This is a genomic window from Actinomyces sp. 594 (genome assembly GCF_019325145.1).
Lineage (GTDB): Bacteria > Actinomycetota > Actinomycetes > Actinomycetales > Actinomycetaceae > Actinomyces.
Window position 1 is genome coordinate 1 of the sequence record NZ_PIZC01000024.1, and the last position, 55,970, is coordinate 55,970.

Genomic DNA, 55,970 nt, shown 5'->3' on the forward strand with positions numbered 1-55,970 from the left:
CGCTCCACCCGCTCGGGTGGAGCGGCGCTTCTTCTTTTCCCGGCGTAGCCTCTGGTTCGCCTCAGCAAACCGCTGAGGCGAACCAGAACCTCCATGTCCCGTCAGGGCCCCGCCGTGACCTGTCCGGGTCCGGGGTGGTCGGCAGCCGGTGCGCCTGGCGCAGTTTCGCCCAGGCCGCGTCACCGTCGGGGGCGTCGCACTGGTAGGTGATCTCCTCCACTGTCATGCCCAGGTCGTCGAAGCGCCCGTTGACGCCAACCGCCTGGTCGTCTGCGGCCGCGGCCAGCGCCTCGCCGGGCGCCGGCGTGCCGGCCCAGGCCTTCTCCCCCAGTGCCGCGGTCAGGGTCGTGGCGTCCTGGCCGGAGACGCCGCGGAACCGGCGAGTGTGGTTCTGCCCCTCCCCGAGGGTCAGGCCGGGGATGAGCAGGCTCGACGGGTCAACCATCCGGTCGGCGACGGCCTCGCGGGCGGCCTCCCATCCCTCGGTGCGCCTGTGGCCGGTGACGACGCGTCCTGCCCAAAGAGTGTCGTCACCGGCGCCGGGCTCTGCCCGCCCCATCTGGGCGGGGCAGGTGTGGTCGATGCTGGCGCCGGTGACGGAGTAGAAGCGCCCGCAATCCGGGCACTGCTGGGCGTCAACGCGGTCGAGCTTGTGGGCGACCTCGCGGGAGAAGATCGAGCCGGCTGAGCCGTCGAGCATCCGCTCATAGACGTCCCTGGGGGCCCGCCACCCATAGGTGGACCCGTCGTGGGTCGTGGCGTACAGGGTTGATTCGCGGTCGCAGTAGCCGATCTCCTGAAGTGCCCGCGAGTGGATTGCCGCGGGTTCGGTGCCGGCCCTGCGCTCTGTTTCGGCAGCGAGCTCAGCCATGGAGCCGAACTCGTTGAGCGCGAAGTTGGGGTGCTCATTGCCCAAGACCCATGAGACCTGGCGGCGGGCCGCGGCTCCCGCCTTGTCGTCCATGCCCAGGGGCTCGACAGCCCAGGCCCCGCGGTCGTTGCGGGATACCCGGCACCAGCCGGCGACGTGCCCGCCATCCAGGGAGGCCTGGACTGGGATGTCGAATGTTGTGACCCCGGTGTCGGCCATGCGCTCCAGGGCCGCCACGGATGGCATGCGGAGCGTCCCGGCCCCGCCCTTGTATGGGTGCTGGATAGTCTTGACGCCGCCGATGACCATGTCGATTTTCGGTGCTGGCCGGTCGAGGTCGATTGGTGCAGTGCGTAGGGCGTCGGCCCAGAAGTGGCGCATGTGCCCGCGGTGCTCGCGGGTGATCGTGGTTGCGGGTGTGGCGCCGGTGCGGGCTATGCGTGCGGCGCGCTCGCTCAGTGTGGCGGCGGGCGGTGAGGCCACGCGGCCGGCGTAACGCCCATGGTCATCCCTGCGCCAATCAGATTCGCGGTATGTGCGTTTGGTGCTCATGCCCCTCTTCTGTGCGGGAAAGAAGAGGGAGCGTCGTTCACCCCTGCCAGACGGAGCCGGGGGCGACGTCGACGGCGTCGATCAGGCCCCCGGCAGCGATGGAGGCCACCAGGTCGGCCTCCGTCGACGGGTCGATGACGATCACGTTCCCCTCGGGGAGGGGCACGTCGGTGTAGGGGCGGTGGAAGGTCCCCACAACGTACAGGGGTGTCTTGTGCTCCCAGGTCTGGACTTCGGTGATGGCCCGGGCGCCTCGGGCGGATAGGGCGTAGCGCGCCGCATCTGGCATGGCCTGCACCGGCTGGTCGGCCCAGGCGTGGTCGGTTGCGGACGCCACGAGCCGGCGGGCCAGGTCGTGGCGCGCTATGTAGGCCGCCACCTGCCCCTTGGCCGCCTCATCCGGGTAGCCGGGCGCCAGAGAAGCGATGACGTCGGCCGGGGAGTCGAAGACCGCGAGGTCTCCGCCGGCTTGGCGGGCCGCCAGGTAGATGGGTGCCGGGGTCGTCTGCCCGCGATTGATGATCTGCATGAGTTTGTTCTCCTTCGCCCGTTACCGGGCCTATGTTGTGGCTGTTGTTCCTGGTGGTGGTCGGATGTGCCTCAATCTCAAGCGGGGTCACCGAGGCCGAGCAGGTCGGACGCCACACTCTCCAGATCGGTCTCCTCGACGAGGATCCGGTAGGCCACCTGCCCGGCCGGGCTCCAGCGGCCGAGCAGCATGCGCGCACTGGGCTGGCCCGCAAGGCCATCGCGCAGCATCTGCACCACAACCCCCGCCGGCGCCAGGTCCTGATCGACAGCCACGTGAATGCCGTCGCGGCCACAGCGGCTCACGGCCACCGCCGCGTAGTCCGTGACGGCCACGACCGCCCTGTCGGCCCGGACCAGCACGTCGGGCCCCAGCAGGGTCCCGAGTGTCATGGTCACGAGCCGCGCGTCCCCCCGGATGAGGGCGTTCTCCCCCTCCCCCAGACCGTCGGGTGCGGGCAGGTCCAGGGCCTCGGACAGGTAGCGGCCCGCCGGGGCGGAGGGGCTGAGCATCATGACCTTCGCCAGGGTCGGCGGGGTCATGTGCAGGATCATGACCGTCATCGGTGTCCTCCTCTACTTGGAGTCGCAGTTGCTGGTTGCTCCAGTAGTGGACGGACGCGGACGGTAGATATGCGGCTACTTCTCAATCGCCCTGCTTGCGCTGCTTCCTGAGGCTGGCGCGGGCGGCACTGACTGCCAGGTCGTGGGCGGCCTTGGCCGCACCCTTCAGCTCTCCCGGGTCACCGCCCGGGTCACCGAACCCGCCCTCCCGCTCAAGGCGAGAGCTCCGGGGATCGTAGATCTCATCGTCGTCCAGGGTCGGGACAAGCCGATCAATGTCCGAGTTTGCCGGTTCAGGGTGCGGGTTCTGTGGCACTCCCCTGGCTAGTAGCCACGACCGTAGAGCCTCCGTGTCGGTGTAGAAGCCCTTGATGACTCGCGGGCGCTCACCCTCGATCTCAGCAACGCCTACGCCCCGTGCGGCATCCTCATCGGTACGGATCCATTCGGGTACGCGCGGCACCGACCTGGGATCCAGGAGGGCGTGCCCGCGAGCCGTGTCATTGGGGTTAGCCCCCAGAAGGACCCGGTTCGCCAGGTTTGTCTTCAGGGGTACGGATACGCCGGTGTTGGCCTGCGCCATCTGTGTTGACAGGGCGACGCGGATGCCCGTGAATCGCATCTCCGCTGGCAGACGCGTCACCGTGTTGATCAGGGTCTGAGTCACGAGATTCGCGGATACTGCCGCGGTCACCAGAGGGTGGTCCTTGGGAATGCCCTTGGGGACGGGTTCCAGGGCGAAAAGCGCTGCAACCTCATCGACGACGACCAGTAGCGGTCTGGGGCGCACTGGCTCGGGTAGCTCCTGGATCTTCTGCACTCCGTGCTCTTTGAGCAGGTCTGCGCGCCGCAGGCCTTCCTCGTAGACGAGGCGCAGGACGGTTACGGCCTCTTCCTGGGAGTCGCATCCCCAGCCTCCGGGCCGGCACAGGTCCCGGCACCAGGTGAAGTCCACGGCCTTGTGAGGCACGTCCGCGACGGCGAGTTCCCAGCCGCGGGCGAGGCAGGAGGCGATGAGGCAGTTGATGAACACGGACTTGCCGGATCCGGCGGTGCCCGTGGTCAGGAGCCCCGGTGTGGCGTCGAAGTCAAGCTCGACCAGCTGGTTGGGTTCGCCCGGGTCCCCCAGGCGTACAGCGAGTGGCAGCCGCCAGATATCTTCTGTCTCGGCGTCGTATGGGTAGGGGATCGCTGGTGGGAAGGTCGGGAGCTCCCCGGGGCGTATTTGGGCGGTCAGGGCCGCGGCGTCGGTCCGGATCCACCAGCCGGGGTGGCCGATGATCGTGGTGACGACCTCTTTGAGTCGTCGGTCGTGCTTCGAGGGCACATAGGTGGTCGGCAGCTCTACGTCGAATCCTCCGCCGTCGACGCGCGTGACCTTGACTTTCCAGGGCCTGAGCGACACGGACAGGGCGGACGCCAGGGCGTCACGGGCCCGCAGTTCCTCGGCGTCCAGGCGCCCCATGGTCGCCCGGTGCCCGTAGGGGTCGAAGTCGATCATCGTCCACCCCTCCCCCGGATACCGGGACTCATACATCCGCTCAAGCAGGGAGGCCTGGGCCGCCCCATCGGAGGGCTTAACGGTGTCGGGCAGCACCACAACCCGAGAGTCCGAGACCATTGCGACCTGGACAGCCGGAGCGAAGTAGGCGCGAGCGGCCTCGACGTCGATCCCGGTCAGCCGCCAAGTCCCACCCATACGCTCGGACAGCCTCGCGGACACGGCCCGCTCAAACGCCTGGGTGTGGATATCGGGGTCGAACCCCTCGGGGAGTGCAATGGGCTGTATCGTTCGCCCGCTGGCGACCTCAGTTTCGTCTCGCGTGTCGGTCATACCCAGTTACTGACGCTCGGGCCCAGGCACGGGGTACATGCAGCACGCTTCGGGTGGTTGCCGACCACTACGGACAGTATGAGACCCAACGGAGAAGACTCTGTCGTCGAGGTCGTGGAGGTCGAGGGGCATGTCCTCGCCCTCGACCCCGATCTGCCCATCGATGTCCTACAGGATGTTCTGGCGGTTCCACCGAGCCCGATCCCGGTGATGCCAACTGGCACAAGAATTCTGCCGGAGAACGCGACCACTCATGCTGGGGTCCAGGCCACAATCACGTGGTACCCCGCCACCAGAAAAGTCACTTTCGAGCTTCCTGCACGGCCGGAGCAAACGGTTCCCCTGGCGGGGTTTGCCCGCGCCTATGCCCGGGCAAGGCGAGACCAGGCACACGAGCTGTTCCATGCGGTGATTCGGATGGAGCGGACACTCCGAGTCGCGGCACAGGCCGGACTCGCGCACGCCGACCTGAAGGGTCCCTTCTGGGACACCCGGACGGGCACAGCCACGCTCGGCATCTATCTCGCCGCCCGGGATGTCTGGGCGACCATTGTCGCGACCACGCGGCACCACCACGGACAGGTGGCCGTCGCCATCGGTGAGGCAGTACCGGTGACCATGTCCCTTCGTCAGGCCGCCAAGTCCCTACAGGCCGGTGCCCGCGTCGAGGCCAGGCCATGACGACCCCAGCAATGACCACCGGCGCCCTCATGCAGGCTCTGCGCAACCACTACATCCCGCCGTCCAGGGCAGGTCAACCCGGCGGTGTGCTCGCAACCGAGGTCGCCGTCAACGGCTCCTACGGTGGCGGGCGCCGCTGCGACGCCCTGTGGGCCGGATTCACTTCCTCGTCCGGACGCATTCTTATAGGCCACGAGCTCAAAGTCTCCCGTTCCGACTGGCGGGCTGAACTCGACAAGGCCAACAAGGCCGACACCTGGGCTGACGCATGCCATGCCTGGTACATCGTTGCACCCTCGACCGCGGTAGTGCCGCCTGAGGAGATTCCTGCCGGCTGGGGACTCATGATCCCACCCGCCAGCAGCCGGGCCAGGCGTATGCGCGTCATCGTCAAGGCCCAGGTGAAGGCAAACCATGAGCCGCCCTGGTGGGCTGTGCGGTCCCTGATGGCCCGGCTCGACACCCTGGCCCAGCAGGAGCGTCAACGGGCGGTTCAGGCGCTCGCTGACCAGGAGGTCGCGCGGGCGCGCAAGAAGTGGGAGCAGCAAGCTCGCATGTCACCCAGGTTGACTCCCGAGCAGCGGTGGCGTCTTGAGACTTTGGAGGACCTGGAGCGTGCTCTGGGGTTGACGATCGACAGATACGCGAGCTGGCACGACACCAACAATGTCTCTCCCGACCAGCTGAAGTCCGCCCTGGAGCTGGTCACCACGCTCCAGAGCCTGGCCTGTACGTCCGATCTTGGGGAGATCCTCACCCACCTGATCCGGGAGATCACACGGACGAAGAACGCGCTTGAAGCAATCGCCGGAGAGTTCCCGTCTCTGGTTAAAGAGGTTGGTCCGTCCACTACTGGACAGTGACAGCCAACCGCTAAGGAGGACGAACAATGACCGCTCACCCATACGTCACGGCCAAGGCCCGAGCCTGGATGCTCCGAGCCGGCGGGCGCCCGCAGGACGCCGCTCAGCTGGCCCGGTGGGCTCAGATCGCGTGGCACGCCAACCGCCTGGGTATGTCCGGGGTGCAGAACCGTGGCGTGATTGTCGCCGCCGACGGCACTCTGCTCGCTGAGACGCGTCTGTGCGGGCGCAGGCGAGGGGTCCGCGCCCAGCACGTCTCCCCGGACGACATGGAGCGCATCACCGGCAGCTCATACCCCACGGTGGCCGACATGGCCATGGGACGGATCCGCCACGCTGTCGGCCAGCCGGTCGCCCACGCCAGGTTCAGCGAGCTATGCGAGGGCCCTAGCGAGGCGGATGTGGCCGACAAGTGACCTGACCAGACGTGGATTCTCGGCTGGGATGCACGACGCCATTGAGGAAGGAGAGATTCCCTGTGGACGCGGAAAGTGACGAACTGCTTGACCGCTTCGCCGCGCGGCTAGCTGGGCAGACCCGCGAGAACTACCGCACCGACCTCGCACCATGGTCACGCTGGCTCCAGGAACGCAACATTGCCCTGCTGTCGGCATCCCGCGACGACGTCGAAAACTACCTGGCCGAAAGGCGGGACGCCGGGCTGAAACCCCGCACGATTTCAACGATCATTGGGCACCTGCGGGGATTCTACCGGTGGGGATTGGAGGAGCGGTTGATCCCCGCTGATCCGACGGCTCTGGTCCGCGGTCCTGCCCGCGGACGTTCCGAAGCTCGTGTCTGGCTCGGCTGGGGCGACCTGGCTCGTCTCCTCGAGGTATCAAGGGAGTGGTTCGGCGGAGAGCTTGCGGCGCACGTGCATTTATGGGCGCTGTCGGGCCTGCGCCCCGGTGAGCCCCGAAGACTGCGAGTTGAGGACCTCGCAACTCATGACGGGGCCACGACCCTGGCGGTGGAGGCGACCAAAACCCAAGGCAGGGCCAGGATCGTTCTGCCCACGGTCACATCCCGCATTCTTCAGGACGTTGTTGCTGGGCGTCGACGGGGCGTGCTTCTGCTCAACCCCCGCACCGGACGGCCCTGGACGAAGGGGGCCGAACGGGGCAGGTTGATCCGACTCCTGAATGAGGCGGGACTCCCACCGGTGACACCCTACGGGCTTCGCACGACATTCATCACTTTGGCCTTGGATGCGGGGATTCCTGAGCGTGAGGTCATGATCGGGGCCCGTCACGCATCATCTGCGCAGACTGCTCATTACGACCGGCTCCGCACCCGCATGACAACGCCCGTCGGTCCGCGTCTGGTGCAAGCGCTCCAAGACCGCAGGAGCCATTGACCTCTTTTCCCTATGACGGTCATTCCGTCCACTACTGGGGTACCAACCGACAGAAAGGCATAGACGTGCAGGACGGAATTGATCTTCTCAGGCTTGCGCGAGCGCTCGGCTGCGCCCGCCGCTATCCAGGTGACGATGTCGCTCGTGTCAGCGCCATCAACGACGTGATCGCCGGAGCCCGAGCTCGGCTCGGTATCCCGGCCGATGTCGACATGACCCGCCCGGACCTCAGCATCCCGAACGACCTGAATGGCGTGGAGTTGGAGGTATACGACCTCGTTGTGCGCGTCGCCGTCGAGGACCATCAAGCCCCGACCGAGCAGTCCAATATTGACCAGCACAGGCTGCGGGTCGCTGGTCTACTGTGTGACCTGGTTGCTCTCGGGGCCTCGCCGGCCCTGCGTTCCGGGGAGGTCCAGTGAGAACCGCCGGGCAAATTCTGCTGTACCTCGCTGCGATCGGCCTGGCATGGACCTTTGGAACGCCCGTATTCAGCGCCTTTGCCGACGCACCCCCGACCGCGCAGGGACAGATCGTCACGGTCCTGACGATCGCTCTGCTGGTCCGCGGTGCCATCCGGGTACTCCGCCGGCGGCACCGCGAGACCATGGTCGTGTCCGAGAGACAGTCTACGTCGGCTGTTGCGGTCACGGGCCCCGGGCCGTTCGACCGGTGGGTGGACGCCCAGCTGGCACCGGGCCAAGATCGTGAGGAGCTGACCAAGCGGCTGGCGCCCTTGTGGAAGTAGCACCAGGGGACAGCCGTCATCAATGACGAGGCGAGGGCGCGTCACGAGGCCGCACACGCAGTCGTCGCCGTGGCCGTCGGCTTCACGGTCATCGGCGCCAACATACACATAAGCGGACACGACGGCGGCTGCGTCGAGAGCATCCCGCCCCTACCGAGCCGCGGGCTCGGACCCGACGTTTGGGACACGCTGACCATGACTGTGGCCGCGAACGTCCTGGACCAGGCTGAGGGCCGGCACCACTACGGGGCATCCCAGGACATCCAGGCGGCCGAAACCCGTGCTGCGGCACTGCTCTCCACCGGCTACGTCCCCGTCGGCTGCGAGGCCTTCCTGACGGTCGGGCAGGCCGTCGCGTGTGCGCGGTCCAGGGCCGACCGGATCCTCTCCCGTCGGCTGATCCAGGTGGATGCGCTCGCACAGGCTCTGCTCGCCAGGGGGCACCTGGACGGACGGGAGGTCCACGCCCTGCTCGCTGGACAGCAGTCAGGTGGTGGGTCTGACGGTGACTCGCAGTAGCGGCGCGTGCCAGTCCGTCAGTGCCTCGCTTGTCGCTTGTAGACCCGACACCGTGTTTGGGCCTTGGGGGTCGGTCTGTCGCCAGTCCCCGTCACCCTGGCGCTCCCAGTAGTCCCCCTGGGAATCCAGGACGATCACTCGGCCGGTCTCATCGGGCTGAAGGGCATCGAGCATCCGGGGGTCGTCTTCCGGCAGAGGCTCGTCGTCGATGTCGAGGACCCGCCAGTCCTCCAGGTCGCCCGTGGCGGGATCAAATCCCGCCCGGGCAGCACCGTTGAGGTCAAACTCGCGTGCCCTGGGCTCGTGGGCGATCCCGTAGCCCCATAGTGCCTCCGCCATCCTCATAGGCACGCCGCCACATCCTGGTGGTGTGGGGAGACTCGCGGCTGGCGGCGCCGCAAGCTTGGACACCCACCTGCCGTCCAGGCCACGCGGGTGCTGTGACTCATCATGGGTCACTCTTTGGCCCTCCTGTCTCGCCGGGACCGCCAGGTCGCCATGTCGATACGTCCGTTGTCGTCCTGGGGCAGTGCCTGTAGAGCCCGCGGGTCGAGGTCGTCAGCGATTGGGTGGGCGAAAGCGTCCCATTCGTCGCTGGCAGTGCCGTACCGCTCTTCACCGCCGTCCGCTCGGTGGACGATCAGGCCCCCGACAGCGACGGTCCCCACGGTCCGGCCGTCCTGGGTTTGAAGTTCGACTTTGCGGGCATTCCGATGCTGGTCGATGGCGGTCAGCGCGTCATCTATGAGCCGCATGCTGGCCTGAGCATGTGCCTGGCGGGTCTGCTCAACAGCCTGGGTCGCCTGCTCCCGGTTGGGGCCGTCGAATTCCACCTTGTGGAGTACACCGATCATGCTTTGACGCGAGGCGATGGAATCCAGGGCTTTCGCCGTCACCGGGATCCGCCGGGGCGTGTCGGTGATGACATCGCCGGTCCGGATGTCCCAGATCTCATTGATCGTCAGATTCTCTCCCCGGACTTTGAGACTGGCTCGTTGGCCGGGCTTCATGGTCTCGCGGACCAGGCTGTCCGTCTGGGCGACCTCAGCGTCTATCACGTCGTCGACAGCGTCGTACACGGCCTGCCGATCGGTGTTTAGCGTGCTGGCGTCGACTACACGCGGATTCATCTTCTGCGCAGGTGGCTCTGGTAGCGATGCGGCAGGGGCCCCAGCCGTCTTCGTTACCCAGCGGCCGTCGGCGCCCCGGGGATGCTGGGCATCCTCGTAGTTACTCATGTTGGATGACATGCGGACCGGCCCCTACTCACCAATACTGTCCATTGAGGTCATACAGGGGCTCACGGTCGTACACGCCTTCCTCAGCGTTGCGCCGGTGACGCGCGAACACGTCGCCCTCGATCGGACGCGCCTCCTTGGCGACCGGCGAGTCCTCGCCATCACCGACCATGGCGCCCGGAGCCGCCTGGACGGTGACTCCCGGGCGCATGATCCACACCTGGGCGCCGTCGTCTGCGCGAACGATCCCGGCCCACGCGTACACGGTTGTGCCGGGCCCGGCATGTACCGTGGCTCTCCTGCCCAACACGCTGGCTTCCGCGGCGTCAACCAGGTCTGCGTGAGCATCGTCGTAGAGGTCCACCGACGCCGCGTCACCAGCAAGTACGTGGGCGTGCCCGTGAGCGATGAGGCGCACCTTGTCGCGGGCCTCGAATCGGCCATCAGCGTCATCTTGCGTTCGGCATATCCCCCTGCCTGTGGCGACTACCGTTGCGAGCGTAGACGGCAAGGTGGCCTCGCTTGCAGGGTCATGGACTTCCACCGTGTCGCCGGGCCCGAGTTCGCTCCCATGACGTGCCATGAACCAGTTGATTTCCGGCTGAGACAAGGTCAGGGCTCTGGGGCGGCGCTCTATCCGCAGCGTCCTGCCTGCCGGGCCGGGCAGACTGGCCGCCGGTGGTGCCGCTTGCTTAGCCGTCCACTTGCCGTCGGTGCCGCGGGGATGCTCGTGCTCCTGATAGCTACTCATGCCCCCCTTCTGTGCGGGGCAGGTGCGGGTCAGACACGGAGGTAGGTTTGCCCCGGGACCTGCACGTTCTGAGAAGCCAAGTGCTCGGCGACGTCGACGGACCATGAGGAGTCGTCCTCGGAGGGGTACACGCCTGGCAGGTCCTGCACGTAGTGGCGAGGAAGTCCTAGTTCGCCGTCGGTTGCCACAAGTTCCGCCAGATGCCCGCCTTCAACGGCCAGCGGCTGACCGGTCTCGTGGATTAGCACACCGTCGTCCTGGACGTCGAGGTGACCGGCTCCCTGGCGCTCAGCTTCCAGGCACAGGGCCGTTGTGGCAGCGGATGCGCTGGCATGGAGGCGCTGGACTGCGCGGTCGTAGGCGGTTCGTGCCTCGTCCACGCGGTCTCCGGCCGCAACCGTCACCCGGTCGTGTCCACGCCAGGGATCCGTTATGCCCAGGTACGGCGGTGTGTCCACCTGCCCGTCGATGCCGTCCACGACGTGGTTGAGCGTGTGCTGTAGGGCCTCCTTGTCCACGGTCACGCCCGCGCGTACCTGAAGGTCTTCGATAACCAACTGGTCATCGTCGTTGTTGGCGACAAGGCGGGCTTTCAACGCGCCAGCGCGTTGGAGTTCGCGCTCGACGAGTGCGCGCCGCAGAGCCTTCTCCCGGCGCTCAACTGACGTCAGGCTCTTGCTAAGGGCCTCGAGCGTCTCCGGCGCGGAAAGCTGAGCCAGGCTGGTCCTGACGACGCCGGTCTTCAGCCGTGCCGACCTCCTGCTTTTGGTGGCCCGCGTCGGTGCCTGGTCCTCTAGGCTTGCGGCTGGTGCGGCTGCGGGCTTGTGCCGCCACCGCCCGTCCTGGTTACGCGGGTGCTGGGCCTCGTCATACTTGCTCATGCCCGTGTCCTGTGCGGGGGCAGAGCACCGGTTGAAGTGTGCTGTACCCACACGAGGTGGGGTGTGGCGACTTTGCGTCCACCTTCGCTGTGACGTCAGGTGAGAATCAGTGCAGTCGCGGCTTCAAAGTAGCCACATTCCGACAGTCAGCGCTCGTCTCCATCGAGCGGCTAAACCCGGGTATTTGGCGCCATCTCGTAGTAGGGCATTTGGGGTCAACCCGCTCCGGAGTGTTGTGGGTTCGAGTCCCACCGGAGGTACCGAGGAACGGCGCTGTCTCAACGAAAGACGGCGGTCGTGCCCAGTGCGGACACGAGGGAACAAGCCGCAACTCGGCGGTTTGCTCGACGGTTTGAACCTTTGACACGCCGCGCTTGCAGGCCCGGAAGGGCAACTCGTGCGGTCGTGGTGGTCACAGTGCTCTGCTCGCCGAGTGTCTGACGGACGGGGCGGCGGAGCGCCCAAGGTCCGGGACGCTGGGGCGCCGTCCCGGCGTGCACGAGGGCGGAGCCGACCGTGAGCGTGAGCGGGCTGGGGAGTCTGCTACGCCGGTTGGAGGTTAACAACGCCACTTAACGGCCTGCTGTATACCTCAGAGCCCTTCAGCAGGCCGTTAACAGGCGTTGTTAACCCCGAAGTGGCGTTGCAGATGTCCCCGCTCCCGGAGATGGAGAGGCCGCAGCCAAGCCCCGACGCGGCGACCCCCGCACGGCTCACCGCATTCTCGCCGGGTGCCCGCCGGTGCGCACAGGACAAGTGTGGCCCTGTAACGCACTATGCGTCACAGGGCCACATGGCCAGTGCGGGGCAGAGATTCTGCCGTTCGTAGGCTGAGGACCGGACCGGGCCAGCTACTCCTACCTGCGCTGCCGCCATCCCCTTACCAGAGCGACATTGCGCATAGCCGCGGCATCACACCCGGTAGTCGCTGCGCTCCCCCACCGTGTGCACGCGGATGGAGTTAGTGGAGCCGGGAGTGCCCGGGGGCATGCCCGCGACGATGATCACCTCGTCGCCCGGCTGGGCCAGGTGCTTGGCCTGAAGCACCTCATCGACCTGGTCGACCATGTCATCGGTGTGCTTGACCTCGGGCACCTCGTATGTCTGTACACCCCAGGAGACGGAGAGCTGATTGCGGGTCGAGCGCAGCGGGGTGAAGGCCAGCAGCGGAATAGTTGAACGTAGGCGGGACAGGCGGCGCGCCGTATCACCGGACTGGGTGAAGGTGACCAGGTAGGTGGCATCGAGCTGCTCGCCCATCTCGGCAGCGGCACGGGTGATGGCGCCGCCGCGGGTCTGCGGGTAGGAGCCCAGCGGAGCGATGCGCTCGCCGCCGTTCTCCTCCACGTTCTCAATAATGTTGGCCATGGTGCGCACGGCCTCGATCGGGTAGGCGCCCACCGAGGTCTCCCCGGAGAGCATGACGGCATCGGCACCGTCGAGGATCGCGTTGGCGCAGTCGGAGGCCTCCGCGCGGGTTGGCCGCGGGTTCTGGATCATCGACTCCAGCACCTGGGTGGCGACGATCACCGGCTTGGCCTGGCGGCGGGCGAGCTCGATGGCGCGCTTCTGCACCAGCGGCACCGCCTCCAGTGGCATCTCCACCCCGAGGTCGCCGCGAGCCACCATGATGCCGTCAAAGGCGGAGACGATGTCCAGCAGGTTCTCCACCGCCTGCGGCTTCTCGATCTTGGCGATCACCGGGATGCGTACGCCGACCTCGTCCATGATCTCGTGGACGTCCTTGATGTCGTTGGCATTGCGGACAAAGGACAGGGCGATGAGGTCAGCGCCGATCTTGAGCGCCCAGCGCAGGTCCTCACGGTCCTTCTCCGACAGGGCGGGGACGGACACGGCCACGCCCGGAAGGTTGATGCCCTTGTGGTTGGAGACGTAGCCAGGAACCTCGACGCGGGTGACCACGTCGGTGTCCGTAACCGCTGTGACGCGGACGGCCACGTTGCCGTCATCGATCAGCAGGCGGTCGCCGGGACGGCAGTCCCCGGGCAGCCCCTTGAAGGTCGTGGAGACGCGCTTGACGGTGCCCAGCACGTCATCGGTGGTGATGGTGAACTCGTCGCCCTTGTTGAGCATCACCTTCTGGTCATCCACGAAGTTGCCCAGGCGGATCTTCGGACCCTGCAGGTCCACCAGGATGGCGACGGCCCGGCCCGACGCCTCAGCAGCGGCACGCACGCGGGCGATGACCTCCTCCTGGTCCTCGGCGCGGCCGTGGGAACGGTTGATGCGGCATACGTTCATGCCGGCGTCCACGAGCGCCTGCACCTGTTCAGGAGAATCGGTGGCGGGCCCAAGGGTGCATACGATCTTCGCTCTGCGCATGGGCCAAGCCTAATTGACTACCGGCCCGGGCACGAGCAACCGACGCACTTGCCGCCCGGTTGGGACCGTCATCACCGGGGCTGCGCAGTGACCTCATCGTGCAGGGGGCGACGTGACAGGACGGTGAAGCAGGCCAGCCCGACCAGGAAGATGAGGATTGATGTCCACACGTTCAGCCGCAGTCCGGCAATGATGTGGGCGTCGTCGATGCGCAGGCACTCGATCCATACGCGGCCGGCGGTGTACACCATCAGGTAGGCCCAAAGCAGCCGTCCACCCACGGCGCCGTCGCGGCGTCGCAGCCGCCGCTCCAGCCAGATCAGGAAGGCTGCGCCGGCCAGGTTCCACAGGGCCTCGTACAAGAACGTGGGGTGGAACAGGGTGCCGGAGGCGTACCCGGGCGGAAGGTGCGCATCGTCGATCTGCAGTCCCCAGGGCAGCGTGGTCGGGGAGCCGAACAGCTCCTGGTTGAACCAGTTGCCCAGCCGGCCGATGGCCTGCGCTACCAGCAGCGCCGGGGCGACGGCGTCGGCGAAGGGCGCCCAGCGCAGCCCGCGGCGGCGCAGCAGCCAGGCGGCAGCGAGCGCGCCGAAGAAGATGCCGCCCCAGACGCCGAGTCCGCCGCGCCAGACCTGCGGGATGAGCGCCGGGTTACCATGTGCACCGAAATACGCCTCCGGGGAGGTCACGACGTGGTACAGCCGCGCCCCCACAATGCCCCAGGGCACGGCCAGCAGGGCGACATCGAGCACCTGGTCCGCTCCCCCGCCCGCGGCACGGTAGCGGCGGTCGCTCCACCACACGGCGACGAACACCCCGGCAAGGATGCACAGCGCATAGGCGCGCAGCGGCAGTGGTCCCAGCTGCCACACCCCGCGGGCCGGACTGGGGATGGAGGCCGCGAGCACCGCGGCGGGGGCGAGGGAGGTGACGGGCACTTACGGCGCCTCTCGGTAAGTTGCAGGAAGGAGCGCCGGATGGCTGCCCGCGGCAACCAGCTCGGCAACGAACTGTTGGGGGTCGGCGGAGCGGATGACCGCCTCACCGACGAGCACGACGTCCGCCCCCGCGCGCGCATAGCTCATTACGTCATGGGGCCCGCGCACACCCCCGGCGGCAATGCGGGTTACGGATGCCGGCAGGACCTGCGCCACCCGCTCGAAGCGGGAGCGGTCAACTTCCCGGGTCTGGGGGTCACGGGCGTCCACGGAGACGAGGCGCGCACCCGACTGCACGGCCTGGACGGCCTCGCTGCGCGAGTGCGCCTCCACCACGGCCGCCATGCCCAGGGACTGGGTCCGGTCGATCAGCGACTCCAGGATCAGGGGCTCGAGCCGGGCGTCGAGCATGAGCAGGTCGGCACCGTGGGCGCGCGCCTCGTGTACCTGGTACGGGGTGACGATCACGTCGTTGACGAGGACCGGCACCTCGACGGCGGCGCGCACGGCGTCCAGATCGGCCAGGCGGCCGTGGGAGCGGGCCGGCTCGGTCACTACCGAGACGCAGGCGGCCCCGCCGGCGGCGTAGAAGCCCGCCAGAATGGCGACGTCGCCTACGCCGGAGAGATCAGCGAAGGTGGCGGTGGCGCGCTTGACCTCAGCGATGACCGACACCGCTCTCCCCTCGCCGCGCAGCGCGGCGAGGGCGTCACGGCAGGCCGGTGCCGCGCGCACGGCCTCCTTGAGCTCATCCAGCGGGACGTGGTGCTCGCGCACGGACACGCAGGCACGCGCCGTCGCGGCGAGCTCTTCGAAGCTGTTCACCCGGTGGTCACTCCCTCCGCTCCTCATGGTTCCCGGCGAGGGGGCGCTCAGGCAAATCTGTCCGGCTAGAGGGACGCTCCCCCGCTCGGGCACCCAAGTCACCACCTGCCAGGAAGCAGGTGCGCTTACCGGTGTGGCAGGCGGCGCCGACCTGGTCCACCTCAACCAGCAACGCGTCTCCGTCACAGTCCAGAGACACCGCCTTGACGTACTGGTAGTGGCCGGAAGTGTCGCCCTTGCGCCAGTACTCCTGCCGAGACCGGGACCAGTAGGTCACACGGCCCTCGGTGAGGGTGCGGTGCAGCGCCTCATCGTTCATCCACCCGAGCATGAGGACCTCGCGGGTGTCGTACTGCTGGACGACGGCGGCAACCAGGCCGTTCGCATCCCGCTTCAGCCGGGCAGCGAGCTCCGCCGGCAGGGGCGAAACCGGGGATGAGTCCCCCAGGTGCGGATTACTGGGCTGCGCTGGAGTGTGGGAGGAAGTCACTGCGCAATTCTCCCACGGCCGGGTGCGCCGTCGGCCACCGTCATCCGGGCGGGCCCAGGAGAGGGCCCAGATAGACCCACATACCCGGAAGGTTGCGCAGCAGGGCGAAGACACCCGCCACTGCGAACACCGCAACGGCCTCACGCGGGGTTAGCAATGGGCGCGGCTTGCCACGGCAGCGGCCGATGATCCAGCGCAGTAGCACTGCGGCACCCGCGGCCAGAACCACCAGGGCAAAGGGGTTGTACCCCGCAGCCGCCGTCAGGTCGCCGTGCAGGAGCGCCCGGGTTGCGCGCGTGCCACCGCACAGGGGGCACCACAGTCCGGTCGCGCGGTGTACCGGGCACAAGTCCATTCCGTCCCGGCCAAGGAGTCCGGATCCGATGATCAGTGCTCCGGGCAGGAACGATATGGCCACCGCCGCGCCCATTAAGACGCGGCGGCGTGTATCGACCTCGAGAACTCCGGAGAGTTGGTCATAGCTCACAAGACGGACGGGTCACCTGTTGAGGAGCTCTGAGTACGTGCCGGTGGCGAAAGCGATAATCATCGACACGATGGACAGCGCGCCAAGAATGATGCCGGCGATCGACATGCCCTTGTTGCTGGCCCGCCCCTCATTAGCGGCCTGGATTCCGAGGTAGCCCAAAATGGCGGCGGGAATACCGGTGAAAATCCCGCAGCACAGGACGGAGGCGATCCCCAGTCCCAGGGCCCATCCACCGAGGTTGTTCTTCTCGGTCGACGGCATCATCGGGTTCATGCCGTAGCCGGCGGGCTGGTTGTAGCTGGGAGCCTGGTTCTGCGGGGCCTGCCCTGCCGGGTAGCCCTGATTGTTCCCGGGGTTCTGGTTGGGGTCATAGCTGGTCATATATCTGCCTTTCCTAGTGTGTCACGGATCGTAACACGAGGACTCGGCTCGAAAGTATGGGGAGAATTACCCATCCTGGACCGGCCTGGTTGCCCAGTGGCTCAGCGCACCGGGTGGCCGGCCGCCTGCAGCGCCTCCTTGGCCTGCCCGATAGTCATGGTGCCGTAGTGGAAGACACTGGCGGCGAGGACCGCATCGGCACCGTGGTCGGCGGCAGCGGCGAAGTCATCGGGCCGCCCGGCGCCTCCGGAGGCGATCAGCGGAATGCGCACGGCGCGGCGCACCGCGTCGAGCATCTCCAGGTCGAAGCCACCGGTGACGCCATCGGCGTCCATGGAGTTGAGCAGGATCTCACCGGCGCCGAGCGCGGCAGCACGCGCCGCCCACTCGACGGCGTCTATGCCGGTGGAGCGGGTGCCGCCGTGGGTGGTCACCTCATAGCCGGAGGCCGTGGCCACGCCCGGTGGGCAGCGGCGGGCGTCCACGGACAGTACTACGACCTGGTTGCCGAAGCGGGCAGCCACCTCCGTCAGCAGCTCGGGGCGGGCAATGGCGGCGGTGTTGATACCCACCTTGTCGGCGCCGGCCCGCAGCAGACGGTCGACATCTTCCACACTGCGGACCCCACCACCGACGGTCAGGGGAACGAATACCTGCGCAGCAGTAGCGGCGACCACCTCAAGCATGGTGGCGCGCCCCTCGGCAGAGGCGGACACGTCCAAGAAGGTGATCTCGTCAGCGCCCTGGGAGTCGTAGCGGGCCGCCAGCTCCACGGGGTCGCCCGCATCACGCAGACCGGTGAAGTTGACGCCCTTGACCACCCGACCGTCCTTGACGTCCAGGCAGGGGATCACGCGCACCGCAACACTCATGGACTACCGCTCCTCCTTCCCGCTCCCACCAGCAGGTGCGGCAGCTGCGGGCCGCGCGGCCTCTGGACTGGGAGTAACCCTGATAATGCCCTCCGTGTCAGCCGTGGCCCCTGCACTGGGTGCCGTCGTGGCGTCGGTGAGGGTGCCGTCGGCGGCGACGGCGAGAATATCGATGACCACGGCCAGGGCGTCGTCGCCAGCAGCCTGATCGGCCGGCAGCGCCAGCACGATCCGGCTGCCCACGGTTACGTCTACGAGCTGCTGGGCAATCCCGGACATCGTGTTGGACATGTCAATCGTGCCGGGAACGGTGCTGGCGCCGTAGCTGGAGGTACCCAGGGTGGAATCGGACCAGTTGACAAAGGCGTAGCGGGCAATGATGACGTCACCGGAGTCGATCTGCTGCCCCGCTCCCACTATCAGGACGGAGGCGGCGGCCCGGCTGGGGGCGCGCAGGCCTTCAATCGACAGCGAGACGGTGCCGTCGTCGGCGACGGCTACAACCGGCAGGCCCTCGACGGGGCTCTGCTCCTGCCCTACCGCGGTGGTGGGCAGCACGTCGACCACCGTGATCTCGGTGGCGACGGCGCCGTCCGGGGCGGATACGGGGGCGCGCAGCACCAGGCGGGACCCCTCGGTCGCCCCGGTCACCGTTTCCGCGAGTATCTCGCCGAGTGCGTCCGGGTCCACGGTTCCGCGGTAGATACGCACGCCGGTGGGAGTTCCGGTGGTGTTCGCCCCGTTGGTGCCCGAGAACGTGGATACGGACAGCAGTACGGCGTCGCCTGCCGACAGGCTGCGACCGTCGCCGACGATCAGTGTGTCGGTGCTGACGGAAGTGGCCGGCGCCAGCGGGGAGATCAGGGACACCACGGGGACCGAGCCGACCCGGCCGGCCACCTCCAGCACCGAGTCGATGGGCGCATCCGCCGCAGTGACCTGGCTGCTTACGCTGCCCGTCTCCTCGCCGCCGTGACCGAGGCGGGAGACAATGACAGGCATCAGCACGATCGCCGCAACCACGATGACGGCGAGTATGACCGCGACGCGTCCGCGGGGCCGGGGCCGTCCCAGAGCGGCCCCGATCGCACGCTGTGCACCGGTAATCGGCGGCGGCTCCGGCTGCGAGCTGCCGACCAATGAGTTGACCGCCGTGGGAATACCGGGACCGCCGTCTACATGCACCACCGCCGGGGGCGGCGCCGTACCGTGCTCGCTAAGACTGTGCTGACGAGCACGCTCGAATTCCCGCTCGAGCTCGCGCAGCTGCCGGCGGGTCAAGGGCTTGCCGTCCGGCCCCGATGCGGGCACGGGCGTGGTCTGATCGGCGTACGGATTCATGGGCTGGTTACGAGTATGCCAGAGCGTGGCGAAATCGGCCCCTCCATTGCGGCCACCAGATCGTCGACGCGCGCATCGACGGCGGCGAAGGGATCGCGCAGGGCGACGGGGCGGGTGTGCCCGTCGTCGAGCTTGAGGTTGACCCAGTCCACTGACAGGTCGCGGCGCAGCTCTTCGGCGCGGGCGACCGCGGTGCCGCGCAGGTGCGCGCGGGTGGTCGCCGGAGGCGTGTCGACGGCGGCCCGGCAGGCGGGCTCGTCCACGATGCGCTTGAGCAGGCCGGCGGCCTCCAGGCGCAGGCGCAGCCCGTCGGTGGGGTCGACGTCGTGGTAGGCCAGGGCCAGGCGGGCCACGCGCGGGTCGTCCAGGCCGGTGCCGGCGCGCTGGGCGTAGCGGGTCAGCAGCTGCTGCTTGGCGGCCCAGTCGAGTTCGGTCGCCACCAGCGCCGGGTTGCCGGCGCGCACGGCCTCCAGGCCGCGCTCCCACAGGTCCAGTACGTGCCGGTGCGCGTCGGTGAGGTCCAGTTCGGCGTCGGCGTGGGCGCGTACGCGTTCCAGGTGCTCGGCCTGCAGGCCGACGGGAGTGATGGTGCGTCCGTCCGCCAGCTCCAGCTGCACGGTGCCGGTCAGGTCATGGCAGGTGTCGCGGATGGCCCGCATGGGGTTGGCCAGGCGCAGGTCGGACAGGTCACCGCCGGCCTCCAGGTAGTCCAGCAGCAGGTCCATGGCACCGACCTTGAGCAGGGTTGAGCCCTGGGCGATGTTGGAGTCCCCGACGATCACGTGCATGCGCCGGTACTTCTCGGCGTCGGCGTGCGGCTCGTCGCGGGTGTTGATGAGCGGGCGGGAGCGGGTGGTGGCCGAGGAGACGGCGTCCTCCATCTGGTCGGCGCGCTGGGAGAAGACGTAGCGGGCGGGACGCTTCCCGGCCGGGTCGGTGAGGATGTGGCCGGCGCCGACCAGGATCTGCCGGGTCACCAGGTGGGGTACCAGGGTGCGGGCGTCGTTCCAGAAGTCGCCGCGGCGGCGCACCAGGTAGTTCTCGTGGCAGCCGAAGCCGGCGCCCTCGGCATCCAGGTTGTTCTTGAGCAGGTGGATGCGGCCGGGCACGTCCTGCGCGGCCAGGCGCGCGTTGGCCTGTGCGGCCAGGTCGGCCATGGTGAGTTCGCCGGCCCGGTCCTGGGCGAGCAGGTCGGTGAGGCTATCGCATTCGGCGGTGGCGAACTCGGGGTGGGAGCCGACGTCCAGGTACAGGCGGGCGCCGCCGCGGGTGAAGACGTTGGAGGAGCGGCCGCGGGCGATCAGGGGGGCGAACAGCTCGCGGGCGGCGTGGTCGGCGTCCAGCGGTGGGGGGCCGCCGGCGGTGGAGGCGCAGGTGATGCCGTACTCGGTTTCGACGCCGATGATCCGCCGGGCGGGGGCGCGCCGGTCGGCTGGAGTGCCCGACGGCGCACTCAACGTCACTGCCCGCCCTTCTGGACGAAGCCCTGGACGAAGGCGGCGGCGTTGGTCTCCAGGACGGCATCGATCTCATCCAGGATGTCGTCAACACCGACGGCCTGCGTCTGGCCGGAGCCTCCGGCCGGTGCCGGGTCGGGCGCGGCGGGTTCGGGAGAGGGCTGGATCTGCTCGTTCAGGCTCATGCGCGTGACTGGCTTTCTGATTCTTCCGGTTCTGCGGGGGTGGCGGCGTCTTGGACGGCGCCCAGGATACGTGCTGACTCGGCTTCCGATACGGCCACGGCGTCGGGCAGCGGCAGGCGCAGCAGCTCGGCGCGCCCGGGCACGTCCAGCACCAGGCTGGTCCAGGAGGCGGCGACGACGGCGGCGTGGTTGGCCACCGCCGTGCCGCGAACTGCGGCACGCGTGCCGACGGGCGGCTGGTCGGCGGCGGCCTCCACCTCGGCGTCGGTGACCAGGCGGCGGGTGCGGCCGGCGGTGATGAGCTTCTCGGCCAGGCCGCGCCCGGCGCGCAGGTCGGCCCACTGGATGTCGGCGGCGGCCAGGCGCGGGTCGTCCCAGCCGGTGCCGGAGCGCTCGCGTAGGCGCTCGCACAGCTGCAGCTTGGCGACCCATTCGACCAGCTGCGCGGAGCGGGCGGTTGCCTGCGCCTGGGCGGGGGTGCCGTGAGCGGTGGCGTAGGCGTCCAGCGCCTCCAGGGTCTCGTCCCAAAGGGCGAGCGCCTGGGCGGTTTCGGCGCCGACGTGTTCGGCGTCGATGCCGCCGTAGTCCTCGCCCAGGGCAGCGGCGATGGCGTACAGGTGAGCGCGCTGGATCTCCACTGCGGTCAGCCGGCCGCGGGCGGTGGCGAGCGCGTAGCTGAGCGTCGGGTCGTGGGACAGGGCCCAGTGCTCCTCCACCGGGTCGGTGGTGATACGCAAGTCTTCCAGCGCCCCCAGGCCCTGGCCGCGGTCGTGGGCGCGCTCCAGGTACCACAGCAGCAGGTCGGTGCTGGCGACCTTTAGGTAGATCGGCACGTCGAAGCGGTTGGCGTCCCCGTTGATCACGTGCAGGCGGCGGAAGCGGGCGGCGTCGGCGTGCGGCTCGTCGCGGGTGTTCACGATGGGCCGGTTGAAGGTGGTCTGCAGGGCGATGTCGGTGCCGACGTAGTCGGCGCGCTGGCTGATCTGGAAGCCGGGGCGCTCACTGCGCTGCCCGATACCGACCCGGCCGGCTCCGGCGAATACGGGCCGGGTCACCAGGAAGGGGATGAGGGCGGCGGCCAGCGTGTCGAAGGGCAGGTCGCGGCGCACCAGGTAGTTCTCGTGCGAGCCGTACGCAGCCCCCTTGCCGTCGACGTTGTTCTTGTACAGGACCACCTCGCCGTCGCGCGGGTCCAGGGCGGCCATGGCGCGGCGGGCGATCACCTCCCCGGCCCGGTCCCACACCAGCGCGTCGCGGGGGGTGAGTACCTCCGGGGAGGAGTATTCGGGGTGGGCGTGGTCCACGTACAGGCGGGCACCGTTGGCGAGCACGGCGGTGGTGGCCTGCGGCAGGGCGGCCTCGGCGGCACTGGGACGCGGGCGCGTGCCCCATGGGGCCGGCGGGAGGTCGCCGGAGGGGGCGGGGCGGTCGGGGTCGTCGGTGAGTTGGCTGGGGTGGGCGGCGGCGCGCTCCAGCCTGCCGCCGCGCAGGTCGGCGAGCGGGTCCTCCCCCTCGTAGTCCCAGCGTACGGCCTGCCGGGTGCCGGCGTCGGGGCGGGCCGACGTGCCGTAGGCGGACACGATGCGGCTGGCCATGACTACGGCGTTGGCATAGGGGTTGCCCGGCTCAAGCACCCCGAACTCGGTCTCCAGGCCGACGGGGCGCCGCACCGGGCTGAACTGGCTGGACTCGGGCGCGCTCATGCGTTCTCCTGTCGGTCTGTGGTGATCGCGTCCGTCAGGCGGCGCACCGCGCGCACCATCTCGCCACGGTGGCCGACGACGCGGGCCGCGGCCTCCGGGGCGGTGGCGGCGGTGATCTCCTCGTTCTGCTGGGCCTCGACGGCGACCGCCGCGCGCAGCCGCTCGGTGGACAGGCCGCCGTCCCCGCCGGCCAGCTCATCCTTAATGGCGGCGGTCTTGGCGCGGGCGACGATGGCGGCGAGCATGGCGCCGGAGACGAAGTCGGCCAGGTACAGGGTCTCGCGCCGCCCGGAGGCGTAGGCGAGCTCCAGTACCGCCCGTTCGGGGGTGCGGGCGTACAGGTCGGTGACGGCGGCGCGGCGCATGGCCGCCGCGGCGGTCTCCCGGTGGCCTCCAGCTGCGGCGAGTTCCGCCGGGTCCAGGGGCAGGTCGGCGCGCAGGTGCTTGGCGAGGATCTCCTGCGCACCGGCGGCGTCGGGGCGGTCGATGCGAATCTTCACGTCGAATCGTCCGGGCCGGAGGATCGCCGGGTCGATCATGTCCTCCCGGTTGGAGGCGCCGATGATGACCACGTTGTTCAGCGACTCGACGCCGTCGATCTCGGTGAGGACCTGCGGCACGATCATGGTCTCCACGTCGGAGGAGACGCCGCTGCCGCGAGTGCGGAACAGGGCCTCCATCTCGTCGAAGAAAATCACCACCGGACGGTCCTCGGCGGCGACCTTGCGGGCCTGGTCGAAGATGGCGCGTATCTGCCGCTCCGTCTCACCGACGAACTTGCTCAGCAGCTCCGGGCCCTTGATGTTCAGGAAGGCGGCGTCGTGGACGCCGGCGCCCGTGGAGCGGGCCAGGGAGGTGGCGACCGCCTTGGCTATCAGGGTCTTGCCGCAGCCGGGCGGGCCGTACAGGAGCATGCCCTTGGGGGCCTGCAGCCCGTAGGCGCGGTACAGGCCGGGGTGGGCGAAGGGCAGTTCGAGGGAGTCGCGGATCTGCTGAATCTGCGGGCCCAAGCCACCGATGTCGTCCCAGGACACGTCCGGGGTTTCGGCGACCACCAGCTGCTGGACACTGGTGCGGGCGATGCGGGCGGTTACCAGGTCGGCGCGCAGGTCGGCGGCGAGCGTGTCGCCGGGCCGCAGCGCGTCGGCGTCGAGGTGCCCGGCCACGCGCACCACGCGGGTGGCGCCGGAGCCGGTGGTGACCAGGGCGCGGGCCGTGGGCACCGCCGTGCTCTCGCCGACGGTCGCGACGTCGTCGACGTCGGCCAGCACCTCATCCAGGGTGACGGCCTCGCCGGTGTCGGGCGCGGGCAGGGCGGCGACGACCAGCATCTGGTCGTTGACGGCCACGCGCTGCCCCACTTCCAGCTCGGCCACCTCCAGATCGGGGTGCAGCCCCAGCCGCAGGTGACGTCCGCCCAGGGACACGTCGGCCTCCGCGGGACCGGGCAGGCCGGTGAGCAGGCCGAGCGTGACGGGTGGGCGGGTGACGGCGTCGAGCTGGGTGCCGAGCTCGGCGATGCGCTCGCGGGCGGCGCTCAGGGCCGACGCGAGGCGCTCGTTCTTGGCGGACAGGCTGATGGCCTCGGCGCGGGCCTCACGCAGCTGGTGGCTGGTGAAGTCGCGCGCCGGCATGCCCAAGGGCTGGAACTCACTCATGTTCCGACTCCTGCGGACCGGGCAGGCCCGGCTGAACCGGGGTGGCGTCCTCGGGCTGCTTGGCCCGGCAGTCGCGCAGCACGCGGCGGACCTTGCGGTCGGTGCTGGTGCGCTCCCCCACGTCCTCGATGGTCCAGTAGCCGGCGTCGTCGTAGGCGCCGCGTGCTGGTGGGCGTTTGCGGGTCAGCGGGGCGGAGTCGGCGGCGAGGCGGCGGGCGGAGATCAGGAAGCCGGTGTGGGCGACCATGCGGTGGTCGGGACGCACGGCCAGGCCGTCGACATACCAACTGCGCACCGCCGACTCCCAGGACTCGGGCTCGGTGAACCGCCTGGAGTGGCGCAGTGCCTCCACGGTGCGCGACAGCTGCGGGACGGTGGCGACGTAGGCGAGGAACACGCCACCGGGTACCAGGGCGCGGGCGGCGGCGTCGATGTTCTCCCAGGGGGCGAGCATGTCCAGCACCACCCGGTCCACGCTCGCGTCAGCGACGTGGGCGGCGACCACGTCGACGAAGTCGCCGGTGCGCAGCTCCCAGGCGGGGTGGTGGCGGCCGAACCAGGAGTCGACGTTGGAGGCGGCGATCGCCGCGAAGTCGTGGCGCCGCTCGATGGACAGCAGGTGGCCGCCCTCCCCGATCGCGGACAGCAGGCTCATGGTCAGGGCGCCGGAACCGACCCCGGCCTCCAGCACGCGGGCACCGGGGAAGATGTCTGCGAAGGCGATCACCTGGGCGGCGTCCTTGGTGTAGACGACCTGGGCGCCGCGCGGCATGGACAGCACGTAGTCGGCCAGCAGTGGGCGCAGCAGCAGCAGTTCATGCCCGGACTCGGTGGTGATCACCGTGCCCTCGTCGCGGCCGACCACGTCGCGGTGGTAGAAGCTGCCGCGCTGGGACTGGAAGTAGCCGCCGGGGTCGAGCACGAAAGTGTGCTTGCGGCCCTTGGAGTCGGTGACCTGCACGCGTTCGCCGTAGCGGAAGGGGCCACGGCGCCCGGCCTGCCCCAGCACCTGCTGGGTGGCCACGCGTGGTTGCACGGCGGGAGTCGTCTGCTCGCTCATCGCGTCCGAGTCTAGTGATTCCCGGGTACGCCGGCGTTACACGGTATGCCCGCGCACACGCGTCGGCAGCGGAACGAAAACGGCTTCGGCGCGAGCGCTGCGAGCAACGCCGCGAAAAAGCTAAACGCCGCCACCGGGGTCACTGAGCTCCGGCGCGCTCCGGCAGGTGGGCCACCACCGCGAGCTGAAGCGGAAGCCGGTCGCGCAGGGCCGGGTCGGCGAAGCGGAAACCCTCCGCACAGCGTTCCATGAGTTCGGGCCAACGGCACCAGGCGGAGTAACGGGTCTCGGTCACCTCGTCGAGCACCAGCCCGGCAGCGAGCAGAGCGGTGAGAATCTCGCCGACGCCGTGGTTCCACTGGTGGCTGACCGTATGGGTGATGGCGGGCGACCCGTCGGCGGCGGCGACGTAGGAGCCCGCATCCTCCCAGGTCATGGGATCGGCGCGTTGGAAGTAGGGCTCGTGGAGCATCAGGCCGCGACTGACGTCGTCACCCACCGCCTGGAAGACGGGATGGTCATCGCGCAGTACCAGACGGCCCCCGGGCCGCAGCAGCGAGGCGACCACGCGGGCCCATGCTGCCACGTCGGGCAGCCAGCACAGCACCCCCAAGGAGGTGTATACGAGGTCGAAGTCCCCCACCAGCGCCTGACGGGCGTCGTATACATTGGCCTGCACGAAGTCGATGTCGGCGCCGGCGCGCTCGGCGATGGACCGGGCGCGGCGCAGGGACTCGCCCGACAGGTCCAGACCCACCACTCGGCGGGCGCCCAGGCGTGCCAGGCTCACCGTGTCCAGGCCGAGATGGCATTGGAGGTGCACGACGTCCAATCCGCTCAGGTCACCCAGGCGCTCGCGGTCCGGAGTGATCTCGGCGGAGATGGCGGTCGGGGAGGCGAGCAGCGCCTCGATGCCGTAGCCACTGGCCTCATGCAGTGCGGCGCGATCGTCCCAGTTGGCCCGGTTGTCGGCGAAGTACTCGGCGTGACGGGTCGGGTCGGCGGCGCTCATGGGGCCAGTGTCACATGGCAGTGGCGAAGCAGCGAAGTTGAGGCGGCGTTATCAGCGGGCCCCGGTGGGGACGGCGCCGGTGACGCGCCCGTCTTCCACCAGCACCAGCCACCGCGACACGCCCCGCGCCCGCGCCAGGGCGTCGGCGGCCGGTTGTCCGGTGACCTGGGTGGTGACCGCGGCTGCAGGCAGCACGGTGCACACCTGGCCGACGGTGACGGCGTTGGCGTCGGGCAGGCCGGATCGCTCCAGCTCGGCCAGGGCGGGCGCGTCGAGCGTGCCCAGGATCCGCGCGCCGTCGGTCACGAGCACCAGCCCCGCCCCGGCGTCGAGCTGGTCACGCGCTGCGACCAGAGGCGTCTCGGCACTGGCGACGGCGACCGGACGAGTCAGGTTGCGCAGGTCGAGGCGGGCCGCGGCGCGCGTACCCCGGCCCAGGCCGAGGACCTGCCAGGAGGTGGTGGCGATGGGCCAGGAGACTATGACGGCGAGAAACAGGGTGAAGGCGTCGGGCTGTCTTCCCGTCACCAGGGGAACCAGAATCCAACGCCAGGCCAGGCCCGCCACTACCAGCAGCCCGCCGACCGCAGCGACCTTTTGACCGAGCCGGCGCCGGCCGCTGAGCTGTTCGACAAGCGCGCTCAACGCATGCCCGCCGTCAAGCGGCAGACCCGGCAGGGCGTTGAAGGCGGCCAGGGCGAAGTTGAGCCAACTCGCCATAAACAGCGCCACGAACAACGGTTCGGAGCTTACCCGCCCAAGCGTTCCGGTCCCGATGACCCCCAGTACCAGGTTCGCGGCCGGCCCGGCCAAGGAGGTGAGCACGTCCTTCCATGGCCGCCATCGACTGGTCGGGCCGAAGGTTGTGCGTCCGCCCCACAGGTGCAGCTCGTAGCGCACCGGTCGGCGCCCCAGCAACGCGCCGACCGCCCCGTGGGCCAGCTCGTGCGCCAGGATGCTTACCGTGAGTGCGAGCACTACCACCGCTAACGTCCCGAGCGCGGTGGCGGGTCCGTACCCGTCCAGCGCCGCGGCCACCACCGGGTACCAGCTGCCGGCGATGAGCAGGCCCAGCAGCAGCGAGGTCTGTGCCACAACGACGGGTGCGCCGCCGATTGTGAACAGAGTCCAGGAACCTGAGCGCCGGGCAGTTGATGCGGTCATAGCACGAAGAGTATCCGCGGCGGCCCGGAGACGCCGCGCTCGGCCCCGCTAGTCCCCCGTGTCTAGTGTGTCCACGTTGTCTGCGGTAATCCACACGGCTTCAGTGAAGTTCACGGGTTCTACCGGCTGCCCCCTGATGAGCTTATCCATGGTGCCGACCGCCAGTCTGCCGATGCCGGCGGTGTCTTGGGAGACCGTGCCAGCCATGCCGCCGTTGCGGATGGATGCGACACCGTCGTCGGTGGCGTCCACACCCGATACGTGAACCTCGTCCTGTCTGCTGGCATTGGTCAGTGCCTTGAGCGCCCCCAATGCCATGGAGTCGTTCTGCGCGACGATCGCGTCGATGTGGGTGCCGGTGGACAGCCAGTTCTCGGTGACGGTGAGTGCCTCGGCGGTATCCCAGTTGGCGGTCTGCTCCAGCACGATATTCACTCCCGGGTGCTCGGCCAGCACCGCGTCGTAGCCCGCCTTGCGCTGCAACTGTCCGTCCGACCCCATGGGCCCGTACAGTACGGCTATCGCGCCCTCCTCCCCGATAGCCTCGACGACCTTCTCCATCTGCAACTTACCGGCGGCAGTGTCGTCGCCGCCGATGTAGGAGGCGGCCCGATCCTGCTGCTCTGCTTGCTGCACGATGGTGGCGATTGGTATCTCTGCCTCGTTGGCCGCCTTGAGGCCGGGAGCGATGCCCTCCTTGGAGACGGGCTCGACCAGGATGCCGTCATACCCCTGTGCGACAGCGGACTCGATCTGACTGATCTGTGTGGCGGCGTCGGAGTTGCCGTCGAACACGGTCACTTCCAAGCCCAGCGCCTCGCCCTCCTCAACGGCGGCGTGCGCCAGCGTCGTCGTGAACGAGTTGGTCATATGGCTCATCATCAGGGCGATTCGGGTCCTCCCATCTGATCCGCCGACCACACATGCCGAAACCATGGCCGCGGCGATTATCAGCGAACCGACTATGGCGAGTAGGCGCTTCATGATTCCTCTCCCCCTTCGGGCCGAGCACCAAAGCAGCTCATTTCCGCTGCCGTGCCTTCACATCTAGCAGCACCGCCAGCACGATGATGGCGCCCTTAACAACCCGCTGGAAGTTCGCGTCGATTCCCAGGATGTCCAACCCGTTGGCGATCACGGCGATCATGAGCGCGCCGATGAGTACACCAGACGCCCGGCCTCGCCCACCGGACATGGACACTCCGCCGATCACGACCGCAGCAATCGCATCCAACTCATAGGACTCACCGGCGGTGGGGGCGCCGCTGATCGTCCGCGAGGCGAGCAGTACGCCGCAGAAGCCGGCCAGCAGTCCCGCGATCACGAACACTGAGACCTTGGAGCGCCTGACATTCACCCCGGAGACCTCGGCGGCCACGGGGTTGCCGCCCACGGCGTACACCCTGCGGCCGTACACCGTTCGACGCAGAACGAATGCGCAGGCCAGAAAGATGACCAGTAGGTATACCGCCATAACGGGGAACCTTCCGATCCTGGCACTGGCGAAGGCCTCGAAGGTTTCGGATACGTTGAAAATCGGGGCGCCGCCGGAGACGATCAGCGCGAGTCCCCGTACCGCGGTCATGGTCCCCAGCGTGACGATGAAGGACGGTATGGCCCCGTAGGCGACGCCGATTCCATTAAGCAGCCCGACCAGCGCACCGACCACGAGTGCCGCTACGATCGGCACGATGACCGGGTACTCACCGGGATGTGCGAGCATGGCGGCGACGACGCCGGCCAGGCCTATGGTCGATCCGACCGACAGGTCGATCTCCCCGGAGATGATGACGAACATCATACCCATCGCAAGAATGCCGTTGATCGTGGTCTGGACCAAGATCAGAAGCACGTTATTGACACTGAGAAAGTGGTGCTCAGGGGATACCAGCCACAGCACCAGCACGAGGGCGAGGAACACCAGCAGTATTCCCGCGTCGCGGACGGACCAGGCCTTTGCCCTTCGTATAACTGCGTTCATGATTCATCCTTCAAATCTTGAGGCGAGCTCCATGACCGCCTCCTGGGAGAAGTCGGGGCGCTCCAGCGTCCCGGTGCAGCGGCCCTCCGCCAGAACCATGATCCGGTCGCTGAGCCCTATCAGTTCCCCCATCTCCGAGGAAATGAGGATGACGGCCTTCCCCTGCTCCACGAGTTCTCCGATGAGCTCGTATATATCGCGTTTGGCGCCGACGTCGATGCCGCGGGTAGGCTCATCGAAGATGACGACGTCGGGCTCAGTCAGCATCCACTTCGCCAAGACGACCTTCTGCTGATTACCGCCCGACAGCTCAGCCACGTACTGGTTCGGCGAAGCTGCCTTGACCCGTAGCGACTGCATGTAATGGATCACGGTCCGGCGCTCTTTCCTCGGCGCTATCAGGCCGGAGGCGAATAATCGCCCGAGAGAGGGCAGGGTAACGTTCTCCAGGACGCTTCCCCTGAGGTTGAGGCCGGTGCGCTTGCGGTCCTCGGTGATCAGGGCGATTCCGTGCCCGATGGCATCGGCGGGGCGGCGCAACTGCACTTCCACGCCGTCGCGCAGCACCGTTCCGCCGGAGTGCCGGCCGAACCCGAAAAGCGACTCGACCAGCTCGGATCTGCCGGCGCCGACGAGCCCGCCGATGCCGATGATCTCACCGCGGTGCAGCGTGAGGCTGACATCTTGGACGCGGCCCGGCACGCTCCAGTGGCGTACCTCGAAGGCCGGCTCCCCCAGCGGCACCTCCCGCTTGGGGAAGACATCGTCGATGCTCCGTCCGACCATGGCCCTGATCAGCGCGGGCTCATCGAGCTCCGCGGCCGGGCCGGTGCTCACACGCCTGCCGTCCCGCAGCACCGTAATGCGGTCCGCGACCCGGAAGATCTCCTCCATCTTGTGGGAGATGTAGATGATGCCGACCCCGGCGTCGCGCAGGCGCTGGATCTGGGCGAACAGGTTCTCAGCGTCGTCATCGGTGATCGCGGAGGTGGGCTCATCCATGATGACGATGCGCGCGTCCACGGACAGCGCCTTGGCGATCTCCACCTGCTGGCACTGCGCGACTGACAGGTCGCGCATATAGGCGTCCACGGACAGCTTCACGCCCATGGCATCCAGCAGCTCGGCGGCCTCCCGACGCATCCGGCCCAGGTCGGCGAGCCCAAGGCGCCCCCGCGGCTCGCGGCCGATGAAGATGTTCTCGTACACGCGCATGTCCAGCACCGGGTTGAGCTCCTGGTGAATCATCGCGATACCGAGGTCCATCGCCTCGCGCACGGACCCGATCCGGACAGGCCGACCACCGATCAGGACTTCCCCGGCGTCGGCATGCAGGACGCCGATGAGGATCCGCATGAGCGTGGACTTGCCCGCGCCGTTCTCCCCCATGAGGGCATGCACCTCGCCGCTGCGCACATCCAGGCAGACATCATCAAGGACCTTGATGCCGGCGAAGGACTTGTCAATCCCGCGCGCCTCCAGCACCACCTCGCCCATGACCGCTCCCTTGCGTAGACGATTCAGTGATCTGAAGCCTAGGACGCCACTATTGTCCTGTCAATAGGGGGATCGCAGGCAGGTTTCTCCGCCATCCACAGGCGGCGTATCCGCAGGGGCTGTGCCACCGGCCTGTGGACAGCCGAACCGGGCTTTGCCGTTCATGTCACCGGGCCGCGGTAGGTTCACACCGTGACTGAGCAACCAGACCTTCCGGCCGCGACAGCAGCCGCAGCACCAGCCGCCGGTGCGCGCCCCACAGGACCCGGCGGTGGTGGTCGCCGCGGCTCGGGACGTACCGCGTTGTCGCCGTCGCGGGCCAAGGACTTCATGCAGTGCCCACTGCTGTTCCGCCTGCGCACCGTCGACCGCCTCCCTGAGCCCGGCTCCCTTGCCACACACAAGGGCACGCTCGTACACGCGATCCTGGAGCGCCTGTACGATCTGCCGGCACGCGACCGCACCCGCGAGGCCGCCCTGGACATGCTGCCGGGGCAGTGGCAGACCCACCGGGAGAAGCATCCCGAGGTCATGGGCCTGTTCCCGGACTCCGCTGCGGTTGCCCCCTGGCTGGATGAGGCGCGCACGCTGATAAGTGCCTACTTCCACCTGGAGAACCCCAAGCGGCTGGAGCCTGCGGAGCGTGAGCTGTTCGTGCAGACCGAGACGCGCGACGGGCTGCTGCTGCGCGGCTTCGTCGACCGCCTGGACGTAGCCCCCGACGGCGCTATGCGCGTGGTCGACTACAAGACCGGCCGCTCCCCCGGCCCGCGCTTCCAGGAGGAGGCGCTGTTCCAGATGCGCTTCTACGCCCTGGTGCTCTGGCGCCTGCGCGGGCGAGCGCCGGCGCGCCTGCAGATCGTCTACCTCAAGGACGGGCGCACCCTCACCCACGATCCGCGCCTGCCCGAGCTGGAAGCCACCGAGACCAAGCTCGCCCACATCTGGGACGAGGTGGAGGACTGCGCCGCCGCCGGCGAGTTCGCCCCGCGCCGCTCCCGCCTGTGCGACTGGTGTGCCTACCAGGCCCAGTGCCCGCTGTTCGGTGGAACCACTCCCGAGCTGCCCGCCGACGGCGTCGCGCGCCTACTGACCGCCAGACGCTCACCCGGCGGCTAAAGCGCGCCCGCACCCCGTCTCACGAAGTGGTCACCCGCTGGCGCCGGGCATCCGGCCACGTCTAGCATCGCGGCCACGGTTACCGACCGTGGCCGGACGAACCCGTATCAGTTACCTGAACCTGATCCTGGAACCGATCCCGAACCCGCAAGGAAGACAGCACTCATGAGCTCCCAGATCGTAGCCCGCACCCTTCGCGCACAGCGCGGAGCGTGTTGCTGCATGCTCGACCTGGCCAGGGCTCAGTGAGGCAGCAGCACCCAACTAATACTCCCCTGCTTCTTCCCCCGACCTGCCGGCGCGGCGGCACGCGCCCGTAGGCGCCCCTGGTCAGGCCGTAGCCCATCACCCACAGTCGCGGGTGGGCCTACGCCTGTGCCGACGGCCTTCAGCGCCGCAGCAGTGCCCTACCCGCGTCCTCGCCAACCGGACCGCGCTCACGGCGGTTCGTACAGTCGGACAAAGGACCCCCATTGATTTTCACCGGACTACTCGTCGGCGGCGTACTCGGACTCGTGCTCCAACGCGGCCGCTTCTGCATCACCGGAGCCTTCAGGGACCTGTGGGTCTCCGGTTCCTGGCGGTGGATGACCGCCTTCCTGCTGGCGGTCGCCGTCCAGGCGGTCGGCGTGACCCTGCTCACAGCCACCGGCGCCATCACCCCGGAGGTGCCCACGCTCTCCGTGGTGGCAACCGCGGTCGGCTCCCTGCTGTTCGGCGTGGGCATCGTGCTGGCCGGAGGCTGCGCCACCGGCACCTACTACCGTGCCGGAGAGGGCCTGGTGGGGTCCTGGTTCGCGCTCATCGCCTACGCCGTTACCGCAGCCGTGTCCAAGACCGGGGTGCTCGCCCCGGTAACCACGTGGGTCAAGGGACTGTGGCCCACTCAGCTGACCACGATCCCCGCCGCCTTCGGCCTACCCGATTGGGTCGGCGTGCTGGTACTCGTCGCCGGCGTCGCCGGCCTCGTACGGTGGCAGCTCCGTCTGGCCGCGGACAGGCCGGTCCCCCTGCAACTGGCCGCGCAGCGCACCGGGCTGAACCACCTCTTGTTCGAACGCGCCTGGAACCCACTGGTCACGGGCGTACTCGTCGGGCTGGTGGCGATTGTCGCCTGGCCGGCCTCCTGGGCCACCGGCCGCCATGACGGGCTGGGAATCACCACGCCGTCGTCGAACCTCGTCGGTTGGCTGGTCACCGGGGACGCCGACCGACTCGACTGGGGCGTAATGCTGGTCCTCGGAATCCTGCTCGGCTCCCATCTCAGTGCACGTGCCTCGGGCGAGTTCCGCGTCCGCGTCCCCTCCGCCACCGTTATTCGCCGGTCCATCGCCGGCGGGCTGCTCATGGGGGTGGGCGCTGCCTGGGCCGGAGGCTGCTCCATCGGCAACGCCCTGGTGCAGACCTCTCTGCTGTCCTGGCAGGGGTGGACCGCCCTGGTCTTCCAGGTCCTCGGCGTCGGGATCACCGCCTACTTCACCCTTATCCGTCCCCGCAACCAGAGACGTGCCGCACGCGAGGCGGCGTCGTCCCCCTCCGGGCGCGCCAACGGCACCCGGGCGGCGAGCCCGGTTGCCGCACGCTGATGCGCCGCCGTGCACACCCGAGTTCCATCCATGTCCTAGTCAAGTTCCATCTCAGAAAAGGAGTCGATTATGCGCACCGTACTGGAGACCGAGGGCCTGGTCTGCCCGTTCCCGGTTATGGAGGCAGAGGAGGCCATGGCCGATCTGGAGATCGGCGACGAACTGGTGATCGCCTTCGACTGCACCCAGGGCACCCAGTCCCTGCCGGCCTGGGCGGCGGATAACGGCTACACCGTCACGGAGTTCGCCAAGACCGGTGAGGCCTCCTGGAGCATCACCGTCCGCAAGTAGCCTCCCTCTGCCTCGCCTTCTGCCCCGCCTTCCGCCCTGGCCGTGCCGGCGCGGGAGGCGGGGCGCGCCGTTGTCGGCCTGCGCGGTCAGACAGGCTGTTGGCCATACGGTTGGCCCATGGAACACAGGAGGCTCGGGCGCACCGGGCTGCGCGTCTCCGCAGTCGGGCTGGGCACTATGACCTGGGGCCGAGACACCGATGAGATCGAGGCCAAGGATCAGCTGGAGATCTTCCTCGACGCCGGCGGCACCCTGCTGGACACGGCCGCCTCTTACTGCGAGGGCGCCGCCGAGGAGGTGATCGGCTCCCTGCTCGCTGGAACAGTAGACCGGCACGAGCTGGTACTGGTGTCCAAGGCGGGTGTGCGCACCTGGCGCACCGGTGCGCGCTCGACGGCGGCCGATGCCTCCCGCGGCACCCTCCTGGACACGCTTGACGACTCCCTGGCGCGTCTGGGAACGGACCACCTGGACCTGTGGCTGGTGCAGGTCCCCGATGCCACCACGCCGCTGGAGGAGACCGCCGATGCGCTGCGCACCGCGGTGGCCACTGGGCGGGCCCGGTACGTAGGAGTGTCCAATCACCCGGCCTGGGCGAGCGTGCACTTGGCGGATCTGCTGCGGCAGGGCGGCGGCCCCGGTATGGCTGCAGCAGAGGTGGAGCACTCGCTGCTGGCGCGCGGAATCGAGCGGGAGCTGGCGCCGGCGGCGGATGCGCTCGGCTTCGGCGTCCTCGGCTATGCGCCGCTGGGGCGCGGAGTCCTGACCGGTAAGTACCGGGCCGCCACTCCGCCGGACTCCCGCGGCGCCTCGCCCCATCTGCGGTCATATGTGGCGCCCTACCTGGGCGAACGGCACCAGGGCGTGGTGGAGGCGGTAGCAACGGCAGCTGTCGGCCTGGACCGTAAACCGGTGGAGGTGGCGCTGTCATGGGCTCGAGACGCCGAGGGCATCGCTTCCAGCATTGTGGGTGCCCGGACTCCCGGGCAGCTGCGTGGCGCTCTGGCAGCCGAGGACCTAGTGCTACCGGTGCAGATCCGACGCGCCCTGGATGAGGTGACGGCACCGGTGCTCGGCTACCCGGAGCGATTCTGACCGGCTGCGCCCCTGGTGCCCGACGATCGGGGGCTCAGTCCTCGTAGTCCTCGTCGACCTCCCGGTCGTCGTAGTCGTCGTAGTCGTCCTCGTCCACGTCCTCGTCGTCGTAGTCGTCCTCGGCGCCCTCGTCCTCATCATCCTCCGCATCTTCGTCATCCTCATCCTCGTCCTCGTCCTCGTCGGAGTCGAAGGCGTCGAAGGGCAGCTCGATGCCGTAGGCGGTGAACAGGGCGTCGTCGTAGGTGAAGAAGGCATCCTGAAGCGCGTCCTCTGCCGCGACAACGGCCGGAGACGCCTCATCACCCGTCGCGGCGGCGTCCAGGTGCGCCTCGAAGGCGGCAATGAGTCGATTGAGCGCTAACCGCGGGTCGTTCGTCATGTGGCACAGGATACCGGTTAAGTACCGGAGTTCACCCTCAGGCCGAACAACGATCTAGTTCAGTCCGCGGCGCCGCAGCAGCGGCTCGATCCGCGGATCGCGGCCGCGGTAGGCGCAGTAGGAGACCAGCGGGTCGCGGGAGTCCCCCCGGGAGAGGAACTCGCGGCGGAAGCGCTCCCCGGCCTCGCGATTCAGGCCCAGGTCGCCGTCGCGGGCGCCCTCGCCGTCGGTGCGGAACCACTCGGTGGTGTCGGCATCCATTACCTCGCTCCAGATGTAGGCGTAGTAGGCGGCCCCATAGCCGCCGCCGAAGACGTGGGCGAAGTAGGTGCTGCGGTAGCGGGGCGGGACCAGGGCGTCATCAATGCCGACGTCAGCCAGTGCGGTGTGCTCAAAGCCCTCAACCGCGGTCACGTCGGCGGGCACCTCCTGTGGCTGCAAGGTGTGCCAGGCCTGATCGAGGACAGCGGCTCCCAGGTACTCGGTGGTGGCATATCCCTGCCCGAAGGCGCCCTGGCTGCGCAGCCGCTCGGCGAGGCCCTCCGGCAGTGGGGCCCCAGTGTCCACATGCCGGGCATAGGAGGCGATGACCTGCGGGTGCAACGCCCACTTCTCGTTGACCTGGGAGGGGAACTCGACGACGTCGCGGGGCACGTTGGTGCCCGAGGCACTGGGCCAGCGGGTGTCGGCAAACAGGCCGTGCAGTGCGTGCCCGAACTCGTGGAAGGCGGTAATGACGTTGTCCCAGCTGAGCAGCGTGGGCCCGGCCTCCGGCTTGGTGAGGTTCAGGCAGTTGATGACCACCGGCTTGCGGCCGGTCAGGTGGCTCTGCTCCACCAGGGAGTCCATCCAGGCGCCACCGTGCTTGCCCTCGCGTGCGTAGTAGTCGCCGATGAACAGTCCCAGCACGGGCGCGTCGTCTCCCTCGCCGTCGCGGACCTCCCACACGCGCACGTCGGGGGCATACATGTGGGCGGCCAGGTCGGGCCGCTCGTGGAAGCAGATGCCGTACAGGCGGCCCGCGGCGTAGAAGACGCCGCGCTCGATGACATTGCTCAGCTCCAGGTAGGGGGCGAGGGTGGCGTCGTCAATGCCGAAGCGCTCCTTGCGCTCGGCCTCCTCGTAGTGGGGCCAGTCGGCGGGGCCGAAGCTCTCGCCGCGGACAGTGGCCGGGTCGGCGGCCATGCGGGCGGCGTAGGTCTTGGCGTCGCGGCGGGCGTTGGCCATGGCCGGAGGTACCAGGCGGGTCAGCAGCTCGCTCACCGCCTGGCTGGTGCGGGCGGCCGACTCGGCGGCGACGACGGCGGCGTGGTGGGGGTAGCCCAGCAGGCGGGCCCGCTCGGCCCGCAGCCCGGCCTCCTCCAGCACGATGGCGCGGGTGTCGTGCTCCCCGGACAGTCCGCGACCCAGTGACCGGTTCAGCAGGGCGACACGCTCGGCGTGGGTGGCGGCGGTGACCAGCGCGGGGGTAGCGGTGAAGTTGGCGACGCCGGCGGCGTGCATGGCGTTGGTCGTCAGGGTGGCGAAGCGGGTGGACAGGGCCGTCAAGCGGGCGTTGATGGCGCGCAGCCGGTCCGCGTCCGGGCCGGTCAGGGCGACGCCCTCGCGTTCGAACTCCTCCACCGCCAGGCGGATGTAGCGGGCGGTTTCGGCGTCGATCTCCTGGCCTTCTGCATCCACGGGGGTCTGGGCGGGGGTGGCCGCAGCCGCGGAGCGCACCCGCTCGTCGAGCGCCTTGAAACGCCGGTATATGCGAGCATCGAGGCTGTAGGCGTCTTCGTGAGCGGCCAGGTCCGGGGCCAGCCGCTCCTCCAGCGCATCCAGCTCGGGGCTGTCGGTAGCCGAGGTCAGGGAGTATAAGACGGTCAGGGCGCGGGACAGCAGCTCGCCACTGCGTTCGACGGCGGCGACCGTGTTCTCCACCGTCGGAGCAGCGGGGTCGGTGGCAATCGCCTCCCACTCGGCGCGCTGAGCCGCCATGCCGGCGCGGACGGCGGGCTCGATATCCGCGGGCTTCACGGCGGTGAAGTCGGGCAGCTCCAGGTCAAGCTCCCAGGGGCGGGCGAAGGGGTTGGTCTCGGGAAGTGCGTCCACCACTGCTGGAGTCGAGTCGGTCATGCACCCATCCTGCCACGGGGTTGTCAGAGCCCGAGCACGCCCTGAACGTCCGGGGGGAAGAATCCGGGGCCCTTGAGGACCTTGCCGTCCTCCCGGTAGATGGGCTTGCCGTCCTGCCCGAGCTTGGACATGTTGGATCGCTGTACCTCGGCCAGCACCGCCGCCAGGTCGATGCCGGTCTCCAGGGCCATGCCGTAGATGACGTAAACCAGATCGGCCAGGGCATCGGCGGCCTCCACCGTGTCGCGGGTGCCGTCATCGGCCGCGACGGCCCGCCGGTATGCGGACTCGATCTCGCTGCGGGCCGCCTGCCCGTAGACGGCGCCGGTCAGCTCGGCGAACTCCTCGGCGATAAGGCTCATGCGCATGTGCAGGCTCTCACGGTCCAGACTGGGCCCGTCGGTCTGGATCGGCAGGCCGTAGGTGGAGTGGAACCGGCGCACCAGCGCCTCGGGGTCGTCCCCCTCGCGCTCGCCGACGGCGTCGGCGGCCACCAGCGGCGTGGCATCGCCGTGGGTGTGGGAGGAGCCTGCCACCTGCCCGCCGACCGTTACGGGACCGTCCCAAGGAGCCACGGGCCGCCGGGGGTCGTCAGGCAGAAGGGTGCCCACCCAGCCGTCGTGCAGGACACCGTCGTTGGCGAGGAAGGAGCGCACCCTTCCCTCACGACGGAAGCCCAGCCCCCAGGCCACGCGCCACGAGGCCCAGTTGGGCACGCCGTCGTGAATGTCGCAGCGCCAGCGCAGGGCGGCCGCGCGCAGGGGCCCTTCTGGTGCGAAGGCGGCCTCAATGACTGCGCGTGCCGCCCGAGAGACGGTGCCGTGCCCCCGGGCCTCGGGGGCCAGCCAGTAGCCGATCTCCCAGGTGCCGTCCGGCTGTCCGGAAATGCCCATCATGCCCACCAGCGACGCGACGCCGTCGGTTCCGATCTCGCGCACCGCCCAGTTCAGGTCCTTACCCGCCTCCCAGCCGGCGCGTACTGTGCGGCGCACGAAGTCCTCCGCGTGTGCCCGGGTGTAGCCGCGGGGGACGGTGGTCCACTCCTGAATGTCGGGATCCTGGCAGATCTCCGCCACCCGGTCGACGTCGGCGCCGGTGGGAACGGACAACAGGAGCGCGGGCAGGCCGACGCCGTCGCGGGTCTCGGCGGGCACGCGGATCTCGAAGGGCTGCATGTGGCGAGCCTACCGGCAGCGCCGCATGCGGGTTCCCGCTCAGGCGGCGACGGCCTGACCCGCGGCGTTGGAGCGCGGCCCCCTGCGCAGTGCCGGCCAGCTCAGCATCAGGATGATGCCACCAATGAGGCCGTAGACGAGTGCTACCCAAGTGCCGTGGGCATCGGCGAACCAGCCGACGATGGGCGGGGAGACCAGCATGATCACCCGGGCGAGCCAGGACACGACGGTAAGCCCCATGCCGGGGCGCAGGCCGGGGATGTCGTCCGCGGCGGCATAGGCCACCGGCACGGCCACGGCGCAGCCCGCGCCGGAGACCACCATGCCCACCAGCGTCCCCGGCACCGAGCCGGCCAGCAGAGCCGTGCCCATGCCGACGGCAACCAGCACTCCCCCGCCGGCGATCACCTTGCGGGCGCCGAGCCGGTCGATGACGGCGTCGCCCAGCAGCCGCCCGACAATCATGGTGACCTGCAGACTCACCAGCCCCATACCCACCATGCCGGGGGCTGCTCCCTGCTCGGTCAGCAGCAGCGAGGACCAGTTACCGGTGACGTCCTCGGGGAACATGGCGGCGGCGCACATCAGCCCGAGCACCACCACCAGCAGGGCGGTGATCGCCCGTGACGGGACGATCGGCGACGTGGCGGCGGCACCAGGATCAATGTCAACGGGCGCAGCAACGGTGCCGACGCCGGCGGCGGCATCCTCCGCCGCATCAGCCAGGCTGCGGTCGTCGGCGTCCGGGCCCTTGATGGTCCCGGGCAGGGCCGCGCCGGAAACGACGGTGAGCAGCACCAGCACACCGGCCATATGGGTTTCCACGGGTACGCCGGCGCCCGCCATCGCCTGTCCCATGGTGGCGCCGAGCACCGCCCCGAGCGACCAGGCGGCGTGGAAGCTGGTGATGATGGAACCACCCCAGCGGCGCTCCACGCGCAGCCCGTGGGCGTTCTGAGCGACGTCGACGATCGCGTCACTACCACCGACCCAGGCCATGCACAGGGCGAAGACGATCCAGGAATCGGCCCGGCCGGCTCCCAGTAGGCCGAGCCCCAGAACCATCATGCCGATGGACGCCACCCGCGCGGACGTGAAGCGGGTTATGAGCCACGATGCCGCCAGCCCGGCCACTAGCGCCCCAATGGAGTTGAACATGACGGCCTGGCCGAAGGCCGCCTTGGTAATGCCCAAATGCTCCAGAATCTCCGGATAGCGCGGTACCAGGTTGGAAAAGCCCAGCCCGTTGGCCAGGAACATCAGGTAGACGGCGATACGTGCCTTGATGACGGAGGGCGAGTGCTTGCGTCCGGGCGGGGCGGCGGTCACGACGGTGTGGTCCTTGTCGAGGTATCTGTCGAGGTATCTGTCGAGGTATCTGAGGTATCGGGTTGGGAGTCGATCGGGGCGCCGGTGGGAGGGCAGCCCGACGATGAGCGGATACGAGGCGGGGCCACGACCTGTAACGGCCGCGGCCCCGCTGCGGGTGTCCGAGGGGGGACTTGAACCCCCACGCCCTTTTAATCAGGCACTAGCACCTCAAGCTAGCGCGTCTACCTATTCCGCCACTCGGACTGACTTGCCACCGCCGCGGGGCACAGGCCCACGCCGCTGACGCAGGAAAGTTAACACGTTCCGGGCCAGAGCGGGCAAATCCGGCACGGGTGCCGTGCATCACAGCAGCAGCGGGGACGAGGCGGCGGGATTCACAGTGGAGCAACGGTGATTCTGGCTCCCAGCGACACTGACTGGCCGGGCTCCAGAATGACGGCGTTTTCTCCCACTGCGGCGCTCTCGACGCACAGCATGGAGGCGAACTCGTCGTCATCCATATCCGCCATCGCGGCAGCGCCCGCACTCCACGGGTTCCACACCACCGTGTTGGGCGCATGCGCGCCGACGACGGTGATGCGGCGGCCGTGCCCCGGATCGCTGACAGTGACCGGAGCCGTAGGACCGCCCGACTGGTACACGCGATCCGTCTGCCCGGTGATACGCAGCGGCCCGCGCTGCAGCTGCCCGGCACGCCCGGTCACCTTGTCCAGGTAGGTGGCGCCCTCCAGCCCCGTCACCTCAACCGCGGTTACGTCACCAACCGCCAGGTAGGTGTGCAGGGCCGCCTCCACCGGGGCAGCGGTGGGAGTACTAGCGGTACGCCGTAGGGAAAGCGTGAGGATCAGCTCCTCCCCCACCTCCACCGAGTACAGTGCGGCGATGCCGTCGCGCTCCAGCCCGAGCAGCGCCTGCACGCCGCCGCCCGGAAGCGACTGAGCACTGCGCAGCTGCCAGGTAGAGATGCGCCCCCAGCCGTGCGCCGGCCGCATTCGGCCGTCGACCCCCGTCCCGAACCAGGGCAGGCACAGCGGAACGCCGCCGCGAATCGGTGTCACACCGTCAAAAACCGCCCGGCGTGAGGTGAAGATTACGGGCCTGCCACCGCGCGGGGTCCACGCGGTCAGGTGGGCTCCGTGCAGGTAGATCTCCGCGCTGCCCGCAGGCGCATCGACGAGCAGCCGCGGCTGCCCGCCCCGCCCCGGGGTCAGGGCCGCGGTCCGTGGCAGGTCGGGGCGCGTGGTGTCTGTGCTCATGGGTGCCACGCTAGTAGGCTGAACCGCGTCCGCGAGTGAGAGCGAGCAAGAAAAAACATGCAAGTCACCGCTGGAGCGGGTCATGCCAACCCTCAGTTCCCGCTTCCCGATGCCCCGACCGTCGTCCTGTTCGACCTGGATGGAACCCTAATCGACTCCGCGCCCGCGATCCTCGCAGCGCTGAAGGGGGCATTCAAGGAACTGGGGCTGCCCGCGCAGGCGCCCGCGGAGCTGATGCGCTTCGTCGGCCCCCCACTGGTTGACGGCTTCCGGCTGTACGCCGGCCTGACCGGAGCCGCCAACACCCAGGCGGTGGAGACCTACCGACGCCACTACCGCAGGACGATGCTTGACTCCCCGCTCTACGACGGCGTGGCCGAGCTGGTGCGCGCCCTGTCAGCTGCGGGAACACCGCTGGCCCTGGCAACCTCCAAGCATGAGGGATTGGCGCGCGAGATCCTTGACCACGCCGGGCTGCTCGACTGCTTCGCCGTGGTCAGCGGCGCCGGCTCCGGAGACGTCGGGGGGCGCAAGGACCAGGTCATTGCGTCCGCGCTGCAGCGCCTGGCTGCAACCGGAGCCGACCTGAGTCGGCCGGTGCACATTGGCGACCTCCATCATGACGTCGCCGGGGCCAGTGCCGAGGGGATAGATTGCATCGGCGTCCTATGGGGCTACGGTGACCCCGAGTCACTGCGCGGTGCAGCCGCGCTTGTCACCACCGCGGCCGAGCTGGCCTCACTACTGGCAGTGGAGATCTGATATGGCGAACGCCGATACTTCATCAGGCGACCGGGACGAGGCGCCCTTGCAGGACGTGGAGCCGGACTCGGATGCGGCGGCCTCTGACTCCGCGTTCAAGCACCTCACGTCACGGCTGCGCGAAGGACGCGACGTGCTGGGCCGCACGATTGACAGGGCTGAACGCGCCCGGCTCGATGCCCGCGAGCAGCAGCTGCACTATGAGGACTCGCAGACCGCCGACGCGGCGGGGGCGGAAGGTGACGTTTCGCCCGCGGTTCCCCGCTCCCCGCTCAGTTCCCTGCCCTCGTGGCTGGTTCGCGGCGGAATATCGGCCTGGCTGCTGCTGGGGCTGCTAATCGTCATCAGCCTGGTCTTCTTCGCGACTTCGCGGGTGATCCCGGTGTTTGTGGGCGTATTCATGGCGCTGGTGCTCACCTCGATCCTGCAGCCGTTGGTGAACCTGTTCGCCCGGGTCATGCCCCGTTACCCCGCTACCTTCCTCGGTCTGCTCAGCGCCCTAGCGCTGGTGGTGGGATTGGTGACCTACGTGGTTACCTCGGTGACCAGTCAGTGGAACACCCTCGCCTCACAGTTCTCCGACGGCGTCGACACCATCGTCGACTTCATCGTCAACGGTCCACTGCCGCTGGACCTGACCCAGCAGGAGCTCACGGGGCAGTTGCAGCAGCTAGTCAGGCAGGGACAGGACTACCTGATGAGCAATGCCCCCACATTGGCTACGGAGGTGCTGTCAAACGCGGGCACCGTGGTGAATATCTTCGCCGTGCTGGCCCTGGCAGTGTTCACCACGATCTTCTTCCTGGCCTCCGGCGGACGCATGTGGCGGTGGTTCCTCAACGAGCTGCCGGCCAGTATGCGCGAGGATGTCCACCACGCCGCAGGCGCCGGCTGGTACACCTTCGCCGGCTATGCGCGCGGCACCGTGCTGGTGGCCCTCACCGACGGGATCATGTGTGGAATCTTCCTCCAGATCGTCAGTGTGCCGCTGGCCGCGCCCCTGGCGGTCCTGGTCTTCATCGGCGCCTTCATCCCGATCATCGGCGCCCCGGCGGCGATGATCATCGCCATGGTGGTGGCTCTGGCCTCGAAGGGCTTCATCACCATGATCGTGGTGGGCCTGGGGGTGGCTGGAATCGGCCAGATCGAGGGGCATATCCTTCAACCGCTGATCATGGGGCGGCAGGTTTCGCTGCACCCGGTGGTGGTAATCATCGCCGTGGCCGTGGGCACCTACTCGGCGGGCCTGCTGGGTGCGATCGTGGCAGTTCCGCTGGTGAGCGTGGCCTGGTCCGTCTATTCCGAGCTGCACACCAAGGACGCGCCGGTGGTAGGTGAGCTGCCGACCTATTCCGGGGACAAGGGCTGAGCGATGCGCCGGGCGCCCAGCGGGCGCTCGGCGCATCAGCACCAGTCACGGCTGCCCGGTGTGGTGACCCCGTGCAGGGGCGTGAGTTGTTCGGCTACCAGGGCGGTGACGCCATCACCGGACTCGACCATTCCCCGCACCACTAGTGCCGCGGCTCGACGGCCGACGTCGCGGTAGCGGCGCCACATGCCCGCGGGACAGATCACGTTGAGCAGTCCGGTCTCGTCCTCAAGATTGAGGAAGATCGTGCCCGCAGACGTGTTCGGTCGCTGCCGGTGGGTGACGATCCCGGCTACCCGCACCCTGCGCTCCGGTTCATGGCGCAGGACCTCGTTGACGGTGAGCACGCCGGCTGCAGCCAGCCGGTCGCGTTGGAAAACGAGGGGTGAGGCCTGGGTGGATACCCCGGTCAGGCGTAGATCGGCGTCCTGAAGCTCCCGCCGGGTCATGGCGGGCAGCTGCGGGGCGCGTGCGCCGACTGCAGTGCTGGGCAGTGGCGGCTGGTACCAGGCGGATCGGCTGTGGCCAGGGCTGGCGGGATGAGCATGACGCCGCCCATGCTCCTGCGCCAGAGCACCTGCGGCCCACAGTGCCTCACGGCGGTCAATGCCAAGGGAATTCAGCGCTCCGGAGGCGGCAAGCGCTTCCAAGCGGGAGCGGCTCAAGTGCACGCGGCGGGCAAGATCGGCGATATTGGTGTAGGGGCCATTCAGGGTGCGCTCGGCGACTATGGCTGCGGCGGCGTCGCCCAGTCCTTTTATGGGGCTGAGTCCTAGCCTTACGGCGAGCTCGGGGTGCACGTCCAGGGGGCTGAGCGCGCTGGACTCTGCCTGCACGGGAGCGGAGCCGGCATGGGTCTCCACGCCGGCCTGCTCCCGGGAGTAGTTGACGTCGGCGGGCAGCACGCGTACACCGTGTCGGCGCGCGTCGGCAACCAGGGTCTGCGGGGACCAGAATCCCATGGGCTGGGCGGCGAGGACGCCGGCGTAGAAGTCCTCGGGCTTACGCACCTTGAGCCAGGCGGAGGCGTAGACGAGGTAGGCGAAGGAGAATGCGTGGGACTCGGGAAACCCGAAGTCGGCGAAGGCACGGAGCTTGTCGAAAATGACCTCCGCGGTCGCGGGATCGATGTCCCGCTCCACCATGCCGCGCACCAGGCGCTCATGCAGGGCCTCCATGCGCGCTACGGAGCGCTTGGCCCCCATCGCCTGCCGCAGGGCATCGGCCTCGGCCGGGCTGAAGCCGGCGGCGTCGACGGCGATTTGCATAAGCTGCTCCTGGAACAGTGGGATGCCCAGAGTCTTAGCCAGGGCGGGCTTGAGAGAGTCGTGCAGGTAGGTGACCTCCTCACGCTTCAGGCGACGGCGGATATACGGGTTGACGGCGTCGCCCTGGATGGGGCCGGGGCGGATGAGGGCGACCTCGACGACGATGTCGTAGAATTCGCGCGGGCGCAGGCGGGGCAGGGTGGCCATCTGGGCGCGGGACTCGACTTGGAATACGCCCACCGTATCGGCAGCGCCAAGCAGCCGGTATACGGCCGGATCCTCCTCGGGGAGCGTGTGCAGTCCCCAGGGTCGGCCCGTCTGCGCGGGGCGGAGCTTTCCGCCGGGGACGAGGTCGGGCACCGTCTCACCGCGCTCGGCAAGGCTGGTGAAGGCCAGGCGCAGTGCGGTCAGCTCGCCCAGTCCCAGCAGGTCGAATTTGACCAGTCCCGCAGCGGCGCAGTCGTCCTTGTCCCACTGCAGGACGGTGCGTCCCTCCAGCGCCGCCCACCGCACGGGGCAGACCTCGGTGACCGGCCGGTCGGCCAGTACCATGCCGCCGGAGTGGATGCCCAGGTGCCGGGGCAGACGCAGCAGGTGCCCGGCGACGTCAAGGACCTGCTGCGGGGGCGCGTCTGCCGCGGAGTCATCCTCGGCATGGATCGTGCTGCGGTGGTGGGACATCCGGGAGGCCCAGGCGTCTTGCAGCCCGGCGGGATGCCCCAGGGCGCGGGCGGCGTCACGGATGGCGGAGCGGGGCCGGTAGGAGATGACGTTGGCTACCTGGGCGGCGTATTCACGCCCGTAGCGGTCGTAAACATGCTGGATGACCTCCTCGCGGCGGCAGGCCTCAATGTCCAGGTCTATATCCGGGTAGCCGCTCCGGCCCGGGGAGAGAAAGCGCTCAAAGAGCATGTGGTGGCGCACGGCGTCCACTGCGGTGATGCCCAGGGCGTAGCAGACGGCGGAGTTAGCGGCGCTTCCCCGCCCCTGGCAAAGGATGCCGGCGTTTTCGCAGAAGTCGACGATGGCGCGGACAATGAGGAAGTACCCGGGGAAGCCCAAGGACTCGATGACGTCGAGCTCATGGGCGAGTACTCCCCAGGCCTCGGGGTCCTGCGCCTCGGTGCCGTAGCGGGCCAGGGCACCGCGGCGGGTCAGCTCACGCAGCCAGGTGGCGGGCGTGTGCCCTGGGGGGACCTCCGGTTCGGGCAGTCCGGGAGCGACTAGGTTGAGGTCGAAGGCCAGTTCCTGGGCGATCTCGGCGGCGGTATCGACGGCGTGCGGAGCACGACGGTGCAACCGTGCCATGTCCTGTGGGCTGCGCAGCCAGCGGCCGAGGGCGGGCAGGTGCCCGCGGGCACCCTCCAGGTCCGTGCGCAGGCGAGTAGCCGTCAGAACATCCGCAAGGCGAGAATCGGACGGACGGGCACAGCGCACGGCGCCGGTGGCGATGAGCGGGAGGCGGTACCTGGCGGCCAGCTCGGTGAGCGCGGCGGTGAGTGCGGCATCAGTGGGGCCCGCGCTCAGCGAGATCTCAACTGCGACTGCATCACGGCCGAATAGTTCGACCAGGCGTCCGAGGGCGGCGTCGGCGGACCCTAGGTCCCAGCTGTCCGGACGCTGCGGATCGCCAAGCGCATGACGGAGGGGACCGTTTTGGGTGCCGGTAAGAACCAGGCAGGCGGAGGCACCGGTTCCTGTGGCCGCGCCTGCCTGCAGGGCGGCGGCGAGGTCGGGCAGCTGGTAGGCGGGGGCTACCCGGCGGCCTGCGGCGAGGTTGTGGCGGGAGATGGCTGTACACAGGCGGTGGTAGCCGCGCGGGGTACGCGCGAGGAGTGGCAGGTGGGTGCCGTCGGCCAGGGTGAGCTCAGTGCCGTAGATGGTGGGGGTGCCATGAATACGACCGGCCTGGGCATGGCGGACGATGCCGGGCATACCGTCATGATCGGTCAGGGCGATGGCTTCGAGGCCGAGCTCGGCGGCGGCTCCGACGAGGTCCTCGGGCTCGTTGGCGCCGTCCAGGAAGGAGTAGGCGGAGTGGGCGTGTAGCTCGGCGTAGTGGTGGGTCCCGGCAGCGGTGCTAGAGCCTTTAGTGCCTGCGGTGGCGGCGAGTGCCGCAGTGACCTCGGGCATTTGCAGGAGTCCGCCGGAAGCCCCGTCGCTGCTTGGGGTATTGAGAGTCATGGAAGTACTCCTCATGGATGTCATCGGAAGAGTGGTCAGGGCTGGCGCCGCCAACGACTAGAACCCAGCGTTGCCAGCAGTCGGGGCCCTGCGCCGCCCCTCCGGGGTGTGGCTTAGAAGGGCGGAATTTGATCAAGCAGTGGAGCCAGCCCCAGCTCGTGGAGGGCGTAGGGAAAGGGCTTGGTTTCAAAGGCACCGGTGGGGTGACCGGGACGAGGCCCACGGCTGACTATTTCGGGGGGTCGCGAGGGCCGAGCGGGGCTGGCCGCGTCAGTGGCAGGCGCCGCGGCCGTGGCAGCAGCGAAGCCGTCGGCAGGGTCGTTCTGCTGTGCTTGTGCAGCCAGGTCCAGGCCGTGCTCAAGCCGACTCACCACCGCACCGTCAACTGCGTCGGCCAGGTGCTGGGGTACTCGCTGGGCGGGCATGGCCAGTTGGCGTGGCCCGATGCGGCGAGGTAGGAGGGTGATGGTGCCGTCGGGAGTACGGCGATAGCGGGCCCCGGTGGGTGTAGTCCAGATCAGCGCCGCATCGCCTTCATCCGTGTGCTGGCGGGTGAGAGTCCAGCCGGGGGCGTGCTTGAGGCGGTGGTGGGCCTGGCACAGGGCGGCGAGGTTGTTCAGGCTGGTCGCACCGCCGGCAGCCCAGGGAACGACATGATCGATGTCGCAGCGGGCAGCGGGGGTGGCGCAGCCGGGGAAGACGCATTCCTGGTCACGGGCTTGCACCAGGTCGCGTAGGCCGACTGGGGGTCGGTAGTGAGTGCGCCCCACGTCCAGTACCGCCCCGGACAGTGGGTCGGTGACCAGCCTGCGCCAGGTGCCGCCGGCCGCTAGTGCCCTGGCTGTGGCGGCGGGTACCGCCATGCGGCCGGCGCCGACCACAACCTCTGCCGACTCAGATACCCCGGACACGCCTGAGCCGGGCAGAGTCCCGGTGCTTCTACCGGACAGAGCGCTCCCGCCGCCAGTTGCGGGCAGACTGCTGCCAACGGCAGTTTCAGGATCAGCCTTCCCGCCGCCCGCGGTCACCTCTCTTCTACCTGAAGCGGGCAGGCTGCTCCTGCTGTCAGCGGGCGGACTTTCCCCGCCGCCGTCGGGCAGGATCAGGTTCAACGGCACGGTGACGTCAACATTGATGGTGATTCCAGGTGGCGGAAACACGGGGCGCAGGCCGGAGGGCGTCCACCAGGGGCGGGATGGCTCTACCAGGCTGCTTAGCGCCCCCAGTAGGCCCGGCAAGGGCACCCCATCCGGCAGCAGACCCGCGGCCCCCTGCTCGACCCCGCCAAGGGCAGGGTCACTCCCGCCGACGGCGGCGGTGAGGAGCGCAGGAACCGCGGCACCCGCTACGGTCGGCGTCTGCGGATCGCCATGGGCGTCATCACCAGTGCCGTCGCCGCAGGTGCAGCCGTGTTTGGCACCATAGCCGCTGGTGCAGCTGTGCTTGGCACCATAGCTGCTGGCGCCCTTGTCTTTGACGCTATCGCCGTTGGCACCGTTGACGTCTACGCCGACGTCACCGCTGGTGGAGGTGCCGGCGTTGCTGGTGTTTGCGGTTCGGCAGGCCAGGTTCTGGCTGCCCTGCAAGGTACGCAGGGTCATGCCGGTGATGGCATCGGCCCGCAACTGGGACAGTGTGCGACGGTCACCGCCGGCCCGCGCGCTAGCAGCGATTGCGTCCAGGGTGGCGTCCAGCAGCAGCGCGTCCAGGCTCGGCAGTAGCAGACGCATCTCGTGGGTGCCCTCACCAGCCGGGCGGGGACGGGTCACCCGCCATCCCGCCTCATCCCGCCTGCGCCTACCACTGATGCCCTTGGGGTCGAGAGAGGCCAGGGCCTTATCAATGTCCCGCCCCAGCTGAGAGCAGGTGCGGCGTGGAGCGCGGGCCAGCACCCGTTCCTGCACTGCTGCCGCCGTGTCAGGGCTGACGCCCTGTAGACGGCGGATGATCAGGGCAGTCTTAGAAGTGTCCAGCATGCCGGCCCGGTGCAAGGCCTCCGTGGCCGCGAACTCGGGTTGCAGCATGGCCTGGCCACGATCCAGGAGTAAGCCCGCACTGCTGCGAGTGGTGCCTAGCCGGGCGGAGATTTCCCCGCTGGCGGTGAACCTCCGCTCATCCTCAGTGACCGGGCACTCAAGTTCTCCTCCTGGCCCCCAGGGTGGGATGCCTCGGTTCATCTCCGCCGTCCGGGTCAGGCAGGCGGCGGCCACTCCCTCCGCCCAGGCCGCCCATGCACCCAGCCGGTGGCAGGCCCCCACCAGCTCGCTGAGCACCTGGCCACCCAGACATGCGAGCGCATCAGCCCCCGTGCCCTGTCCCCAGTCCATACCCAGCCGCCCGGCCGCCTCGGCCAGCGTCCGCTCGGCCGGGCTAGTGACCGCAGCCAGCACAGCGTCGGTATCAGGAATGCTCAAAACCTCATTGGCGTCCGCCGCGCCATCGGCATCATCAGTGGTGGCGCCCGGATGGGCAGGCACTAGCAGCACCGACAGCAGGCCCTCAATCAGATCTGCCAGGTCAGCGCCCGCCGGCACCCCCGACAGGCGCTCAACCAGGCCCTCCGCCTCGCTATCCACCCGCAGTCCCGCCGGGTGACGCGGTTGCGGACCTGGCAGGGGCCCGGGCAGCTTCTTAGCGACAGCAGGCGGTGTCACCCGCCCCACCCGGGCACGCCGGGCGGGCCGGCTCTCAACACCCCTACCTTCGAACATATGTACACAGTAGCGCGGGGGTCCGACACGAATTCGACCCCCATAGCCACCAACGTGCCCACGCTTGCGAGATGCGCATCACATTTCTCGCGCATCTCCCATCACCCAGCAAGCCGCCTCAAGCGGCCCCGCAGCGGTTCGGCCCTCCCCGGCGCCACGCGGACGCCCTCCGACTCAGGCCACCGACACCCCAGCGATAGCAAGCACCGCCAGAATCCAGGAGGTCATCGAGCCGATGAGGAACTCCTCCGCCTTGCGACCGTCCTGATCCTTGTTGATCTCGGGAAAGCGGATCACGCCCTTGGCGGCGATGACCGCTGCGACCGCGGCCTGTGCGCCGGCCGCCGCGAGCAAGAGGATGAGGATGCGCTCAAGCGGTCCGATCCAACGGCCACCACGCATCGCCACCACCAGCGGCGACAGCGCGCCCGCGGACGCATTGGAGCCACGTGCAAGACTGAGGACGGCCGACACCAGCCCATTCGCCGGCGCCCCCAGGAGAATGACCACACCCACTACGGCGCATGCCCGTGCCGTCGGCGTACCAACGGGGGCAGTCAGCACGGCACAGGCCCCACAGCCGACGGCAAGCACGATGAGCGCCGCCGCTTCGCCCCGCTCGGTTGGTACAAGCATTTCCCATACGCTCCACCCCACCGGGACGGCTATGGCGAGCGCGACCCCGGCGGCCGTGAGCCCCAGCGGCCCCCGGGCGAGGATGACTCCGACAACGACGATCGCCCCGGTCCCGACGGCGATCGCTACGGCTCGCCGCCCCGGGCGTCCCTCGCCGACGATTCGCCGCGCCAGGACCGGCAGGGTGCTGGCGAGCCCGGTAAGCAGCAGCACGAGCGCGCTCATTGCTGCACCGCCGGCGGCATTTGTCCCGTACGCGCCACGCCGACAGGGTCGATCAGAGTGACGAGCAGGGTGTCGAGCAGGGTTTGGGCCTCGATGAGGGCGGCCCCCGGCCCGCGGGAGAAGTCGGAGACGGCCTGCTGGCTGACCTTCTCCGACCGAGCCACCTCGACCTGAGTCGCGCCCGCCAGGAGCGCCATGGTCATGCGCCGCTGCCGTGGTCGCAGGCGGTAGACGGCCTGGTCACGCAGCAGGAGCAATGCATTGACAACCGCCTCGCCTTCCTGGGCGCCCCCCGGGACGACAGCGTCCTGCGCCACCCGCATCCAGGTATGGCAGAACTCGCGGCCCGAGTCCTGCACGGCGTGCGCCTGCTCGATGGCCTCACGCGCCGCCCACCAGGCGGTGCCGTCCTGAATACTGGCTTCAGCGTCAGCACCGCCGGCGTCGGAGGAGACCGTCTCCACCCATCCGGCACCGATGCCGAAGCGCAGGGCCAGCCCCTCGGGCAAGTGCAGTTGAACACGCAGGGTGAGCGTCAGGGCAGCTGGCAACGAGGCGGCGACGGCCTGGAACTCGTCACCGACGGTGGCGACGGGCGGCTGCGGCAGCGCCAGCCCCGCGGCCGCCCGCGTGAGCACGTCTACGAAGGTAGCCTGCGCGGCGCGGCGATCGGTCAGCCGCCTGGACCCGACGATATCGGCGATGATGGCGTAAGAGACATCCACGCCTCCACGGTATCGCTTGTATTTCCCCCATTACAAGGATCTTCTCGGAGGCTCAGCACAAGCCGGCAGCTCTGGGCGCCGACTGCGCACCGCCGCCCGAACGCCCTGCCCGGATACTCACACCCCCGGCAGCACGCCGCCGACCTCCAGGTAGCACTTGCCGCATAGTGGCTCATAGGTGACGTCAACGCCATCAATCGCCACCTGATCGCCGTCGAACACGAACTCATCCCCCGCCTTGCGGGCATTGAAGATGGCCTTGCGCCCGCAGCGGCAGATGGTCTTGAGCTCCTCCAGGGAGTGGGCGATCTCCAGCAGGCGCCGCGATCCGGGGAAGCTCAGGGTGCGGAAGTCGGTACGGATCCCGTACGCCAGTACGGGGACGTCGTCGATGAGCACCACCTCCATGAGCTGGTCTACCTGTGCCGGGGTGAGGAACTGCGCCTCATCGACCAGCACGCAGTCAACCGCCTCAAGCGCACTGACCCGCAGGTCGGAGGCACGCTCACCCAGAGCTGCACGCCGTACAAGGGCGCGCACGTCATCGGAGCTGGTGACGAGCAAGTCCACACGGCGGGTCATCCCCAGGCGGGATACCACAGTGTCATCTCCCTTGGTATCTATGGCGGCCTTGACGAGGAGCACCCGCTGCCCACGCTCCTCATAGTTGTAGGCGGTCTGCAGCAGCCCCGTGGTCTTGCCGGAGTTCATGGCGCCATAGCGGAAGTAGAGCTTGGCCATACGTGCACCCAGGTCCTCTCCCGGAGCGGTGCGAGCCCTCTCCGCGGCTTCTCTCCCCCGCCCGCGTACACGGGGCGGCCCGCCCCGATGCTACCGGCCCGCATCCGCCCCAGCTCATCCCCGTCATCAATGCGCAGCACCACAGCTGCTGCCAAGGGTGGGCTTATAGGGTCTCGTTCCATGCAGCAGACCATCGCCGTCCCGCAGCGGGACCTGCGGCCGCGGCTCGCCCTCCTGGCGACGGCGGCGATCACCGTATTCGTGTGGCTTGCGGTAAGCACGGAATTCGGGTACTCACTGGCCGCCTACGATCCCCTGGTCACCGCATGGGCGGTGAGCCTGCGGCACGGACTCGTCACCGCGGCGGCGTGGGCACTGACGTACCTGGGAGGCACGCTCGGGCTGACGGTACTGACGACGGTCACCTGTACGGTTCTCCTGTTACGCGGTCTACGGCGCCACGCCCTGGTACTGGCCGGGGCCATGATCGGCTCCTCCCTGCTCACAGTGCTGCTGAAGGCCGCCTTCGCGCGTTCGCGCCCACATCCCTCCCTGCTGCTGGGCGAGCCCGCGTCGTCCTGGTCCTTCCCCTCCGGTCACGCATTCAACACCGGGGTCTTCGCGGGAGTCCTGGCTGGTTTCGTGCTGTTCTCCACAACGGCACCGGCCCGTAAGGCAGCAGCGACGGCGACGGCCTGCGCAGTCATTGTGCTGGTGGGCCTGTCACGCATCTACCTCGCCTATCACTGGTTTACCGACGTGCTCGCCGGCTGGAGCATCGCCCTGGCGTGGCTGTGCGTGGTCGGCGTCGTCGTCCTCACCACTACTAGACGATGCGCCCGCGGCCTCCCGGCCGGAGGCGGTCCGCGAGCGCCCACAGCTGTCCCCGGACGCTCTCAGGAGTAGATGCCGTCAACCCACCAGCGGCCCGAGCGGGCAAGCAGCAGGGGCGGCCCGGCATCGGTGACGACCTGCAGGTAGGCGCGCCGCGACGCGCCCTCGGGACGCCACCAGTGCTCATCAACCGGCCAGGGCCCAGCCCACAGCAGGACCCGCCTCCGCGTCGGCCAGTCCTCCGCTCTACCGTCCCAGCCCGCGCCCCACCGCGACGGCGCACTCCCCGCAGTGGAGGGCTCCAGCCGCACGCCGGCCGGCGGAGCGGTCAGCTGCCCCTGGCGGTCTACGCCGACCTCCCGCCCATCGGCATCGAGGAGAAGGGCGGGCAGCGGCTCGGGGGGAACCAGGGCGGGCGCCGGAGAAGGCAGGGCGCCGTCCCAGGGGGCGGAGCCCGGGACCTCCTCGAGGCTCTCACCCCAGCCGATGAGGGCGACCCGGGAGCGCGGGTCACGCCCGGGACGAGACACGGGAATGCGGACAGAACCTGCACCGAGAAGGGACTCGACGCGCCCGGCGGCACGATGTGCCCGGCGCTCGGCCTGTTCCCCGCTAGCGCTCCACAGTCCGGCCTGGGCGGAGCCTGCCGGGGCCAGCTCGAGGGCGACCAGGCGCAGGTGCGTCAGGGGTGCCGCGGGAGGGCGTCCGGAGCGGCCCGCCAGCCACCCTTCCAGTTGCCAGCGCACCCGGTCGGTCAGCTCGGCGGGTGAGGGAGTTGCGCCCAGTAGCCACGAGCGCCCCAGTTCCGCCCCGTCCTCGCACCGTGCCTCCACGCGGAGGCGTTCGGCCGACATCCCCAGGCGGATCAGGCGCTCCGATAGCTGCTCAGCGAGGGTGCGCGCGGCCCAGGCCGCGGTATCGGTACGCGCAATGGGAGGGTCCAGCCGCGCCTCGGCGGAGACATCGGCTGCGGGGCGGGTGGCGCGCGGCAGGGGCTCCCACTTTCCGCAGGCGAGTCTGTGCAGGCGCTCCCCCTCGGATCCGAAGCGGGCGGCGACGTCGCGGCGGGGCAGCGCGGCAAGGTCACCCAGACGGTGCAGGCCGAGGCGGCCGAAGTCCTCGAGAAGTGGGCCTGCCCGCTGGCGCTCCGGTTCGGTGACCAGGGCGTGCAGCAGGCTCTCCAGCGGCCAGGGGGCAAGGAATTCAGGTCCGGTCCCGGGCGGAACGATAATGCCTTGCCGGGCGGCCAGGATGGCGCCGAGGAGGGAGTCGGCCACCCCGACTTGGCACTCGACTCCCGGTCCGGCTGCTACCGCCTCGACGAGGGCGGCGGCCAGCGGCTCCTCCCCGCCCGCCCACCGGGCCGGGCCGGCGACCGTGGACAGCGCCAGCCCAGGACGGGCGACAAGCGGCTCGGCGAGGAGCTCGGAAAGAGCTTCCATAACGGCTTCAAAGGCCCGTGCCTCCCGTTCAGGCTGTGGCGGTAAGACGATGAGCCCGGGGCACAGGGAGCGGGCAAGACGCAGCCGCATGCCGCGGGTGACTCCGGCGGAACGGGCGGACGCGGAGGCGGCTATGACACCGCGTCCGCCCACTACGGCAACGGGGGTCAGGGCGGGATCGGGCACCTCTGGTCGTTCGCCCCTGTCCAGGGTGAGGGCGACGACGGGCCAATCGGGCACCCATACGGCGATCAGCCGTGGCGCGCGCGGCTCTCCGGCAAGGTCCATGCCTCCTCCTCTCGAGGGTCCTGTGGCGTGACCGGATCTACGACAACCAGGCGCGGTCGTACTGCCGGCGCAACCGGTACGGGGGCCTGAGGCCGCGCGGGTACGGGCGCCAGCTGCACGCCGGTGTCATCCAGTACTAGGCGGGCCCGGCCGGGACGCCGCCGGTCATGCAGGTTCCAGGCCAGTTGCCGCAGGTAGCCGCCGCGCATCTCCTGCGGCTGCGGGTCCTGCAAGTGGTCGTGCAAGTGGTTGTGCAAGTGGTTGTGCAATGGCACCAGAACACCGGTATGAGGCGGCTCCCGGGAGGCCGGTGGAGACGGTTGCCTCGCGGTGAGCCCAGCGGGCAGGCCGGTGTCGTAGTCATCCGGCTCGGCCTCCAGGAAGCGGGCCCCCTCCCAGGCGAAGGGAGTGAGGATCAGGCAGCCGCGCTCGCGAGCCCGGGCCAGGAGGGTGCGGCGGTCACCAGCCAGCAGGCGGGATGCTGCGGCGGCAGAGACCAGAAGGACGGCGACGCCGTCCAGCAGGGCCCCGAGGGCTGCCGTAAGCAGATTGGGGGGCAGGTCCGCAGCGGGTACGGCTAGTACCCGGGAAAGATCCAGGCCGGCCTCGGCCGCGGCACACCAGCCCAGTCCCTCGCAGCCGACTACACCGCACCAGTCGCTCCTGCCTTGCTGGAGTGCGGCCAGGGCGAGCAGCGCCCCGGTGGATCCGGTCAGGGTCACCACCCCGGCGGCATCGGCGCCTACTGGCAGGAGTGACTCCGGCGTCGGCTCCCCCGCCTGCGCGAGGGAGGCCGATGCCGCGAGCGCGGTGGCACCGGCTATTGGCGCCCCCCGCTCGGCGTCGGCCAGCACTCGGGTGATCCGCCTGGCCGCTTGATCGTGCAGGCCCGCACGGGACTCGGCGCGAGTCAGGGCCTCCCGGGCCGCGGCGAGGCGGTCCGCGCGCGAGGTGCTTCCCGACTCATAGGCGCCCCGACGGCTGTACCCCATGACTTCTCCTCCCAACAGGACATCTATCGAACACCTGTTCGATGTGTTGTTGCAAGCGTAACTCCGGTCGCCGACACGAATCCTCCTCGGTCCGCGTCTACAGTGGTGGGCATCACCCCGGCCGACAGGCCGGCCCCGACTCCGCCCGCCTAAGGAGGACGCCATGACCGCTGATCTGACCCGCCCGCGCCCACCGTTCCCCTATGACTCGCTTCCCGCGCTCCCCTCATTCACGCTGGCCTCCACTGATCTAGTGGAGGGTGAGCGCATGCCCGACTGCTTCACGGCAGTGCACGAGAACATCTCCCCCGAGCTGCACTGGTCGGGGTTCCCAGCCGCGACCCGCTCCTTCGTGGTCTCCTGCTTCGACCCTGACGCCCCCTCTCCGGCCGGATGGTGGCACTGGACGGTGCAGGACCTGGACGTGTCGGTCACCTCCCTGCCCCAGGGCGTGGGCGAATCCGACCTCCAGCTGGATGGTGCGGCCTTCCATGCCGCCAACGACTCGGGCACGCATGCCTGGTCCGGCCCCTATCCGCCGGCGGGCGACGGCGACCACCGCTATATCTTCGCCGTACATGCGTTGGACGTGGACACCCTGGGCCTGGATGACGACGCCTCGGCGACAACCGTGGCCGCCCAGTGCTCCACCCAC

General features: G+C 69.1%; 53 protein-coding genes and 1 tRNA gene (1 of these 54 running past the window's edge). 15 read left to right on the forward strand and 39 right to left on the reverse strand.

What is annotated here, in order from left to right; genetic code table 11:
* Positions 1–61: 61 nt before the first annotated feature.
* The 4 genes from GZ998_RS03490 to GZ998_RS03505 form a co-directional block, all read right to left on the reverse strand.
* On the reverse strand, positions 62–1,423 hold the full coding sequence (locus GZ998_RS03490; RefSeq protein WP_219109041.1) for a KTSC domain-containing protein: 1,362 nt from the start codon (positions 1,421–1,423) through the stop codon (positions 62–64).
* Between the two features lie 37 nt (positions 1,424–1,460).
* A complete protein-coding gene (locus GZ998_RS03495) occupies positions 1,461–1,952 on the reverse strand; it encodes a hypothetical protein (RefSeq protein WP_219109042.1) in 492 nt (163 codons plus the stop codon).
* A 77-nt stretch (positions 1,953–2,029) separates the two neighbouring features.
* On the reverse strand, positions 2,030–2,515 hold the full coding sequence (locus GZ998_RS03500; protein ID WP_219109043.1) for a hypothetical protein: 486 nt from the start codon (positions 2,513–2,515) through the stop codon (positions 2,030–2,032).
* 82 nt (positions 2,516–2,597) lie between these two features.
* Positions 2,598–4,349, reverse strand: a complete 1,752-nt coding sequence (locus GZ998_RS03505; protein WP_219109044.1) for an FtsK/SpoIIIE domain-containing protein — start codon at positions 4,347–4,349, stop codon at positions 2,598–2,600.
* 78 nt (positions 4,350–4,427) lie between these two features.
* Between GZ998_RS03505 and GZ998_RS03510 the strand changes: the two genes are divergently transcribed.
* The 7 genes from GZ998_RS03510 (at position 4,428) to GZ998_RS03540 (ending at position 8,517) form a co-directional block, all read left to right on the forward strand.
* Complete coding sequence (locus GZ998_RS03510) at positions 4,428–5,030, forward strand: hypothetical protein (RefSeq protein WP_219109045.1); 603 nt, start codon at positions 4,428–4,430, stop codon at positions 5,028–5,030.
* Positions 5,027–5,893, forward strand: coding sequence for a hypothetical protein (locus tag GZ998_RS03515; RefSeq protein WP_219109046.1), 867 nt, complete (start codon positions 5,027–5,029; stop codon positions 5,891–5,893). The genes GZ998_RS03510 and GZ998_RS03515 overlap by 4 nt, the downstream gene beginning before the upstream one ends.
* Positions 5,894–5,919: 26 nt before the next feature.
* Positions 5,920–6,309 carry a hypothetical protein gene (locus tag GZ998_RS03520; RefSeq protein ID WP_219109047.1) on the forward strand — a complete coding sequence of 130 codons (390 nt, stop codon included), beginning with the start codon at positions 5,920–5,922 and terminating at the stop codon, positions 6,307–6,309.
* Positions 6,310–6,371: 62 nt separating this feature from the next.
* Entirely contained in the window at positions 6,372–7,250 is an 879-nt protein-coding gene (locus GZ998_RS03525) for a site-specific integrase (protein WP_219109048.1), read from the forward strand.
* Complete coding sequence (locus tag GZ998_RS03530; protein WP_219109049.1) at positions 7,247–7,672, forward strand: hypothetical protein; 426 nt, start codon at positions 7,247–7,249, stop codon at positions 7,670–7,672. Before GZ998_RS03525 ends, GZ998_RS03530 begins: the two co-directional genes overlap by 4 nt.
* Positions 7,669–7,998 carry a hypothetical protein gene (locus GZ998_RS03535; protein WP_219109050.1) on the forward strand — a complete coding sequence of 110 codons (330 nt, stop codon included), beginning with the start codon at positions 7,669–7,671 and terminating at the stop codon, positions 7,996–7,998. Before GZ998_RS03530 ends, GZ998_RS03535 begins: the two co-directional genes overlap by 4 nt.
* Positions 7,999–8,193: 195 nt before the next feature.
* Positions 8,194–8,517: a hypothetical protein gene (locus tag GZ998_RS03540; RefSeq protein ID WP_219109051.1), complete on the forward strand. Its 324-nt coding sequence runs from the start codon at positions 8,194–8,196 to the stop codon at positions 8,515–8,517.
* Here GZ998_RS03540 and GZ998_RS03545 read toward each other — a convergent pair.
* From GZ998_RS03545 to GZ998_RS03650, 22 genes are all read right to left on the reverse strand, one after another.
* On the reverse strand, positions 8,485–8,868 hold the full coding sequence (locus GZ998_RS03545; protein ID WP_219109052.1) for a hypothetical protein: 384 nt from the start codon (positions 8,866–8,868) through the stop codon (positions 8,485–8,487). The genes GZ998_RS03540 and GZ998_RS03545 overlap by 33 nt on opposite strands.
* 104 nt (positions 8,869–8,972) lie before the next feature.
* Entirely contained in the window at positions 8,973–9,767 is a 795-nt protein-coding gene (locus GZ998_RS03550; protein ID WP_219109053.1) for a hypothetical protein, read from the reverse strand.
* A gap of 16 nt (positions 9,768–9,783) precedes the next feature.
* Positions 9,784–10,506: a hypothetical protein gene (locus tag GZ998_RS03555; RefSeq protein ID WP_219109054.1), complete on the reverse strand. Its 723-nt coding sequence runs from the start codon at positions 10,504–10,506 to the stop codon at positions 9,784–9,786.
* 29 nt (positions 10,507–10,535) lie between these two features.
* Positions 10,536–11,387 (reverse strand): hypothetical protein, encoded by an 852-nt coding sequence (locus GZ998_RS03560; protein ID WP_219109055.1) that lies wholly within the window; start codon positions 11,385–11,387, stop codon positions 10,536–10,538.
* 912 nt (positions 11,388–12,299) lie between these two features.
* Positions 12,300–13,730 (reverse strand): pyruvate kinase, encoded by a 1,431-nt coding sequence (pyk, locus tag GZ998_RS03565; RefSeq protein WP_161923969.1) that lies wholly within the window; start codon positions 13,728–13,730, stop codon positions 12,300–12,302.
* Positions 13,731–13,801: 71 nt separating this feature from the next.
* The gene (gene lgt, locus GZ998_RS03570) at positions 13,802–14,668 is read right to left on the reverse strand and encodes a prolipoprotein diacylglyceryl transferase (protein WP_308807151.1); all 867 of its coding nucleotides are present in this window, start codon (positions 14,666–14,668) and stop codon (positions 13,802–13,804) included.
* Positions 14,669–15,493, reverse strand: coding sequence for an indole-3-glycerol phosphate synthase TrpC (locus GZ998_RS03575; RefSeq protein ID WP_308807152.1), 825 nt, complete (start codon positions 15,491–15,493; stop codon positions 14,669–14,671).
* A 7-nt stretch (positions 15,494–15,500) separates the two neighbouring features.
* Complete coding sequence (gene hisI, locus GZ998_RS03580) at positions 15,501–15,914, reverse strand: phosphoribosyl-AMP cyclohydrolase (protein WP_162679570.1); 414 nt, start codon at positions 15,912–15,914, stop codon at positions 15,501–15,503.
* A gap of 109 nt (positions 15,915–16,023) precedes the next feature.
* Positions 16,024–16,401, reverse strand: a complete 378-nt coding sequence (locus tag GZ998_RS03585; protein WP_237564325.1) for a DUF2752 domain-containing protein — start codon at positions 16,399–16,401, stop codon at positions 16,024–16,026.
* An 81-nt stretch (positions 16,402–16,482) separates the two neighbouring features.
* Positions 16,483–16,854, reverse strand: a complete 372-nt coding sequence (locus GZ998_RS03590; protein ID WP_161923967.1) for a DUF4190 domain-containing protein — start codon at positions 16,852–16,854, stop codon at positions 16,483–16,485.
* 101 nt (positions 16,855–16,955) lie between these two features.
* A complete protein-coding gene (gene hisF / locus GZ998_RS03595; protein WP_162679539.1) occupies positions 16,956–17,726 on the reverse strand; it encodes an imidazole glycerol phosphate synthase subunit HisF in 771 nt (256 codons plus the stop codon).
* A gap of 3 nt (positions 17,727–17,729) precedes the next feature.
* Positions 17,730–19,067: a hypothetical protein gene (locus GZ998_RS03600; protein ID WP_161923965.1), complete on the reverse strand. Its 1,338-nt coding sequence runs from the start codon at positions 19,065–19,067 to the stop codon at positions 17,730–17,732.
* The gene (pafA, locus tag GZ998_RS03605; protein WP_237564324.1) at positions 19,064–20,530 is read right to left on the reverse strand and encodes a Pup--protein ligase; all 1,467 of its coding nucleotides are present in this window, start codon (positions 20,528–20,530) and stop codon (positions 19,064–19,066) included. Before pafA ends, GZ998_RS03600 begins: the two co-directional genes overlap by 4 nt.
* Entirely contained in the window at positions 20,527–20,709 is a 183-nt protein-coding gene (locus GZ998_RS03610; RefSeq protein WP_162679538.1) for a ubiquitin-like protein Pup, read from the reverse strand. The genes pafA and GZ998_RS03610 overlap by 4 nt, the downstream gene beginning before the upstream one ends.
* Positions 20,706–22,412: a depupylase/deamidase Dop gene (gene dop, locus GZ998_RS03615; RefSeq protein WP_162679537.1), complete on the reverse strand. Its 1,707-nt coding sequence runs from the start codon at positions 22,410–22,412 to the stop codon at positions 20,706–20,708. Before dop ends, GZ998_RS03610 begins: the two co-directional genes overlap by 4 nt.
* Positions 22,409–24,070 (reverse strand): proteasome ATPase, encoded by a 1,662-nt coding sequence (arc, locus tag GZ998_RS03620; RefSeq protein ID WP_219109056.1) that lies wholly within the window; start codon positions 24,068–24,070, stop codon positions 22,409–22,411. Before arc ends, dop begins: the two co-directional genes overlap by 4 nt.
* Complete coding sequence (locus tag GZ998_RS03625) at positions 24,063–25,130, reverse strand: tRNA (adenine-N1)-methyltransferase (RefSeq protein WP_219109057.1); 1,068 nt, start codon at positions 25,128–25,130, stop codon at positions 24,063–24,065. The genes arc and GZ998_RS03625 overlap by 8 nt, the downstream gene beginning before the upstream one ends.
* 139 nt (positions 25,131–25,269) lie before the next feature.
* Positions 25,270–26,142, reverse strand: coding sequence for a bifunctional 2-polyprenyl-6-hydroxyphenol methylase/3-demethylubiquinol 3-O-methyltransferase UbiG (locus tag GZ998_RS03630; RefSeq protein WP_219109058.1), 873 nt, complete (start codon positions 26,140–26,142; stop codon positions 25,270–25,272).
* Between the two features lie 51 nt (positions 26,143–26,193).
* Positions 26,194–27,306, reverse strand: a complete 1,113-nt coding sequence (locus GZ998_RS03635) for a site-2 protease family protein (RefSeq protein WP_219109059.1) — start codon at positions 27,304–27,306, stop codon at positions 26,194–26,196.
* Between the two features lie 48 nt (positions 27,307–27,354).
* Positions 27,355–28,290 (reverse strand): sugar ABC transporter substrate-binding protein, encoded by a 936-nt coding sequence (locus GZ998_RS03640; RefSeq protein WP_219109060.1) that lies wholly within the window; start codon positions 28,288–28,290, stop codon positions 27,355–27,357.
* Between the two features lie 37 nt (positions 28,291–28,327).
* Positions 28,328–29,287: an ABC transporter permease gene (locus GZ998_RS03645; protein ID WP_219109061.1), complete on the reverse strand. Its 960-nt coding sequence runs from the start codon at positions 29,285–29,287 to the stop codon at positions 28,328–28,330.
* Between the two features lie 3 nt (positions 29,288–29,290).
* Positions 29,291–30,784 carry a sugar ABC transporter ATP-binding protein gene (locus tag GZ998_RS03650; RefSeq protein WP_219109062.1) on the reverse strand — a complete coding sequence of 498 codons (1,494 nt, stop codon included), beginning with the start codon at positions 30,782–30,784 and terminating at the stop codon, positions 29,291–29,293.
* A gap of 303 nt (positions 30,785–31,087) precedes the next feature.
* On the opposite strand from GZ998_RS03650, the gene GZ998_RS03655 reads away from it, so the two are divergent.
* The 4 genes from GZ998_RS03655 to GZ998_RS03670 all read left to right on the forward strand — a co-directional run bounded on the left by GZ998_RS03655 (position 31,088) and on the right by GZ998_RS03670 (position 34,875).
* On the forward strand, positions 31,088–31,903 hold the full coding sequence (locus GZ998_RS03655; protein WP_161925310.1) for a PD-(D/E)XK nuclease family protein: 816 nt from the start codon (positions 31,088–31,090) through the stop codon (positions 31,901–31,903).
* A 473-nt stretch (positions 31,904–32,376) separates the two neighbouring features.
* Positions 32,377–33,489: a YeeE/YedE family protein gene (locus tag GZ998_RS03660; RefSeq protein WP_161923954.1), complete on the forward strand. Its 1,113-nt coding sequence runs from the start codon at positions 32,377–32,379 to the stop codon at positions 33,487–33,489.
* A gap of 69 nt (positions 33,490–33,558) precedes the next feature.
* On the forward strand, positions 33,559–33,780 hold the full coding sequence (locus GZ998_RS03665; protein WP_161923953.1) for a sulfurtransferase TusA family protein: 222 nt from the start codon (positions 33,559–33,561) through the stop codon (positions 33,778–33,780).
* A 117-nt stretch (positions 33,781–33,897) separates the two neighbouring features.
* On the forward strand, positions 33,898–34,875 hold the full coding sequence (locus GZ998_RS03670) for an aldo/keto reductase (protein WP_219109063.1): 978 nt from the start codon (positions 33,898–33,900) through the stop codon (positions 34,873–34,875).
* A gap of 34 nt (positions 34,876–34,909) precedes the next feature.
* Here the strand turns inward: GZ998_RS03670 and GZ998_RS03675 are convergent, their stop codons facing one another.
* The 6 genes from GZ998_RS03675 to GZ998_RS03700 form a co-directional block, all read right to left on the reverse strand.
* Entirely contained in the window at positions 34,910–35,257 is a 348-nt protein-coding gene (locus GZ998_RS03675) for a DNA primase (protein ID WP_161923951.1), read from the reverse strand.
* 54 nt (positions 35,258–35,311) lie between these two features.
* Positions 35,312–37,375 (reverse strand): M3 family metallopeptidase, encoded by a 2,064-nt coding sequence (locus GZ998_RS03680; protein WP_219109064.1) that lies wholly within the window; start codon positions 37,373–37,375, stop codon positions 35,312–35,314.
* 23 nt (positions 37,376–37,398) lie between these two features.
* Positions 37,399–38,550, reverse strand: coding sequence for a bifunctional GNAT family N-acetyltransferase/nucleoside triphosphate pyrophosphohydrolase family protein (locus GZ998_RS03685; protein ID WP_162679528.1), 1,152 nt, complete (start codon positions 38,548–38,550; stop codon positions 37,399–37,401).
* 39 nt (positions 38,551–38,589) lie between these two features.
* Positions 38,590–39,810: an MFS transporter gene (locus GZ998_RS03690; protein ID WP_219109085.1), complete on the reverse strand. Its 1,221-nt coding sequence runs from the start codon at positions 39,808–39,810 to the stop codon at positions 38,590–38,592.
* 227 nt (positions 39,811–40,037) lie between these two features.
* Positions 40,038–40,125: transfer RNA gene (locus GZ998_RS03695), tRNA-Leu, on the reverse strand.
* Between the two features lie 131 nt (positions 40,126–40,256).
* On the reverse strand, positions 40,257–41,138 hold the full coding sequence (locus GZ998_RS03700) for a D-hexose-6-phosphate mutarotase (RefSeq protein WP_219109065.1): 882 nt from the start codon (positions 41,136–41,138) through the stop codon (positions 40,257–40,259).
* A gap of 57 nt (positions 41,139–41,195) precedes the next feature.
* Between GZ998_RS03700 and GZ998_RS03705 the strand changes: the two genes are divergently transcribed.
* Together GZ998_RS03705 and GZ998_RS03710 are read left to right on the forward strand one after the other, a co-directional pair.
* Positions 41,196–41,900 (forward strand): HAD hydrolase-like protein, encoded by a 705-nt coding sequence (locus tag GZ998_RS03705; protein WP_219109066.1) that lies wholly within the window; start codon positions 41,196–41,198, stop codon positions 41,898–41,900.
* A 1-nt stretch (position 41,901) separates the two neighbouring features.
* Positions 41,902–43,269, forward strand: coding sequence for an AI-2E family transporter (locus GZ998_RS03710; RefSeq protein ID WP_219109067.1), 1,368 nt, complete (start codon positions 41,902–41,904; stop codon positions 43,267–43,269).
* 35 nt (positions 43,270–43,304) lie between these two features.
* On the opposite strand, the gene GZ998_RS03715 is transcribed toward GZ998_RS03710, so the two are convergent.
* The 5 genes from GZ998_RS03715 to GZ998_RS03735 all read right to left on the reverse strand — a co-directional run bounded on the left by GZ998_RS03715 (position 43,305) and on the right by GZ998_RS03735 (position 51,759).
* Positions 43,305–46,721, reverse strand: a complete 3,417-nt coding sequence (locus tag GZ998_RS03715) for an error-prone DNA polymerase (protein ID WP_257504981.1) — start codon at positions 46,719–46,721, stop codon at positions 43,305–43,307.
* 113 nt (positions 46,722–46,834) lie between these two features.
* Entirely contained in the window at positions 46,835–49,297 is a 2,463-nt protein-coding gene (locus tag GZ998_RS03720; RefSeq protein ID WP_308807153.1) for an HNH endonuclease, read from the reverse strand.
* A gap of 309 nt (positions 49,298–49,606) precedes the next feature.
* Positions 49,607–50,293, reverse strand: coding sequence for a hypothetical protein (locus GZ998_RS03725; RefSeq protein WP_219109068.1), 687 nt, complete (start codon positions 50,291–50,293; stop codon positions 49,607–49,609).
* Positions 50,290–51,018, reverse strand: a complete 729-nt coding sequence (locus tag GZ998_RS03730) for a SatD family protein (RefSeq protein WP_161923942.1) — start codon at positions 51,016–51,018, stop codon at positions 50,290–50,292. Before GZ998_RS03730 ends, GZ998_RS03725 begins: the two co-directional genes overlap by 4 nt.
* 117 nt (positions 51,019–51,135) lie before the next feature.
* Positions 51,136–51,759, reverse strand: coding sequence for a thymidine kinase (locus tag GZ998_RS03735; RefSeq protein WP_161923941.1), 624 nt, complete (start codon positions 51,757–51,759; stop codon positions 51,136–51,138).
* Between the two features lie 180 nt (positions 51,760–51,939).
* Between GZ998_RS03735 and GZ998_RS03740 the strand changes: the two genes are divergently transcribed.
* Entirely contained in the window at positions 51,940–52,665 is a 726-nt protein-coding gene (locus GZ998_RS03740) for a phosphatase PAP2 family protein (protein ID WP_161923940.1), read from the forward strand.
* Here the strand turns inward: GZ998_RS03740 and GZ998_RS03745 are convergent.
* Both GZ998_RS03745 and GZ998_RS03750 read right to left on the reverse strand, forming a co-directional pair.
* A complete protein-coding gene (locus GZ998_RS03745) occupies positions 52,656–54,323 on the reverse strand; it encodes a DNA polymerase Y family protein (protein WP_219109069.1) in 1,668 nt (555 codons plus the stop codon). The genes GZ998_RS03740 and GZ998_RS03745 overlap by 10 nt on opposite strands.
* Positions 54,287–55,315, reverse strand: coding sequence for a hypothetical protein (locus tag GZ998_RS03750; RefSeq protein WP_219109070.1), 1,029 nt, complete (start codon positions 55,313–55,315; stop codon positions 54,287–54,289). Before GZ998_RS03750 ends, GZ998_RS03745 begins: the two co-directional genes overlap by 37 nt.
* A 163-nt stretch (positions 55,316–55,478) precedes the next feature.
* On the opposite strand from GZ998_RS03750, the gene GZ998_RS03755 reads away from it, so the two are divergent.
* Positions 55,479–55,970, forward strand: the 5' portion of a protein-coding gene (locus tag GZ998_RS03755; RefSeq protein WP_161923938.1) for a YbhB/YbcL family Raf kinase inhibitor-like protein. The gene runs 84 nt beyond the window's last position; only the first 492 of its 576 coding nucleotides appear in the window; its start codon is at positions 55,479–55,481; the stop codon falls past the right edge of the window.

What these genes read in the sequence shown, in the direction of transcription:
- GZ998_RS03490 (WP_219109041.1), bottom strand. Translation starts at nt 1,423, where the DNA reads ATGAGCACCAAACGCACATACCGCGAATCTGATTGGCGCAGGGATGAC.
- GZ998_RS03495 (WP_219109042.1), bottom strand. Translation starts at nt 1,952, where the DNA reads ATGCAGATCATCAATCGCGGGCAGACGACCCCGGCACCCATCTACCTG.
- GZ998_RS03500 (WP_219109043.1), bottom strand. Translation starts at nt 2,515, where the DNA reads ATGACGGTCATGATCCTGCACATGACCCCGCCGACCCTGGCGAAGGTC.
- GZ998_RS03505 (WP_219109044.1), bottom strand. Translation starts at nt 4,349, where the DNA reads ATGACCGACACGCGAGACGAAACTGAGGTCGCCAGCGGGCGAACGATA.
- GZ998_RS03510 (WP_219109045.1), top strand. Translation starts at nt 4,428, where the DNA reads ATGAGACCCAACGGAGAAGACTCTGTCGTCGAGGTCGTGGAGGTCGAG.
- GZ998_RS03515 (WP_219109046.1), top strand. Translation starts at nt 5,027, where the DNA reads ATGACGACCCCAGCAATGACCACCGGCGCCCTCATGCAGGCTCTGCGC.
- GZ998_RS03520 (WP_219109047.1), top strand. Translation starts at nt 5,920, where the DNA reads ATGACCGCTCACCCATACGTCACGGCCAAGGCCCGAGCCTGGATGCTC.
- GZ998_RS03540 (WP_219109051.1), top strand. Translation starts at nt 8,194, where the DNA reads ATGACTGTGGCCGCGAACGTCCTGGACCAGGCTGAGGGCCGGCACCAC.
- GZ998_RS03550 (WP_219109053.1), bottom strand. Translation starts at nt 9,767, where the DNA reads ATGTCATCCAACATGAGTAACTACGAGGATGCCCAGCATCCCCGGGGC.
- GZ998_RS03555 (WP_219109054.1), bottom strand. Translation starts at nt 10,506, where the DNA reads ATGAGTAGCTATCAGGAGCACGAGCATCCCCGCGGCACCGACGGCAAG.
- GZ998_RS03560 (WP_219109055.1), bottom strand. Translation starts at nt 11,387, where the DNA reads ATGAGCAAGTATGACGAGGCCCAGCACCCGCGTAACCAGGACGGGCGG.
- pyk (WP_161923969.1), bottom strand. Translation starts at nt 13,730, where the DNA reads ATGCGCAGAGCGAAGATCGTATGCACCCTTGGGCCCGCCACCGATTCT.
- GZ998_RS03590 (WP_161923967.1), bottom strand. Translation starts at nt 16,854, where the DNA reads ATGACCAGCTATGACCCCAACCAGAACCCCGGGAACAATCAGGGCTAC.
- hisF (WP_162679539.1), bottom strand. Translation starts at nt 17,726, where the DNA reads ATGAGTGTTGCGGTGCGCGTGATCCCCTGCCTGGACGTCAAGGACGGT.
- GZ998_RS03600 (WP_161923965.1), bottom strand. Translation starts at nt 19,067, where the DNA reads ATGAATCCGTACGCCGATCAGACCACGCCCGTGCCCGCATCGGGGCCG.
- GZ998_RS03610 (WP_162679538.1), bottom strand. Translation starts at nt 20,709, where the DNA reads ATGAGCCTGAACGAGCAGATCCAGCCCTCTCCCGAACCCGCCGCGCCC.
- dop (WP_162679537.1), bottom strand. Translation starts at nt 22,412, where the DNA reads ATGAGCGCGCCCGAGTCCAGCCAGTTCAGCCCGGTGCGGCGCCCCGTC.
- arc (WP_219109056.1), bottom strand. Translation starts at nt 24,070, where the DNA reads ATGAGTGAGTTCCAGCCCTTGGGCATGCCGGCGCGCGACTTCACCAGC.
- GZ998_RS03625 (WP_219109057.1), bottom strand. Translation starts at nt 25,130, where the DNA reads ATGAGCGAGCAGACGACTCCCGCCGTGCAACCACGCGTGGCCACCCAG.
- GZ998_RS03630 (WP_219109058.1), bottom strand. Translation starts at nt 26,142, where the DNA reads ATGAGCGCCGCCGACCCGACCCGTCACGCCGAGTACTTCGCCGACAAC.
- GZ998_RS03635 (WP_219109059.1), bottom strand. Translation starts at nt 27,306, where the DNA reads ATGACCGCATCAACTGCCCGGCGCTCAGGTTCCTGGACTCTGTTCACA.
- GZ998_RS03640 (WP_219109060.1), bottom strand. Translation starts at nt 28,290, where the DNA reads ATGAAGCGCCTACTCGCCATAGTCGGTTCGCTGATAATCGCCGCGGCC.
- GZ998_RS03645 (WP_219109061.1), bottom strand. Translation starts at nt 29,287, where the DNA reads ATGAACGCAGTTATACGAAGGGCAAAGGCCTGGTCCGTCCGCGACGCG.
- GZ998_RS03650 (WP_219109062.1), bottom strand. Translation starts at nt 30,784, where the DNA reads ATGGGCGAGGTGGTGCTGGAGGCGCGCGGGATTGACAAGTCCTTCGCC.
- GZ998_RS03665 (WP_161923953.1), top strand. Translation starts at nt 33,559, where the DNA reads ATGCGCACCGTACTGGAGACCGAGGGCCTGGTCTGCCCGTTCCCGGTT.
- GZ998_RS03670 (WP_219109063.1), top strand. Translation starts at nt 33,898, where the DNA reads ATGGAACACAGGAGGCTCGGGCGCACCGGGCTGCGCGTCTCCGCAGTC.
- GZ998_RS03675 (WP_161923951.1), bottom strand. Translation starts at nt 35,257, where the DNA reads ATGACGAACGACCCGCGGTTAGCGCTCAATCGACTCATTGCCGCCTTC.
- GZ998_RS03680 (WP_219109064.1), bottom strand. Translation starts at nt 37,375, where the DNA reads ATGACCGACTCGACTCCAGCAGTGGTGGACGCACTTCCCGAGACCAAC.
- GZ998_RS03685 (WP_162679528.1), bottom strand. Translation starts at nt 38,550, where the DNA reads ATGCAGCCCTTCGAGATCCGCGTGCCCGCCGAGACCCGCGACGGCGTC.
- GZ998_RS03690 (WP_219109085.1), bottom strand. Translation starts at nt 39,810, where the DNA reads ATGTTCCTGGCCAACGGGCTGGGCTTTTCCAACCTGGTACCGCGCTAT.
- GZ998_RS03700 (WP_219109065.1), bottom strand. Translation starts at nt 41,138, where the DNA reads ATGAGCACAGACACCACGCGCCCCGACCTGCCACGGACCGCGGCCCTG.
- GZ998_RS03705 (WP_219109066.1), top strand. Translation starts at nt 41,196, where the DNA reads ATGCAAGTCACCGCTGGAGCGGGTCATGCCAACCCTCAGTTCCCGCTT.
- GZ998_RS03710 (WP_219109067.1), top strand. Translation starts at nt 41,902, where the DNA reads ATGGCGAACGCCGATACTTCATCAGGCGACCGGGACGAGGCGCCCTTG.
- GZ998_RS03715 (WP_257504981.1), bottom strand. Translation starts at nt 46,721, where the DNA reads ATGACTCTCAATACCCCAAGCAGCGACGGGGCTTCCGGCGGACTCCTG.
- GZ998_RS03725 (WP_219109068.1), bottom strand. Translation starts at nt 50,293, where the DNA reads ATGAGCGCGCTCGTGCTGCTGCTTACCGGGCTCGCCAGCACCCTGCCG.
- GZ998_RS03735 (WP_161923941.1), bottom strand. Translation starts at nt 51,759, where the DNA reads ATGGCCAAGCTCTACTTCCGCTATGGCGCCATGAACTCCGGCAAGACC.
- GZ998_RS03740 (WP_161923940.1), top strand. Translation starts at nt 51,940, where the DNA reads ATGCAGCAGACCATCGCCGTCCCGCAGCGGGACCTGCGGCCGCGGCTC.
- GZ998_RS03745 (WP_219109069.1), bottom strand. Translation starts at nt 54,323, where the DNA reads ATGGACCTTGCCGGAGAGCCGCGCGCGCCACGGCTGATCGCCGTATGG.
- GZ998_RS03750 (WP_219109070.1), bottom strand. Translation starts at nt 55,315, where the DNA reads ATGGGGTACAGCCGTCGGGGCGCCTATGAGTCGGGAAGCACCTCGCGC.